Below are 57,671 nucleotides of genomic sequence, written 5' to 3'. Positions count from 1 at the left end.
AGTACAAAAAAACCACCGCGTTCTTCCAGCTGAATCGGTTGAATAACCCCTTCAACTACACCTTTCAATTCGGATAGCATTTTGTATTCTTTTTTGATACGCATCACTGCTTCATATGTGGATGCTTTGGCTCCTAGAACCTTGGCAATGACTGTCTGTCCGGAAAGATTATCAATGCAACGATAGATCGCTTTACTGCCGTTATCGGCGATCTCTTCGACCACTGTATATTTCTGATCTTTCCATATCATTAGTGTTCCCTCGCTTTATCCCCTGTTCCGACAATTTCAAAATTAGGATCAAATTTAAATACGTATGCACCTGTTAGCCAAATAATCCAACAATTGACACCAAAGAATAGATAGCCAAAATAACCTAAGATCGGCATTTCTGAGAAGATGTGAATCTTATCTAAATACGGTACAGAATATTTCCAGTAATTCGGATTGACTGGAATCCCTTGATTAAACCATTCACTACCAAAGTTCCACATTTCCCAAAAGAAACCGTTCGCTACTGTAGCAATAGCGATAAGTAGTAATGGTGACCAGTTTCCGTTTTTGATCGAGGTAAATGGTGTCCAAAACCCGATCAGACCCATAGCCGCAGACAACATAGGTACTAAAGCTACCCACAGTACAAAAAATAATTCGAATGGGAAATACCCCATCGCAAAAGCAAGAATTAAACCTACAATGTAAAATGCAATCAACAACGGCTTATTCAAATGAATCTTAGGTCCATTGCTGTATCTTTTTTTCAAGCTTGGGAACGTCTGTAGTAACAAATACCATTCAATAATCGCTGGAAGTACTGTGGTATACGATAACGCAAACCAAAAGATATTACCAAAATTAGAAAATACATCTTTATTCGGATAATACCAATTTTCCATCACGAAAAAGTTCAAATACTCAAATGCAAACCAACTAAAACAAGATACGATTGCCAGCAACTGCATTATGTATAGCTTGCTGGATAAAAGAGATACACCGTTATTTCTTTTGTATACGATACCATCCAGAATCAGAATGAATGCCCACCATAAGGGTACAAAAGTATACGGCTCAAGTAAACTAACAAATCCAGCACGTGACCATATAATAAACCAACAAATCAGCAATATTGGGAAAGCAGCCCAGAACCAGATCGGAAAAGGTACACTTGTTTTGGCGACACGTACAATCTTCTCTTTTTTAAATCCGAACAAACGTGGAAATAATAAAAATACAAGTATGAATGCTGCGATACAACATGCACCTATAAAATAAATTAAATTAAACCCCGGATCTTGTACATTATTTTGTACAGGAAATACTCCATATCCCGGAGGCAACCCATCCCATTTTGCCAAACTCCCCAGTAATGGCAAAATAAAAATCAACGCAAACGTAAACAATAAAAATATGATTTTTTTCATGATACTTATCCCCTTTTTTCGTTCCTTACCTTATCATTTTAAACCAACCACTCTGTACAAATACTGAACAAAACACTCTCTTTTTTGCTTTATCTATGCTTTTATGCAGTATTTGTCATATTTTGACGATTATTTTATTTTCCTTTCTAAAATAAGTTATTTTTTCTATTTCTTCTCTCTATTATTTATAATAGTTGATGTTTAAAAAAGATAGTGATTTTTTTATAAAAACTTCAAATAAAAAGAGTATTTTTGCTAGCTTTGCCTGAATTTCCAGATCATAGCTACTTTGCAAAAATACTCTTTTTCACTTTATAGATAGTATTTAATTTTGGATATATGCTACTCTTCACCTATTGAAATCTTATAGCTCTTGCTCTAATCGTGCAGCATCTAATCGTTGTTGTTTACGATGAACAACACCTGACAGAATCACACTTAACTCGTATAAAAATAACAACGGAATCGCAACCAAAATATCAGATATAAAATCAGGCGGTGTAATCACGATAGCTATAAATACCAGAACCAAGTAAGCGATTTTTCTCCATTTACGCAGTACCTTTGGATTAAGAATACGTAACGTCGTTAGGAACATAATCAAGATCGGCAATTCAAATAGCGCTGCTACTGGAAATACGATATTCGACATAAACGTAAAGTATTGGACGACTCCGTATGTTTCCGCTAATCCCATATTACGTGTGACATTGGAGGTAAACGTGAGCGCCATCGGAAAGACGACATAATAAGCAAATAAAACGCCTAGTAAAAACATTATAAATACAAAAGGAACATAACGTAAAGCAGCTCTACGTTCTTTATCTAATAGTCCAGGGCTAACAAATGCCCATATTTGATAGACAGTGACCGGTAAAGCAAGTAACAAAGCAACGACCATTGCAATCTTCATATACAAGCCAATTCCATCCCAAAATGAAAAGACATGAAATACAAGATTTCGTGCAGTCTCTGCGGCAACTAAATACTGATATATTGGTTGAGCGACAAATAGCCCCAAAATCATACCTATAAATAACACAGCGATAATCATAATCAATCGTCGCCGTAATTCTCCTATATGTTCGATCAAGGACATCTGCTTTTCAGGATTATCCATAGGTTCCTCCTATCTCAAAAGAAAATCCCTTCCGTAGGGAAGGGATTCGGAATGGTCTGCATCCTTTTAACGTTTATCTTCTGGTTGAACAGGTGGAATAACTTCTGCGGACTGAATAGAATCGGTACGAGTCTTTGATGTTGTATCATCATCTTTCATCATATCCCGTGTGCCTTCTTTGAACTCACGGAAAGTTCTTCCTACAGCACGTCCTAATTCAGGTAGTTTATTTGGACCAAATAAAATAAGCGCCAACACTATCAACAATATAAATCCTGTAGGTCCTATACCACCAAGCATTTGGTATTCCTCCTTATTAATTAGACAAAGCTAGCTTTGTCTTTTTTATCATAGCATATTCAAATGTACAGTTCATCTTTGGAGATAGGATATAACAACGACAAAAAGACACAATTCTTTATTCAAAAAAATTGTGGTACACCTGCTCTTATAACGGCTAAGCTTGATCGTTCTTAACGCTCATCTGGATTACTGTATTGCCCTGTAATCATCAGTAGCGCTTCAGGCAATTGATCCATAATAGCGGCTAAGTGTTCATGTACCCCTTTGGGTGTACCTGGCAAGTTCACAATAAGACTGCGTTCACGGATACCACAGATGCCACGAAATAACATAGCAGAACGATTTTTCTTCATTACTGTAGCACGCATCGCTTCTGCCATTCCGGGTACTTCACGTTGAATCACCCGCCGTGTTGCTTCAGGAGTAACATCTCGCTGCGCTAGCTCGGTGCCCCCAGTCGTTAATACCAGATCTGCATTGAAATACTCTGTCATCTCAATCAATGCTGCAATAATTTCATCAGGCTCATCAGGCACGACCCGGTATTCAACGATTTCTCCACCTAATTCTTCTTCAATTAATTCCCGAATGACTTGTGCACTTGTGTCTTCTCTTTCTCCTCGTGCACCTTTGTCACTGGCTGTAAGAATAGCCGTTCTCCAAACCATGCTCTCACCCTCCCCATCTATCTGCCATCTTCCTCTATCTATTACATCTGTATTCATCGATTCAGGTGGATCACTATTCTTACTATAAGGATTCGTCCATATCACGTATATGGATGACTTCTAGTCGTTTCTTTTAAAATCTCCATTTTTTCCGCCGCTTTTGGATAATAGCATCGTCGGTCCAATCACCATATCTTTTTGTAATGCTTTACACATATCATATACGGTCAAAGCAACAGCAGAAGCCGCGGTTAAAGCTTCCATCTCTACACCTGTTTTACCTTCTGTTTTCACTTGAACTTCAATATGAAGCTCATCATGATCATTATCTCCAAAGGTAATGTTTACACCTGTTAAAGGTAAAGGATGGCACATTGGAATCCAATCTGATGTACGCTTGGCAGCTTGGATACCTGCTACCTGTGCAACAGCCAATACATCGCCTTTACCTACCTGTCCTGCTTTGATCGCAGCCAGTGTTGCTGGTAACATCTGAACGGTAGTTACTGCAATCGCTGTACGTGATGTACTTTCTTTATCTGAAATATCGACCATCCGCGCACGTCCTTGCTCATTAAAATGAGTCAGTTTCCCTGCCGGTGTTGGTAGACCTTCATACTCTTGATTATGTTGATCACTCATCGTTATCTATCCCACCCATTGTGTCTACTTCTCGCTTTTTGTTGTTACTTTATATTCAGACGCCATAAACAGCACGTCGATACGGAAATCATGCGATTCCATCGGAATCTTTTCCGTGATTTGCGTGCCAAAAACAAACGCTCCACATACAGATAGATGAGAAGAAGTCTGCTCTAATCTGGACATAAAACGATCGTAGTATCCACCACCATAACCAATACGTCCACCTTGCTTATCATATCCAAGTCCCGGAACAAGAATAAGATCTATCTCTTGCCACGCTGATTCGGGTACTATTGGCAGGTCGTGCTTAGGTTCGGGAATACCAAAAGCTCCAGGTTCGATATCATGAATACCTGTAATTGGGTATAAATGAAAAAGAGCATCTTGCGCTGCATCAATACGCGGGGCAAAAACAGTATCTCCTGCTTGCCAGCATTGATGCAATAAGGGCATTGTATCTGGTTCATCACGATACGCCAGATAAGTAAATAAAGTTAGTGTTGATTTTTGTTTTTGTTGACGCAATTGATTCATATATGAGGCAGCAGCAGCACAAATGTCTGCTGATTCTTGTAATCGTTGTTCAGGAGTTAATGCCATTCGCTTACGTTTCAACTCTTGTCGTAAACGCTGTTTATTTGAGACGATTTCCATGGTTTACCTCCTTGCACAGACCAGGCTGTTGTAGGAATAATAAGCCTGTATGATCATCGCAAATTTCGCAAAAATCCCGATAGTGACAGTGTATCATTGTTCTTTCCAAAAACCAACTTCACCCTCTATTAAAAATGATCTACGGTGCAAATTAACATCCTTTCATGTAAACTAAATACAATAACTTTTTATACAAATCCATGATTTTCAATTATATATATGATGTGGGGGCTCAATCAGTCAATGTTACTGCAAGCAAATGGAATTACTAAACTGTACGGAATTACACCTATTTTAGAAGGCTTAAATTTGCAAATTGAAGAAAGAGAACGGATTGGTCTGGTCGGGGTAAACGGCGCAGGCAAATCAACCTTGCTCAAAATTATTGCAGGTGAAATGTCTTATGATAGTGGGCAGATTTTCCGCAATAAAGAAATGACACTTGGTTATCTAGCGCAAAATAGTGGATTACATCATGGCCATACGATCGGCGAAGAAATGCGTTCTGTATTTGCTAACTTAATTGATACTGAACAAGAATTACGTGTTATGGAACAACAGATTGCTGATCCTGCCATGATGGAAGATGACAAAGGATATGCTGATCTTCTCGCTCGTTATGCAGAACGTTCCGAGTGGTTCCGTGAACAAGGCGGATATGAAATGGATACACGGATTCGCAGTATTTTGCATGGTATGGGGTTTGGTGACTTTTCTCAAGAAACCACTGTCGAGACGCTAAGTGGCGGGCAAAAAACAAGATTAGCACTGGCACGTATTCTGTTACAAGCACCTGATCTATTAATGCTAGATGAACCGACCAACCATCTGGATATCGATACTCTGACATGGTTAGAAGATTATTTACGTGGTTATTCCGGATCATTGCTGGTTGTATCGCATGACCGCTATTTTCTAGATCGCTTAGTGACTACGATTGTCGAGATTGAACGTCATCGTTCCAAACGATATACCGGTAACTACAGTCGTTATATTGATATCAAAGCCGCTGAATATGAAACGGCAATGAAACAGTTCGATAAACAACAAGGTGAAATCGCACGTATGGAAGCTTTTGTGCAAAAAAATATTGTACGCGCATCCACGACCAAACGTGCCCAAAGTCGTCGTAAAGCACTTGATAAAATGGATCGCTTGGATCGTCCTGCAGGTGACCTCAAAAAAGCAAACTTCTCATTCGGTGTATCTGTCGTCTCTGGCAAAGAAGTGTTGCGTGTTCATCAATTGACTCTTTCGTATGAAGATAAGCAAAAGCTTTTTGAACCGATCTCATTTGAATTAAGACGTGGAGATATGGTTGCACTTATCGGACCGAACGGAACTGGTAAAACCACTATGCTAAAAGCACTTATTGATGAGCATCAGCCAGACACTGGTAAGATCGAATGGGGAGCAAAAGTAAAAATTGGCTACTATGATCAAGAACAAGGTCATTTGAATCCCAACAATACTGTGCTTGAGGAAGTATGGGGTAGTTTCTCTCATTTAGAAGAAGTACGTATTCGTACAGTGCTTGGTAACTTCTTGTTCAGTGGTGAAGATGTACTCAAAAAAATATCTGCGCTTAGCGGTGGTGAGAAAGCCAGAGTTTCTTTGACCAAATTGATGTTACTGGATGCCAATATGCTGATTCTAGATGAGCCAACCAACCATCTGGACTTAATGAGCAAAGAAGTGTTAGAATCCGCGCTGATGGATTATGAAGGCACCCTATTATTTATTTCACATGACCGGTATTTCTTAAATAAAATGGCAGAACGAATCTTAGAATTGCGTCCTGAAGGATTAACGGCTTATCTTGGGAATTTCGATGATTATACAGCTAAAAAACAAGAATTACTCGAAATCGCTGCTGAAAATGCACTACAACAATCCAAAAATAATACGACTACAACAGGGACAACAGAAGAACCCTTTGCCAATTCGTATGAAGAAAGCAAACAAGCCAAACGAGATGAGCGTAATCGTCAACGACGCACAGAACAATTGGAAAAAGATATTGCCGATTGGGAAGAACGTATCAGTGAATTGGAGCAACAATTAACACTTCCTGAGGTCTATCAAGACTATGAAGCTGTCCAAAAGCATCAAGAGGAAATTGCTCAATTGCAACAGTCATTAGAAGAGGCTTATGAAGAATGGGAAACGTTAGCTGCGGAATAATAGTTCGTTTTGTCAAGACTTGTACACGAGATTGTAAAAGATCAAAAACTTTATTTTAAGCAAGTAAAAAAGTTTACAAACAAAGTTATCCACAAAATTAGCGATTTATTGATCACAAAAAATGACCCATTAGGGTCATTTTTCACTGTTATACTACTATTTTTTATCCATATCCATATTTATCCACCGAGTTATGCACATTATCCACAGATTTCGAGCAAATCAGGTGATAAACATATCCCCTATTTCATCATTTTGAAAAAGCTTCGTATAATCACTTATTTTGTACTTATACACACTTTGCTGGGGATATGTGGATAACTTTGTTAACATCTTGACAAATCATTCTTCATTCTAATGGTTTCTGTAAACGCCTGATTACATGCAGATACAAAAGCAATCGCTGCCGTTTGTAACGAATCTTGTCCGGAAGCGGTACCACGGAAGGTCTGTTTCTGATAACAGATTGTTGCCACAGCATCTGTGTATGCTATACCGTTCGTATAGAACGATTGCATTTCCATATCTTCCAATTGTATACCTTCTATTTCATCTTCTGAGTGTTCAATCATCTCTTGGCCCATATATTGTTGAACAGCTTGTTGAAGACTATTCATCACCGATTGCATCGCTCCAATAGCAATCGATTGAGTCGTATATGGATGATCATGACTATTTAAGGTGACTTTGGATGCGATCGTTCCATCTGAATGAGCATTCCACTGAATATCTTCAATCGAAAGTTGAGACTGGGTGATTGCGTTTGAATTTCCTGTCAACATTAATAGCTCTTCATCTGTCACATGATGTTTGTGATCGGCGTATTTTTTGAAATCTTCATACCATTGATGAAGTTGTTGCTCTTCAGGATAAATATCATATTGTGCTAGACGATTAGAAAGAGCATGTCGACCTGAATGCTTTCCTAATATAATCATCGTACGCGGAATACCTAATCGTTCTGGACTCATAATTTCATACGTCGATAGGTCTTTTAATAATCCATCTTGATGGATTCCTGATTCATGTCGGAATGCATTTCTACCGATTACTGGTTTGTTATAAGCTACTGGAAATCTCATCGCTCGACTCACTTCATGTGAAATTTCATATAATGCTTCTGCGCGTATATTCGTTGTTACATCTAGACTATTACGGCGTGTCTCAATTGCCATGACCAATTCTTCCAATGCACAGTTCCCTGTACGTTCACCGACTCCGTTAACAGTGACTTCTACTTGATCTGCACCTGCTTGAACCGCTGCTAGACTATTCGCTACTGCTAATCCTAGATCGTTATGACAGTGTGCACTCAACTGAACATTTTCAGCTCCTCGTGCTCCTTGACGAACAGCTCTAAACATCTGTCCATATTCGTCTGGTAAAGCATACCCTACAGTGTCAGGCAAGTTAATAATCGTTGCCCCTGCGGCAATAGCCACCTCTACCATTTCAATCAGATCATCTATCGCTGTCCGAGAAGCATCCATCGCTGTAAATTGCACACGATCGGTAAACTGCTTGGCAAAAGACACCATATCATGCGCAATCTGCACCGTTTCTGCTCTTGTTTTGCGTAATTGATGTTGTAAATGGATATCGGAAGAGGACAAAAACAGGTGAATTCTGCGATTAACAGCATCCTCTGTTGCTTTGGCGGCGGCTTCGATATCGATTTTTACAGCTCGTGCAAATCCACAAATTTCAAATTGCTGAAATGTTCTAGCTATTTTCTGTACGGCTTCGAACTCTCCCGGGCTGGAAATAGGAAAACCAGGTTCTAACACATCGACACCTAACGCTTGTAACCGTTCTGCCAATGCTATTTTCTGATCCCATTGTAGTGTCGCTCCCGGTGCTTGTTCTCCATCACGCAAAGTGGTATCTAAAATAGCAATCTTTTTGTAGCTTGGTTGACTGATCTGACTCATCTCATTCACGCTCCCAAATTCTTTATTTGCATACATGATTAGATACATTTTAAGAAAAAAGAATACAAAAAAAGCCTGACTTCTCTCACTAATGTAAGAGACGCCAGACGATGCTGTCGCGGTACCACTCTTGTTGGAATCGTATTGATTCCCGCTTAATCTGATTCAGTACATGTACATAGATAATAAGTATATGTACTGGATCAGCATTGGATGACGGGAATGACCCGTAAGTAAGTACGATGATGACATCTATCATCATGTTCCCTACTTCCGCTCCCAGGCGAGTTCAAAAGACCATCTACCGTATTGCGTCGCACCTTCCCGCAACTCTCTGATTGTGGTAGCTTTCTTTTTACTACTCCTGTTCTTTGCGTGTGTGTATATGATGTTATTAGTAAGTTTGTGAATTCACAGTTCGTTATCTATTCCAATAGAGCGATAGTATCTCTTTATGAAAATACCAAAAAACCGCCATCTCTGTAAAAGAGACGACGGTTGATTTACCTTCGCGGTACCACTCTTATTGGACGCTGATTAGAATCATTCAAAACGGCGTCCCGCTTTATCCATTAAAATGCATTATATGAAATACAATCTAATGGTATCCGATCACGGGGATCAACCGTAATGATGTACCTGTCTACTCGTTAGACTTTCCATCATTCCGCTCCCGGGTGAGTTCAGGGTTGCCTTCATACTGCGTTGCACCATCCCGCAGCTCTCTGGATTCAGGCGAATCTCCCTACTAATCCCGTTCCAAGCGTTTATTCTATTTAAGATGAAGATCATTATAGATAACGAATTATTGATATTATAAAAGCGCGAGTTGCATTAGTCAATACTATTTTCAGTTTGCTCTACAGGTTGATACGTGACTGACCATTTTTCAAGTGAAAGAGATGGCTCTGCTTTCATATCCAATGTAGTGAATTGACTATGTTTCCATTTCAAATAAGCGGCCGCTCCGATCATTGCTGCATTATCGGTACAATACTCAAACGGCGGAATCAACAACTCAATCTTTTCTTTTTCACAACGATCAGTTAGATTCGCCCGTAACCCGCGGTTAACAGCTACTCCACCACATAATAACAACTGCTTCGCTCCATACTGGCGCACTGCACGAACAGCTTTTTCCACCAGTACTTCAACTACCGATTCTTGAAAACCTCGTGCGATCTCGCCTATCATCGGTTCTTCACCGCGCATCTTCTTCTGATTGACTACATTCAAAACGGCTGACTTCAATCCACTCAGGCTAAAATCATATGAATTGGCTTCTAACCATACTCGTGGCAAAGATACTGCCGATTCTGCTTCCATCGCCAGATTATCTACATAAGGCCCACCCGGATAAGGAAATCCTAATGCTCGTGCTACTTTGTCGTACGCTTCCCCTACTGCATCATCACGAGTGCTACCGATCAATTGAAATTGTCCTTCAGATTCTAGTAATACCAGTTCAGTATGTCCACCTGATACGACCAATGCCATCGAAGGATATTGTATCTCTGCGGTTAAATTATTTGCATAAATATGACCTGCAATATGGTGGGTTCCAATCAAAGGCTTATCTAATGCAAATGCCAAACTTTTTGCCGCCATAATGCCTACTAATAAAGCACCTACTAAGCCGGGGCCTTGAGTAACTGCAATAGCTGAAATATCTTCTAATGCAACTCCCGATTCTTGGATTGCTTCTTCAATCATCAATGTAATACTTTCTACGTGTTTGCGTGAAGCGACTTCGGGTACCACACCGCCAAAAGCTTTGTGTGTCTCTATCTGACTCGATACGAGATTGGACAGCACGATTTTACCATCTTTCACAATAGATACGGACGTCTCGTCACAGCTCGTCTCTATCGCTAGAATATGGCATCCTTCACGTTGTATATCTTGTTGCATCATGTTTATTCCACGCTTCCTTCCAGATGACCTTGCGCTTCGGCTAACTCGCACCACATAATCATGGCATCTTCATTATTATCCGAATAATACCCTTTACGAATACCTGCGTTACTGAAACCTAATTTCATATATAATTGCTGTGCGATCTCATTGGAGACACGTACTTCAAGTGTCATGCGTAACATTCCTAATTCTAGCGCCCAGTTCATCAGTTCGACTAATAAAGCTTCTCCAAGCTTACGTCCACGATAAGCTTCCCGAATCGCAATATTGGTAACATGAGCTTCATCCATAATCGTCCACATGCCTGCATAACCGATCGTTCGTCCATCGATTACCATCACCATATAACGAGCAAAATGATTCATCGTCAATTCATTACGAAATGCTTCTTCTGTCCAGGGGAGTGTGAATGCTTCATGTTCAATCTCCATCACTTCTGGAATATCATCAATCGTCATTTTACGTAGCACAGGTTGTTGTTGATTCTGCTCGTATCGTAATGCCATGAGCACACTTCCTTTCTATTTTGACTGGCGTAGCAAATTCGCTTCAGCTTCTGACAGTTGTGTGTAATTGGGTAGTAAATGATGGGTATCATCATATTTGCCATCTAAAAGTAGACTTGCTCCGACTTCTCCTGCACATCCTGCATCAAGTCCACATGCTAGTATGGTGATCTTCGCTTCAATAACATCCTGTAAACGCTCTGCTCGCTCTTGATGGTTAGCTGTTTCTCCGACGATCAAAATATGATGCGGACGTTCTTGTTCAGGCAACTCTTGATACTGAGCAGCAATCTGATCCATCCAATGATCCATAAGCATAATCCGATCTTCTTCGATACGCTTTGGCAAAGCTACTGTCTCTGCTGTATATTCTGTAGACGTAGATTGAATATCAAATAACGAAGTATATACCTGAGCACGGCGACCATCCATCAGTGGAATAATCCATACGGACGGCTGAGAGGATGCTGTTGTTTGAGATAATTCAGATGATTCTATATGGGTAGACAGATACTCACGATATCCACTCCAAGCCAGCGCTGCTAGACTGGAAAAGCCTACGACTGGAATCTGTAATGTCCATGCTAATGTTTTGGCTGTTGTTACCGCAATACGAATACCTGTGTATGAACCAGGACCCACACCTACAGCAATACCTGCTAATTCACTGCGAGATGTATTAGACTGTTCCATCAGCTTCTGGATTCCATTCACCAGACCGACAGAATGATTGCGATCAGCATAACTATTTTCAGCTACAAGTACTTCATTTTCTTGCATAACAGCTACATTTTGAGAAGCTGTAGATGTATCCAAAACCAAAAACCGCTTGCGCGGCTGTTCGTTGATTTCATTCATTGATTGTCACTAACTCCATTCTGTATTAACTCACGACACCACTCTGAATAAGGTTCTCCATAACCTGTACAGACGAACTTGCGTGTGTTGTCTTCATTGACTGTAATCTCGATCCCTAATCGCTGAGCAGGTAATAAGTCAGGAATAATACTCGCCCATTCGACCAATGTAGCACCCTGTCCATAAAAGTATTCATCTAACCCCAGATCAGCCGCTTCATCTTCGCTAATCCGGTATACATCCATATGATAAAAAGGCATATTTCCTTCATATTCCTTAATGATCGTAAATGTCGGGCTGTTCACCAATGATGTTACACCTAGATAACGGGCAAATGATTTGGAAAAATGAGTTTTCCCTGCTCCCAAATCCCCGTCTAGTGTAATGATAGTCCCAGGCAATGAACGCTTGGCTAAAAAAGCAGCTAGTTGATCGGTATCTTCCAAGCTTTGACTGGTAAATGTATATGATGTTGCTGGTAATCGTTCAGACATGTGTTCCTCCATTAAAATGACAAGTGATACGATATCTAATAACTATCGTCTGCCAAATCGTTTGATAGAGCGATTATACCATATTCTTGATCCCATTCCTTGTTAAGATCATAGACCATTGTAGAAATACGTTCAGCAATCAGCAGGTTATTTTATAGAAGTGGTGATAACATGCGTGATAACGTCTCCATCGTTTTCTGAACACGAGATCGCTTGATAAACTGCTCATAATTCAATAGACGACTATGTCCAAGATCACGTTCAAAGTCTTCCATTAAGCGCTCTATAGTCGACGGTTCTACCAAAACAGCTACCAATTCAAAATTGCTATAAAAACTACGCATATCCATATTTGCTGTACCTACTGAAGCCAGTAGATCATCGATCACCATCACTTTGGCATGCACAAATCCTTTTTCATATTGATGAATACGCACTCCAGCACGCATCAACTCTTGCATATAAGATAACGAGGCATAATGAACAACTTGTGAATCGGATATTTTCGGAATAATAATATCGACTTGTACACCACTGACTGCGGCTGTTTTGAGTGCTGTATAGATGCCTGCATCCGGTATAAAATAAGGTGTAGTGATACAAATACGCTGCTTGGCTACAGCAATCGCGCTAAAACATAATTCTTGAATCGCATCCCAGTTCCGATCAGGTCCACTCGATACAATCAATGCTCGTTCATTGCCTTCACATTGATGCTTAGGAAAATAGATCGGATCAGTAATCCGTTGCCCTGAAGCAAATTCCCAGTCTTCCAAGAAGACCGTCTGTAGAAAATAAACAATATCACCACGTGTCTCCAGATGAGTGTCCCGCCAATATCCCAGCTTAGGATCATAGCCCAAATAATCATCACCAATATTTAATCCACCCATAAATCCAACTTCACCATCAATCACCAAAATTTTGCGATGATTACGATAATTCACTTCACGTTGAATAAACGAAGTAAATGGAGGTAAAAAGAAATGAAACTCTATTCCTGCGGCTTTTAGTCGACGGACAAATGTATATTTCAAATGATAACTGCCCAACCCATCGCACAACATTCGTACTTTCACACCGGCTTGTGCTTTGCGAATCAGAACATCAGTGAATTCTTTGCCAATCATATCATCTCTAAAAATATAAAACTGAATATGAATATGGTGTTCTGCTTGCTCTAACGCTCGAAGCATCGCTGCAAATGTCACTTTACCATCTGTCAGTACTTTAACATTGTTACATGCAGTAATCGGATTTTCAGTCAGATGAGAAAGAAGACCGAATAGACGCTCTTCGGTTTGAAAATGGGGATTCCCCATATCTTGTGCTTTACGTATTACATGTGATTGTCTCCATAACCGATGACGAACTTCGCGGAAAATAATCGTTCCTTTTTTACGAATCGTACGACGAATCCGGTAATTACGTGCTACAAAATAATACAAAACAAATCCTAGAAACGGAATACAATATGAAATAAACATCCACGCAACAGCTTTGGATGGGCGACGAAACTCAAGAATCAATATAATTCCTGTCTGACAAATAAAAACAAGGCAAATCAATACAATCCAAATCATACTGTGCTTCCTTTCCTTGAACTTTCAAATCAAATTTGTTCGATAATCCAATCACTTCTTCTATCCATATAACCAACTCATTGTCTGTTGATTCACAAATTTAAATGCAATTATTACCATATAAAAAACGCTACTCTTCAAAAGAAGAATAGCGCATCTCTAATCATAGCTTGGTGTAACTTAAGCTCGTACATCTCGTTTTACAAAAGAAAACCATGTGATTGCGATAAACACGATCATATAAACGAGCAATACGCCTAAAGAGAACCCTAATGATGTCATTCCGAATGTTCCTGTAGGTGAAGCAAAATACTGAGTTAGATCCAAGTTCGTGGAAAGCAAATATTTAATAAACTCACGATGTTCTTGCTCTAAAAAAAGACGGAAAATACCATTCAATGTATTGCCCGAAAAATAAAGCAAAATTGAGATCGTAATCGACAATGCAGTTGAACGGAATAAAGAAGATAACATAAAAGCAACAGTGATCAATACTAATGCACGAATGTAATTGTAGACTGTAGTAAGCACTAGATCCGGTGTCGATGAAGCTGCTGATAAAATACTATTGCCTGAAACCGGAAATAAGATATAAGCAAAGATTATATTTAAAATAACAAATACGATCGTAGCCGCTAGTGAAAATAAAATCACTGAAATGTATTTGGATAATAAAATTTTCCAACGATCCCACGGACGAATTAAGAGTAGCTTAATCGTTCCTCTTGAAAACTCACTGGATACCGATTCAGAAGCGATAATAAGCGATAACATAATCACAATAAAATATAAGTTAAATGACTGATAAATAACGTCAGGTGCTGAAAAAGGAATATCGATCAATTTGAGAAAAATAGGTACGATCGGTGATCCAATAATCATCAAGATCGTCAAAATCCATGTGGACTTTTTAAGTACAATTTTGAGATTTTCGTTGTGCACCAGTCTCCAAAAATCCATTATAATTGCCCTCCCCGCGTTAACTCTAAGAATTGATCTTCTAAGCTTCGCTTGATTGGACGAATCGCATATACGGCTATGCCATTGCTTACAAATAACATATTGAATTGAGCGACTTGTTGACGATCTGCTTCAATGGTCCATGTGTTACCTTGCACCTGTCCTACTGAAGTCAATTCAACTGCTCGCTCGGGTTGATCCAATTCGAAGATAACTGTTGTTTTGGCGATCAGATCTGCTTCGGCTTCGGCAGTCGTATGCAGTTCTCGTACATCGATTAATTTTCCGCCATCAATCACTGCAATCGCATCACACATCAATTCCATTTCGGCGAGCAAATGACTGGATACAAAAACAGTAGTCCCCTCTTCACGAGTTAATGCACGCAAATAATCTCGTAGTTCCCGAATACCTTGCGGATCAAGTCCATTGGTAGGTTCATCCAAAATAAGTAGTTTGGGACGATGAAGAAGTGCTTGAGCTACACCAAGGCGTTGACGCATACCCAGTGAATACGTACTTACTTTTTCATGAATACGTCCGGTCAGCCCTACAAATTGTACTACTTCTTCGACTCGCTGAGGATCTACTCCAGGAGACATACGCGCATACTGCATTAGATTTTGTCGCCCTGTCATATACTTATACATTTCTGGGTTTTCGACAATGGCGCCTACTTTAGCGATCGCTTCTTCAAAATGCGTGCGTATACTTTGACCATCAATCAAAATATCGCCTTCTGTAATACTCATCAAACCAACCATCATTCGTATGGTTGTGGTTTTACCAGCTCCGTTAGGACCCAGAAAACCGAATACTTTTCCAGCTGGAATATCTAAAGTTAAATGATCAATTAATGTTTTGCCACCGATAACTTTGCTTACATTCTGAAATTGAACGACAGGGAGATGATTTGCTCCATGATGTTCATTGGAATCAGGCATTGGATCTTTGGAGATATGTACGGTAGAAGGTACAACCGGATTGGAGTTGGATTCCATATATTTTCCTCCTGCTCTAAGTATGAATCGAAATAGGCACTACTTCTCTAAATCTTTATCCAGTGTATCACAGTTTATGAACAGACATCATATAGGCAAAAAAAGAACCTGCTTACTGAATACTTCCAGTAATTACAGGTTCTTTGATACATGAACTTTAATGTTGAAGCATAAAATGATCTAACTCTTTTCTATTCTAAAAAGTCGAAAAGTGCCAGCAACCATCCTAGTGAAGAAAATAGACTATGCACCGGAACGTGCCAGTTCGCGCATATTAGCTTCAAAGGCTGCCAGTAAAGCGGCTTCGCCTGTTAAGCCTGTATCGTGAACTTTTTGAATCTGCTCGGTCATCCGTTTGTAGTCTTTTGGAATAACACGAACAAAGTCTTGAGATTGTTGATTCCAATCCTGCAATACACGTTGCCCTGCTTGACTACCTGTGTACTCTACGTGACGTTCGATCAGAGTACGTACTTCTTCTAGTTCGGCTGCATCTTCAATGGATTCGAGTAGAACCATTTCAAGATTGCAACGCTCAACGAAGCTACGATCTGGATCAAGCACATAAGCGATACCGCCCGACATTCCTGCTGCAAAGTTACGACCTGTATCTCCAAGAACGATGACACGTCCACCTGTCATATACTCACAACCATGATCACCCACGCCTTCAACCACAACGTTTGCCCCAGAGTTACGTACAGCGAATCGCTCGCCTGCGATACCATTAATATAGGCTTCGCCGCTTGTAGCGCCATACAGAGCCGTATTTCCGATAATAATGTTGTCTTCTGCTACAAATGTAGCTTTGGCATCTGGACGAACCACTAATTTACCACCAGACAATCCTTTACCTACATAGTCATTACAGTCGCCTTCCACTTTGAGCGTCATTCCTTTAGGAACAAATGCACCAAAGCTTTGACCTGCTGATCCTTTGAAGTTAAATGTAATGGTATCTTCTGGCAGACCTGCTGCGCCATATTTACGTGTAATCTCGCTACCTAGAATCGTACCAGTCGCACGATTCACGTTACAGATGGCAAGATCGGCTTCAATACGAGTTCCATTTTCCAAAGCTGGAGTCGCCAGAGGAACCAATTGTTGCATATCCAATGTCTCTTCCAATTGATGATTCTGTCTTTGAACTCTATAGCGTTCACTGCCTTCTGCAAGCTTAGGCTCGTGAAGCAATACAGACAGATCCAGACCTTTTTTCTTCCAATGCTCTGCGGCATCGACAGCATCCAGACAATCCATACGTCCAACCATTTCTTGTACGGTACGGAATCCAAGCTCTGCCATGATTTCACGGAAATCTTCCGCTACAAATCTCATAAAGTTAACAACATGAGCAGGATCACCTGTAAAGTTTTTACGGAGTTCTGGATTCTGAGTAGCTACACCTACAGGACAAGTATCCATCTGACAGACACGCATCATAATACAGCCTAATGCTACCAATGGAGCTGTAGAGAAACCATATTCTTCTGCGCCTAATAGAGCTGCTACTGCTAGATCGCGTCCACTCAGCATTTTACCATCTGTCTCTAACACAACACGATCACGAAGATTGTTCATAATCAATGTTTGTTGTGTCTCTGCTAGACCCAATTCCCACGGTAAGCCTGCATGACGAATCGAACCTTGTGGAGACGCACCTGTACCACCATCGTAACCACTTACCAAAATAATATCTGCACGACCTTTAGCAACACCTGCCGCAATCGTACCTACTCCTACTTCAGCAACCAATTTTACATTGATATCTGCGCGTGGATTTGAATTTTTGAGATCATAGATCAGTTCAGCTAGATCTTCAATCGAATAAATATCATGATGCGGTGGTGGTGAAATAAGACCTACACCTGGTGTAGAACCACGAACTTCTGCTACCCAAGGATACACTTTACGTCCTGGTAATTGTCCACCTTCACCCGGTTTAGCACCCTGTGCCATTTTGATCTGAATTTCATCCGCATTGACCAGATAATTTGATGTGACACCAAATCGTCCAGAAGCAACCTGTTTGATAGCACTACGGCGTGAATCTCCATTCGCATCAGGAACAAAGCGAGCAGGATCTTCTCCACCTTCACCGGTATTACTTTTACCACCGATCCGGTTCATTGCGATAGCCAGACTCTCATGCGCTTCTTGACTGATTGAACCGAACGACATTGCGCCTGTTTTGAAGCGTTTGAATATCGATTCAATCGGCTCTACTTCTTCCAAAGGAATCGGTGCACCATTAGGCTTAAATTTGAGCATAGAACGCAGTGTAAGACGTTCTTCATTCTCACCTTCAACTAAAGCTGCATATTTTTTGTACAATTTATAATCACCAGTACGGACTGCATGTTGTAACAAATGGATCGTTTGCGGGTTGAACAAATGTTTTTCCCCGTCATTACGCCATTGATAGTCACCACCGGAATCCAATACTTTATCGTTACCATCTTTGTCTGTAAATGCACGATAATGCTGAGACAGACTTTCTGCGGCTACTTCTTCCAAACCAATACCGCCAATACGAGAAGCTGTCCATGTAAAGTATTGATCAACAAAATCTTGCTGCAAGCCTACAGCTTCAAAAATCTGTGCACCACGGTAAGACTGAATCGTTGAGATCCCCATTTTGGACAGAATTTTAGTTACGCCTTTGGTTACACCTTTAACATAGTTTTTCACAGCTTTTTCATGTGAAATACCACGTAGTAACCCTTGCTTGATCATATCTTGCAACGATTCAAATACCAGATACGGATTGACTGCACTGATACCGTAACCTAACAACAATGCAAAATGATGCACATCACGCGGTTCGCCTGATTCAAGCAATAGACTGACTTTGGTTCTTGTTCCTTGACGAATCAAATGGTGATGTAAGCAAGCAACAGCTAGCAACGAAGGAATAGCCGCATTTTCTTTATCCACACCACGATCAGAAAGGATCAAGAAATTATGACCTTTACGAATAACACGATCTGCTGCTGCACATAAATTATCCAGTGCTTTGCGCAATCCTTCTGCACCTTCTGCTGCGGTGTAGAAAATAGGAATGGTCATCGCTTTGAATCCCGGACGACGAACATGACGGATCTTAGCAAAATCTTCATTCGACAATACCGGTGTATTCAGAATAATCTGACGACAACTTTCCGGTTGTGGATCTAGTAAATTGCGTTCAGGTCCTATAGATGTTGCAGTTGACGTTACAATCTCTTCACGAATCGAATCGATAGGAGGATTGGTTACCTGTGCAAACATCTGTTTGAAATAATTGAACAGTCGTTGCGGGCGATCAGACAATACCGCAAGCGGTGCATCATATCCCATCGAGCCAATCGCTTCTGCACCTGTAGATGCCATAGGCTCTAATACTTTGCGCAATTCTTCAAATGTATAACCAAATGACAATTGCAATTGTTCGATATTGCTATGGTCTGGTTGAATCGCTTCTGGCGCATCTGGAATTTCATCCAAATTCATCAAATGCTCTTCTAGCCATTCGCCATACGGTTGTTCTGAAGCAATTTTATCTTTGATTTCTTCATCTGAAATAATACGACCTTCTGCTGTATCGACAAGTAGCATACGACCTGGACGCAAACGATCTTTGTACAGGATATCTTCTGCCGGAATATCAAGCACACCCACTTCAGACGAAAGAATAATACGATCATCTTTAGTGACATAATAACGTGCTGGACGCAGACCGTTACGGTCAAGTGTTGCTCCGATCTGAATACCATCGGTAAATGCCATTGCAGCAGGTCCATCCCACGGCTCCATCAGACAACTATGATATTCATAGAATGCTTTTTTCTTCGCATCCATACTGTCATGATTGCTCCACGGTTCAGGAACCATCATCATCGCAACATGTGGCAATGAACGTCCATTCAGATACAAAAATTCTAATGTATTATCAAACATCGCTGTATCGGATCCATCTGGATTAATAACAGGACGAATCTTATCGATATCATCACCAAATACTTCGCTCTCGAACAGAGATTGACGAGCATGCATCCAGTTTACGTTTCCACGCATCGTATTGATCTCACCATTGTGGATCATAAAGCGATATGGATGGGCACGATCCCAACTCGGGAATGTATTTGTACTGAAACGGGAGTGAACCAATGCCATCACTGATTCGAATTCTTCGTTACGCAAGTCCAAATAAAATTCGCCCACTTGAATCGTTGTCAGCATGCCTTTGTATACGACTTTACGACAAGACAAACTTGGGATATAAAATGTTTCTCCACCCGGTTCACTAGCAAAACGAATATGACGTTCTGCCAAACGGCGGATCACATATAATTTACGTTCAAAAGATAATTCATCTTGAGCTTGTAACTCTGAGCTTCTTCCAATAAAAAATTGGCGAACGACTGGCTTCGCATCTTTGGCGGATTTGCCAAGTGTACTGTCATCTGTTGGTACTGTACGTACACCTAGAAGAACCTGTCCTTCTTGAGCAATAATATCTTTCAACAGGTCTTCATGACGGTTACGTAGTTCTTCATCACGGGAGAGGAACACCATCGCTACACCATACTGACCTTTTTCTGGCAATTCAAAATCAAGTGCTTTGGCTTCTTTAACAAAAAAGCGATGAGGAATCTGTACCATAATACCGGCTCCGTCACCGGAATTCGGCTCGCTACCTTGACCACCGCGATGCTCCATATTTTCAAGCATCGTCAGCGCCTGGCTAACGATCTGGTGACTAGGTGTTCCTTTGATGTGTGCAGTAAAACCCATACCGCAAGCATCTTTTTCAAATTGAGGATCATAAAGCCCCTGTTTTGGAGGCAAACCTGTAATGTTCATAATACGCAACCTTTCTATTATGAAATAAGATGTCAAGAGAACAGCCAGTGGACGGCACTACGAGGACGACATTGAAGATCGCAAGCTCAAAGACAGGGTATACAAAACAGGCTGCTCTTCCAATCATCACGACCTGTATACGTACATTTACGATACAGATGGTTGGAAGCAGCCTCTCTGAATATGATATTAGAAATGAATAGTAGTAGTATAATTATCCGAATCTCTACTAAGAGAGATTATACATAGCACAAGTGTTTATGCTCTTACCCTGGATTAGTTATCTCATTTTAACACTGACCTGACATCGTGGCAATTCAAAATTTTTATAGTTCTGATAAAATATTATTTTGCGTCAAAGCATTAGTGCAATAACGTATCGTATAAGCTACTTAATAATATAGTGTATTATTATACATTAAAATTAATATTTAATATATATGTAGATTCATTATTTTATTCTTTTTGATAAAAAATAAAGCCTACCCTTTTATAGTAAAGGTAGGCTTTGGATTTGGATACGGGTTTATACTATTTATCTAAAGATTCATTCTTTTATTACAAAGTTAACATGTAGACGTTACTTAAATCTCTACACTTTCACCAATCTCTAGTGGTAATCCTTTGATATTATCCCGTTGCAATTCTGTTGCAAAGGCATGAGCATCCTGCTCAATTGGCGGGAATGTATTGTAGTGGATCGGAATCACTTGATTCGCTTTGATCCATTTAGCAGCAAGAAGGGCATCTTCAGGTCCCATCGTAAAGAAATCTCCGATTGGCAATGCAGCCACATCAATATGATTCAATTCGCCGATTAACTTCATATCTCCGAATAGCGCTGTATCTCCTGCATGGTACAACGTCTTGTCACCCATTGTTAACAAAATACCGGCAGGCTCTCCAAGATAAATATTTTGACCGCCTTCTTCAATCGAGGAAGAATGGAATGCCAACGTGTACTTCACTTTGAACCCATCGAATTGTTTGCTACCCCCAAGGTTCATTCCTACTGTATGTTCAACACCTTTGCTTGCTGTGTATTGAGCCAATTCTACGACTGCAATCACAGGGCAATTGTTGTTATTAGCGATTTCTACTGTATCTCCAAAATGATCACCATGACCATGAGTCAAAATAATCGCATCCACTTTAATATCTTTTGGAGAAACATTTACATGCGGATTACCTGAAAGAAAAGGGTCAATAATAACTGTTTTCCCATCGTGTTCAACCAGTAAACAAGACTGACCGTAATATGTGATTTTCATAAATAAATGCACCTCCGAAATAGATTCATATGCTTCAGAATTGATCTTATCATTCTCATACATGAAAGTATAATTCCTCTACTTCTTATAAACTAGAAAAGAGCAAAATAAAACAAACCAGCACATTTCGTGGTTTTACTTAAAAAAAGTATGATGCCCTATTTGCACCACTTTGGTACGTGTACGTTCAATCGTATCGTCAGTTGCTAGAGATAAAGATACAAAATAATACGTATCATCAGGCACTTGTTTATGACCGGATAGAGCTTCACTTACTGCTTTAACAGAGTCAGCATTAGGCTGAACACGATCAAATCTACCGTTGTTTACAGGCGAAAACTGGTATCTTTGATAAATAACATCTTTGATAGTTTTGGGAAAATTAGCTGACCGTAGCCGATTCAAGACAACGTTGGCAACTGCCACTTTGCCTTCGTACGGTTCGCCTTCAGCTTCTGCCATAACAATACGTTCTAACAGTAGCCGATCTTTACTAGACAGCGCGTAGGTCCAGGTTGCTTCGGATTTCTCCTTCTGGTTAAGTAGCTCAGTCCGAGTAAAGTATAAGTGGGTTGGAGTTGAATGATTAATAGACGAACTTGCCGTTACAATGCCTGACGATGCTTTCGCTTTGGCTGAACGTGCGTTCGCTGCTTTAATTTTTGCATGAGCTGTTTTTATTTTGGCTTGCTCTGCTACTTTTTTAGCTTTTGTCACTTTTGCTTGAGCGGCCACAGTTTCTGCTTTGACTTGTTTGACGACTTTTTTGGTATGGGTATTATTCCAGGTGACAAAATTTATATTTGTCCTTGCTTCTAGTGTAGATGCAGAAGCTACTACAGGCTTAGTTCCCCACATAGGCAACTCGGTAAATGTTTCTTCTTGGGTTGTACGGTTATCCATCCAGAAAGGCATAGACATTACAAATATAAAAAGCACGCCTAGCAACGGCGTAATCCACTGATTGCGTTTAATAAACTCCATTTTTTTCCTCCAATATTGTTAGCTTACTCCATCCTCTATGTAACCTATCCGATTTCATTTGAATACACCAACGATCAAATTTTGAATCATTTTGTCATTTTATGATTCACTCGAATATTCGATTACAAGTCGAAGTGACTAACCTAATTTTGAATTTTCAGCTCTATGAAAATTCGATTTCCATCCCGCCTTCAACTACAAAATTGCAGCAGAACGTATAGTAGTATAGTTACTTATCTTTTGTCAAATTGACAAATAAGCAATATTAGGTATAGGTTACTTGGTCAACAACGGAAATGTTGCTAAATTTTCATAAGTCGGGTGAGATCCTACTCGTATTTTGCACAATACAATCTCTGTAACTTGCCATGAAAGTGACGGCAATTCAAAAGAATGTTCAAGCTCTGGAAAAGGAATCTCACCTTTGTACTTACGAGCGATTGTAATATGCGGACGATACGGACGATCTTCCGGGGAATACCCTAATGCTGTACAAGTGTGCCCAATTTCACTTTGTAGATGATCCAAAGATTGAAGATCACCTTCAGGCTGTACCCACCATACTTTGGGCGCTTCGATCAGACCGAATGTATCTAATGATCCTAACTGCAAAGCAAAGGAATGATTTTGCTTTGCGACCTGATAAAGTGCATGCTTTATTGTTTCTATTTCTTCTTCCCACACATCACCTAAAAACTGAATCGTGATATGCAAGTCTTGTGGATGTGTCCATTTACGAAAATGATATGTCTCACGTATAGAAGCACTCCAATGACTTAACGATTCTGATGCTTCTTGACCTACTCGCAAAGCAACAAAAATACGCTCTTGTCCTAATTGTGTACCCATGATTCATATCACCTCCTTGATTCAAACCTTCTTATTAACGAACACACGTTCTATCATTACTTCCACCTAGTATACACCAATTGCTCCAAATCTGCAAAACACTACAGTAATGCGTAGTTTCTGATTTGGTGTGCGGGTTATTATTTGATATGATTTAAAAAGGTCATAGATCGATCAGATTGATCACTCAGGGAGGGAATACGATGTCTACTATTCTATTTCTACAAGAACTAGATGAAGCTCAACAACAACAGATTCAATCCACAGCACCCCAATACCAATTAAAAGCAGTTCCTGCTAAACAAGCCGATGCCTCTCTTTTTAAAGATGCAGAAATTATTGTAGGATGGTCTAAAAAGTTAGCCGATTATATTCTAGCGGAGGACTGTCCGGTTAAATGGATTCAAACATGGTCAGCCGGTGTAGATAATATGCCTTTAGAAAAATTGCATCATAAACAAGTGCAGTTGACCAGTGCGAATGGTGTACATACCGTTCCTATCTCCGAACAGATTTTTGGATATATGCTTGCATTTTCTCGCAACTTTCATCAAGCTATTCGTCAGCAAAGTAAACAGACTTGGGATACCAGTGGAACATTTACTGAACTCAAAGGAAAGTCGATCGCTATTGTAGGTGTTGGTAATATCGGACAAGAAACAGCTCGACTTGCTCAAGCATTCGGTATGCATACAATCGGTGTTCGGCGTTCTGGTGAAGCAACAGAATATATTGAACAGATGTATACAATGGATAAATTAGATACAGCTCTCGCTGAAGCTGATTATGTGGTGAATATTTTGCCACTGACCGATGAGACACAGCAATTGTTCAATCAAGAACGTTTTGCAGCGATGAAGAAAAATGCTATTTTTATTAATGTCGGGCGTGGTTCTACAGTGGACACCGATGCATTGGTTCATGCTTTGGAAGAAAAAGTGATTGCAGGCGCTGGACTTGATGTGTTCGATCCAGAACCTTTGCCTGAAGATCATGTGTTATGGAATATGGAACAAGTCATTATTACTCCTCATATTGCTGGCAGTAATGAACATTATACAGAACGTGTTTTAGATATCTTTTTAACCAATTTAAAATCATATCAAGAAAATCAGACTCTTCCTGTTAATCTGGTTGATTATGGTAAAAAGTATTAAATAAAATAACAAAAAGACTCGTTCCTCAGTAAAGGGCGAGTCTTTTTGTTGTGTAAAAAAGTATCATTTATTCAACGGTTCGATTATTTATTCAATTGATCACATCACATTGTTCCCTATGATAATTTCCAGTTTTAGTAGTTTATTGTGCTAAAAATGAAGATACCGATTGATTCGCTTCAGCAATTTTTTGATACACGCCGATACGTTCATCATAGGTCTGTAATGGACAAATCACTAATAGTTCATCCGCCTTATATTCTGTCTGTAATTGTTGAAGTTGCTGAATAATATTTTCGGTGCTCGCTACAATAGGAGATGGCGATTCTTCGGTACTTCCTCCCTGTGCTTGCGAATTACTTTTCCAATTCTCATATAATTGCTCTGCTTCTGTTTGCGTATCTGCGCAAATAACAGATATCGCCATCATGACTTTAGGATGAGATTGCAATGAGGTAGATTGATATTGATCAAGATAATGTTGTATCGCTTTTTGACCATCATTATCACTCATAAAATATCCAAAAACATATCCTGTTCCATATTCAGCAGCCAAACCTGCACTTTTAATATTCGTGCCCAGTAACCAACATTCTGGCTCTTGCGCAGGAATCGGTCTTGCCTGAACTTGTCCGCCTTCAATCTCATAGTTATTTTGCAATAATTGAGTAAGGTCTTGCATTAATGAAGGCATCTGGGAAACATGCGCTAAATAATTACCACTTAGCGCAATCGATGCATGGGCTGATCCTCCCGGTGCACGTCCAATACCCAGATCGATTCTTCCTGGATAAAGCGCAGATAACATCCGAAACGTTTCTGCGATTTTGAGTGCACTGTAATGAGGTAATAATACACCTCCAGAACCCAGACGTATTGTAGACGTATGTGCTCCTATATAAGTGATCATAATTTCAGGTGCTGTACAAGCAAGTCCAGCCATATCATGATGCTCAGATAACCAGAATCGCTCATAACCTTGTTCTTCTGCCATTTGTGCTAATCGTACAGATTGTTGTAAAGCTTCTTCAACCGATACGCCTTCTAATACAGGTGACATATCTAGAATACCAAGGGATATTGCTTTCATGGTCTCACCTCTTCTATGATGTTTCTTCTATATATATGCTTCGGTAGACAGAATACGATTTAATCAAGATCGTATATCGAACCCACTTTGAGCCCATACAATTCATTATAAATTTTTTCAGCAAAAGCATCAGTCATTCCCGCAATATAATCAATGACCATTCGTTCCCATGTCCATACCGGGTTAGGACTTAATTGATCACGTTCAAATCGTTGTAACCAATCGGAAGGAATAATCGAAACAGACGATTCTTGATCCAGAAAAGCATCCCATAAGCGACGAATAATCCATTCACTGCGTTTTTGCAATCGTTGTACCCGTAGATCACGAATCATTGTCACCCATGCAAAACTTTTGAGTACACTTACAGTTCGTAACAGATCTTCATCTTCTGATTGATCGTTGATAAAAGTTACCTTTTTCCAATCTCCATCATCAATTACACCTAGATGACTGACAAAATGACTGACCCAGTACGCCTTCACTTCGCGACGAGTACGGGAAAAATCATGATCACAGACAGGCAGTTTTTCACGCCAAATACGCAAATAAGCTGTAAGCACTTCATCCACTTTAGCCGCTATACTTTCACGACTCCATCCTAACCAGAAGCGATCTTCAAGTGTCATAATTTTTTCAATAATTAATTTATGTGTATACGGATCATGCATAAAATGTTCATGTACTTCAATCTTGCCTGCTTTGATCCCATCTTCTAGATCATGAGCAGAATAAGCAATATCATCACACAAATCCATCAATTGCGCTTCCAGTGTAATTTTGCGATCAGGAATTTGCCATTGTTGACGAATCTCATGGATATATTGCCATTCCCGATGATACAGCCCTTTTTTGTTAACAATACCGGTATACGGATATTTATTAATTCCAAGTAGTACTGCATCACACAGATTAAGCCCATCTAAGTTTTCACGCTTTTCCAAAAACATAATCAAACGAAAATTATGTGCATTGCCTTCAAAATGTTCATATTTCTCTCGCATTTGCTGACGCACAGCTTCACGTTCAGCAGGCGTTACTTTTTTGCCCTTCAACGCTTTTTGCGTTTTCTCTGTAATTAAATTTTCTAAAATGCTTTCCAGTACTTCTTCTCCTTTATGCCCAAACGGAGGATGTCCAAAATCATGAGCGATCGAAGCGCACTCGACCACTTCAGGATGAATAATCAGACCTGGATTACTGGCAGCCGATTCATCAATTTCAGGATAACGACTAAGCAGACTTTTGGCGGCTTGTCTTGCAATCTGCGCTACTTCCAAAGAATGCGTTAATCGTGTACGGTAATAATCACCGGTACCTGCTCCAAACACCTGTGATTTTCCTTGTAAACGGCGAAAAGTAGGTGAATGGATAAGACGTGAATAATCACGTTCGTATGCTTCTCTGGAAGCTTCATGTTTGTCTTCGGTGTATTGACGGTGTTCACGCATCGATTTCAAATTATTTTCCATATGGTTTCTCCTATATCTCTATATCGATTGTCTATACATGGTTGGAGTGATTATACACATTTTTGCTCACTTATCAAAGTAAAGCACGGTTACAAATCCATGTCTATCTAGATCGTAAACTATTTATACCCATTTTACACTGAAAAATATACGATACAAAATGACAGTATATTATAGAAGAAAAAATTTAGCACTTCTCTATTTATAATCAAAAAAGAAGATACACGAGCCTACAAACGGTTCGTATATCTTCTTTTCCTTTTATACAGTTAGCTCAAGATTAACGCTTCATTCGTGGATCAAATGTATCCCGTAATCCATCGCCCATAAGATTGAATCCAAGAGAAGTCAGCAAAATCGATACCCCTGGAAAAATAACAGTCCACGGAGCCGTCTGAATAAACTGACGTGAATCGGATAGCATTTTGCCCCATTCGGGTTCAGGGGGTTGCGCACCCATTCCTAGAAAGCCTAATCCTGCGGCTTCTATAATCGCTGTCGCTACACCTAGAGTACCTTGTACAATAATCGGTGTTAGACTGTTCGGCAAAATATGTCTAAACAAAATCCGTGCATCTCGAACACCTGTCGCTCTAGCCGCTGTAATAAATTCTTCTTGCCGTAATGAAAGCACACGCGATCGTACCAACCGACCATAAGTCGGAATATTGACGATAGCGATCGCATAAAGCGCATTTTGCAAAGAAGGTCCTAATATAGCTACAATTGCAATAGCTAACAAAATAGCTGGAAAAGCGAGCAAGATATCGAACACACGCGAGATGATCATATCTACCCAACGACCATAAAATCCAGCCAGTATTCCTAAAAAAGTACCGATAATAATAGAACCGATCACCGATACAAAACCAACCCATAATGAAATACGTGCTCCATACAGTGTACGGGTTAAAATATCTCTGCCTAGATCATCTGTGCCAAACCAGTGTGTAGCGGATGGAGCTTGCAGACGTTCAGACAATACCTGTGCTTTGTAATCGTAAGGCGAAATAAGCGGCGCAAGTAAAGCCAGTATAATAAAGAACACTACAATTGCAAATCCGACTACGGCTGTTTTGTTACGCATAAATGAACGTATACCATCACGCCAGGGACCAGACTTTACTTCTTTGACGTTGCCACCTGATCCGGTATTCAGGGATGCTTGTGTCATCTAATCACCTCTTACTTGTACTGGATACGTGGATCAAATAAGGCATACAGCAGATCTACCAGCAGATTAATAACAACAAAAATGATAGCAATAATTAAAATGCCTGATTGGATTACCGGATAATCACGATTGCTAATTGCTTCATAAATATATCTGCCTACGCCTGGCCAAGCGAAAATCGTCTCGGTCAATACGGCTCCACCCAGAAGTGCTCCTGTCTGAAGACCGATAACGGTCAGGACTGGAATAAACGCATTTTTCAACCCATGTCGATAAACGACATAAAATTGAGATAATCCTTTGGCTTTGGCTGTACGGATATAATCAGATTGCATTACTTCTAACATACTGGAACGTGTCATCCGTGCAATCACTGCCATAGGAATCGTTCCGAGTGCTATTGAAGGTAAAACAAGATGCTTAATGACTGTCCATAACTGCGAAGTCTGCCCTGAAATAATAGCGTCAATCACATAGAATCCTGTCACAGCTTCTAACGGTTCACGTACATTGAGCCGCCCAATAGAAGGTAACCAATGCAGTTTATTTGCAAAAATCCATTGCTCCATTAAGCCTAGCCAGAAAATCGGCATCGATACACCTACAAGAGCAATAATCATACAAATATAATCAAACCATGAATTATGTCTCCAAGCACTGACAATTCCTGCATTTACCCCGATAACGATAGCAAATAACATACTAGCTACTGTTAATTCCATCGTTGCCGCTAGGTAAGGACCTATTTCTTGCGAAATAGGCTCCTTCGTGCGGATCGAACTTCCTAGATCACCTGTCAGTAAATCGCCCAAATAAGCAAAATACTGTTCTAACCACGGACGATCTAATCCTAACTGTTCACGCAAAGCTTGCTTAGATTGCTCTGTCGCTTTTTCACCTAGAATTGTATCTGCCGGATCACCTGGAATCGCATGGATAATCGAAAATACAATAATAGTCATTCCTAACAATACTGGAATCAGTACAATCAGACGCTTCAAAATGTAAGAACCCATGTCGTTGATCACCTACCATGCTTTTATTGTTCGATATACACATTGGTGTATGCTTCTGAGCCGGTTGGTGAAGGTACATAACCTTTCAATTCAGCCTTAGCTGCGAGTAGCGGTGTAGAATGTACCAATGGAACCCATGGTGCATCTTTTTTCACAATGACTTGAGCTTGTTCATACAACTTACTACGCTCAGCTTGATCGGTCTCTTGTTGAGCTTTAACCACCAAGTCATGGAATTCTTTACTATCATATTGACTGTAGTTGTTACCACCAATAGAATCTTTATCAAGTAATGGATAGAAGAAATTATCAGGGTCACCGTTATCACCTGTCCAACCAATAATAAATAGATCGTCTTTAGTACCATTTTTCAAATCTTCCAGATACGTTGCCCATTCTGGAGATTCAATTTTCACTTTGACACCAATTTGTTCAAAGCTTGCTTGAATGACTTCTGCTACTTTACGTCCATCTGGCATATACGGACGTGGTACAGGCATTGCATAAAACGTTAATTCTTGCTCAATTCCATTCGGGTAGCCTGCATCAGCTAGCAATTGCTTCGCTTTGGCTAAATCATATGGATAATCTTCTACTGATTTGTTGTATCCCCATAATGTAGGTGGGATTGGATTGACAGCTGGTTCTGCTTGTCCTGCGAAGAACGCATCAATTAGACCTTGTTTATCAACAGCATGGTTTAGTGCTACACGCACTTTAGGATCATCAAATGGTTTTTTGGTTGTATTAAAACCGAGATAAGCAACATTGAATGGTGGACGATTGATTTTTTGAAGAGCTGGATTGGCTTCCAAGCTTGCCAGATCATCTGGACTTAAATCTTCCATCATATCAATTTCGCCGTTTTGAAGGGCATTGTAACGAGCAGTGTTATCGGGAATAGAGCGGATAATGACTTGATCCATTTTTGGCAATCCTTCTTGCCAGTAGTTAGGATTTTTGTCGAGTGTGATTGAATCGCTACGTTTCCATTCTTTAAATACAAATGGACCTGTACCGACTGGATTGGATTTGAAATTTTCTTTTTCATCTTCAATCGCTTTAGGACTTGCAATCCCAAAACAAGTCATCGCTAGATTTTGGAGAAATGGAGCTTGAGGTTTGTTTAATTTGAATACAACCGTTGTTGGATCAGTTGCGGTTACGCTTGCAATAACGCGCTCTTCTTCCGGTCCAAACATGGAATCATAATAATCGAAGGAATCGCCTTCGAATTTATATTTACTTTTGGTGTCACTCCAACGTTCGAAGTTAAACACAACAGCATCTGCATTAAAATCAGTACCGTCATGGAATTTGACACCTTCACGCAATTTAAAAGTATACGTTAAAGCATCTTCTGAAATCGTCCAACTTTCTGCGAGAGATGGCATAACTTCAGTTGTTCCTTCTTTGTAATCTAATAGTGTATCAAATACTTGTTGTGCAATCTTAAGCGATTCGCCATCAGTAACAATGGCTGGATCGAGTGCGGCTGAATCTCCACCACGACCTACAATTAATGTTCCGCCTCCTGTAGCAGCGGTTTCTTCTGTTCCATTTGCTTCTGGTGCTGTTGTAGCTGATTTGTTTCCGGTACAACCTGCCAACAATAAAACAGACGTAAGCATCAACGTAAACATTAACAATAATCCCTTTTTCACAAGCAACAAACTCCCTTCTGAATTGGAAAATCATGGATACGTACTCAATCCTTTTTATCCAACATATTCTCTTGTATATGTATTTTGAGAATGATGGCTAAAATTGGAATTGACCACAGGTTGAACTTAATTTACATCATTGTTACTTGTTTGGCAATGTTTTTTCACATAAAACGTTTATTTGTTACAAAAGGCTACATCATACGACAGTAATATCGATTTATTGCGGTTTTATTATATGGATGTTTCTTTTATTTGAGTTCTATTTTCTTTTGTTCTCGCAATATACTTTGATTTTAAATTTCTAATTTCCTTTGCTGTGACTACGTTTATATACATAATGTCATATTAACTAACTTTTATTATATTTTTTACAAATAGTTTATGGAAACCTAGTGACACTGTTAACAATTAGCTGATAGAATAAGTAGAATACAATCAAAAGGGAGGCATATTATTCATATGTTAAAAAAGAAAACGGTTTTATCAATAGCTGCGTCAGCATTGCTGACTTTGAGCTTTTCAAGCATCATGTCTGCGGCTGTACCTTCATCACTTACGGTAGAAGGTATTAATCAACAGGTACAGCAAGATGCTGGTACTGGGAAGCATATCACTCTCTTACATACGAATGATGTTCATGCTCATGCTACAGAAGCTACTCCTTATATGGGATACGCCAAACTTTCAGGAATTGCTAATCTGTATCGTGAAGCGAATCCGAATACGTTGTTGTTAGATGACGGAGATCAGATTCATGGTACTTCTTTTGCAACACTGGTTAAAGGTGAAAGCGTTATTCAAACAATGAACCTTATGGGTTATGCTGCAATGGAGCCGGGTAATCATGAATTTGATTATGGTTATGATCGTTTGCTAGAACTTTCCAAAATGGCGAACTTCCCTATCATTTCTTCTAACATTGTTGAAAAAGATGGAACTTCTCCATTCGAACCTTATATTATCCGTGAATTGGACGGAGTCAAAATTGGTATTTTCGGATTAGAAACGCCTGAAACAGCTTACAAAACAAATCCTAAAAATGTAACAGATGTTGAATTTACTGATCCTGCGGTGGCTGCTAAAAAAATGGTAGCTGAACTACAAGGTAAAGTGGATGTGATTGTGGCTTTGGGACATTTAGGTATGGACCAATCCAGTACAGACACAAGCTTGAAAGTAGTTAAAGAAGTGCCAGGTATTGATGTATTTATCGATGGCCATAGCCATACTTTGCTTGAAAATGGTCAAACCGAAAATGGAACACTGATCGCAAGTACAGGCGAATACGGTGAACATATGGGTGTTATCGATCTATGGGTAGATGGTGGTAAAGTCACGAAGAAACAAGCTTATGTATTAGACGAAAAAGCAGCAGCAAATGTTACTCCAGATCCTAAAGTAGCAGCACTTGTAAGTTCTATTCAAGAATCACAAAAGTCGATCCTTGAAGAAACGGTTGCTGAATCTTCTGTCAAATTAGACGGTGAGCGTACTCAAGTTCGTGCAGGTGAAACGAATCTTGGTGATCTGTTAACAGATGCTATGCGCAAAACAGCGGGTACAGATGTAGCGATTACTAACGGTGGTGGTATCCGTGCTTCAATCGCAGCCGGTAAAGTGACCAAAGGTGATGTGATCACTGTTCTTCCTTTTGGTAATCTAATCGTTTCGATCAATGTAACCGGTGCTGAACTATTAGCAGCATTGAATAACGGTGCTAGCGATTTCCCGAACGAAAAAGGTGCCTTTACTCAAGTCTCAGGTATGACTTACAAAATTGATACAGCGAAAGAAAAAGGCGATCGTGTCCACTCTGTCACTGTAGCTGGTAAACCACTTGATTTGAAAGCTACGTATAGTCTAGCAACCAACGACTTTATGGCTGTAGGCGGAGACGAATACACGATGTTCAAAGGAAAAGCACAAACAGGTATTTACGGTTCATTAGACGAAGCATTGATCGAATACATGCAGTCTTTGGGCAAAGTCAATATCAAAACAGATGGACGAATTAGCGAAGCAACAATGCCTGCTAAAGATGCAGCTACTAAGCCAGCAACTCCAGCGAAGCCAGTTCCTGCTAAACCATCTACAACCAAGCCAGCAACTCCGGCAAAACCAGTTCCTACTAAGCCATCTACAACTAAACCAGCAACGCCTGTAAAACCAGTTCCTACCAAACCGGTTCCAGCAGCAAGCGATGTTTATGTTGTTAAAGCGGGAGATACATTGTATTCAATCGCTGTAGATCATGCTACAACTTGGAAAGTTTTACGTGATCTTAACGATCTTACGAATGCACACTGGATTTATCCAGGTCAAAAACTTCAATTACCTGCTATGACTGCAACAGCTGCATCTTAAGCTAATCTGTTCATAAAGATGCTATAAGAGTCATCGGATATATGTAAACAAAGAAGTTATTCCATAACGCACTTTGGTAGCTTTCAACGTAAATGTGGTAACTTTCAAATTAAAAAGGATCTGGATTATTCCAGATCCTTTTTTTGTTATCCATTTAGAAAAATAAAAGATAGTATGAATAGCAGTAATATTCAACAATGAGTCGAATAGCTTCCATCGTTTCATTCTCTTCTAGATCTAGACATGCTTTTTATATCGTAAACTAGATAGGTAGTACTCACTTACCAATATAGTGATATACCAAGGATCTTTTTACTGTGTCTACATACATTTTAAAAATCATAGAATCTGTACATTACACTATTAGATGCTTTTACTGGTTCCTACTTTCGGATTAAAAGCTAATTCAAATAATCCGGTTGCAGATAAACCAGCAAGTCCACCTGCCCATAGACGAGGAACTAATCCCAATTCTGTAAACGGATACGCTACCGCGCCAATACCTACACCGATCACAATGCCAATCACTGGAATTAGATTTTTAGGAATAGCTACTGCTGTTTTGAGTGCTTGTACAAGTGCCAAGATGATCAGAGATAAAGTAGATGCAAAGGCTAAAACAATATTTAATTCTTCCATCGTTATTCTCCTTTCTATTTCTCAAAAAGTTTATTAATATCATTTTTATTTGTTTATTTGCCTATAGCTATTCATGCATAGAAATATTCATATTACGCAGAGGGTATTAAATCAGACCTTTGCGATGCAATACAGTTAACAAGCGATAAAAGTCATAACTACCGCCTTCTGGATCTTGAATAACACCTGTAGCTAATGCGCTACTTACTGCTTCTTTTGCCCATGTAGGGATATCCATTTTTTGCGTTTGTTCGATAAGTTGAATACGAGTATCTACTTTGTTAATACTGGTTTTGAGTAAATCCCGACTGTCTGTTAATGCAGCAATGCGTTCAGCTTGTGCTTTGACTGTAGCTTCTAAAGCTTGAAATGCTTTTTTCTCTTCGGCTGTCATCGGTTCATCTCCTTTGTCGGTTGGTTTTTCTTCTGGATTTTTGCCATACGTAGAGATCAATTGGGCTAGTGTTCCTTTGTAAATATTGAGATCGACATTACCACCGATTCCTCTAACATATCCAGAATCAGAATATTGCCAAAAATCCCATGACTTCCATGCAGTACAATCATCCGGAATTCGTGTGGTGCTATATCTTGCGATCCATAACGAATATGAGCTTAGTGAGGTATCAAAGTTAGCCGCAAAAGCATTACCTGTATAGATCATAGGTTTGACCTCTGTTAAGCGCTCTACCTCTTCCAAAAAAGCTCTAGCAATAGCGCTAATCGTACTTTTATCCAGTCGACCCGGATTGTTCTCATAGTCGAGTACAGGCGGAAAATCCAATACGTTGGCTCCACCGATCTCTTGCAGTCTTTGCACAAAATGGTTCGCTTCTTGTCTGGCTACTGCTGGACTGGTAGCATTCAAAAAATGGTAAGCCCCTACTAACAATCCAGCAGCTTTAGCACCTTTGATATTAAAAATGAATTTAGCATCTTTATTCCGGGTACCTTCTGTTGCTTTGATAAACGCATAATGTTTCCCATCCACTTTGACTTTGTTCCAGTCGATGCTTCCTTGCCAGTGAGATACATCAATCCCCTGCGCACCATCAGGTGTTTTGGGTTGCATAGATTCACCTTCTTTTCACTTTGTTTGTGGTTCGATTTAGTGTGAGACTCATGTTCTTTATAGATTACGATGAGCAATAATATCACTCTGGAAAAATGAAATTTTCTAACGTGTTTTCTTTACGTACAAATTGCTGATCTCGTTCAGCTTGTGTCATTGGAGACAGTTCGTCAGTAACGGTTGTATCTTCATCTTGCTTTGGCTTATCATCAGCTGTTGGATGAGATGGGTCATTGTGCGAATCGTTAGGCTCTACATTTCCATTTATATCAGGCTCAATCTGTCTATTGGTTGTAGAGTTAATAGTTGTTGTTGAAGAGTTAGATCGATTCAAAGAAGAATTAGTATCTTCATTGGGTTCATCTTCTCCACTGTGCGATTCGAATATTTTCACAGCATGACGTAATACTTTAGGCATTGGAACACCCATCCGTCCCATATTTTCGATCACAGATAACAATTCATTCGCTAAATAGAAAAAGATGACAGCATCTTGAAAATAATGCAGATCCCCTACCGCTTTATCGATAAAATGAGCGATCGTAACCATCACGAAAATAGCGACTTTGCGAGCGATCCCTCTATAACCTGTCCGGCTTTTTAACTCTCCATTAATCCATGCAGCTGCCCATCCTGTTACCCAATCGACGATGACAAGCATCAATAGTAGATTGATCATTACACTCCACTCCCCGAAAAAGTACCCGATCATGGCCCCCGCACCAGTCGATACCGATTTGACAATGGCTTCAACCTCCCCACCCATGGACCTTTCCTCCTGTTATTGTGTAGTATGTTGCTTCATTAGGCTAAAAAAGAGCCTCCAGGCGTAATGCCGGAGGCTTTGGGAAAAGATTTAAGATTCTTTTACACTATTCAATAATTGTTGTACCTGATTGCGCATCCCCTGATACGTAGGTACATCTTCAATAGTTTTTAAGCCTTTTTGAATTAGACTTACATAAATTGCAGCCATATTACTTGCCACCTCCTTGAGCTGAAGTTACACTCGTGAGTTGTTCATACAGATCAGCGACAGCCAGCTGGAGATTAGTCGTTTCTTGTTGAGAAGTAGCCAACTGTTCAAACGTATCGGCTAGGGCTAACTGGGTATTCGTCAGTTCTTGTTGCATTTGTGTTAGATTAGTTGTAGGTTGACTATTGGATAATTCTTTTAATCCATCAATCTCTGCTTGTGTTAGCCCTTCCACCCATTGCTCATTGTCCAAGTCCCATTTCGGTTGATACAATCCAGATGGAACAGCAGTTCCGATCAGATAACTAACTACAGAAGATTCGGTATCTGTTGGATCGGTATAAAAAGGGACGATACCACTAAAGGTATCGTCCTGAATAACATCTTCGATATATAGACCATTTGCGTCTACTTTGGGTACAGCTTTCATGGAATTAACCTCCTTATAATGAGAATTCGATATTACCTAAAGAAATCTGTTCAGAACTACCATTTTGTACAACAAATCTACCGTCTGAAAATATAACAATGCTTGCTCCAACGATACCAGATTTCCCATAGCTATATACTATATATTCACTCGCATTAGCTTGTGGCCTCATTAAAGTAGGTAGTACAAATACACTTGTACCTATAGATCCAGATCTAATCTCTCCACGTATACGGACAATATCTCCTTTAATGCTGTAAGCCAAAGGAGAACGACCTGATATGTTAGCCCAACCATTTAACATCGTAGGATTTACCCATATTAAGGATTCTTCTATATTAGATTTTTTATTTTCTATTACTGATAGACGAGTATCTATTTCACTTTCTGTTTTTAATAATTTATTTAGTAATGTATTTTCATTTAAAGAAAGCTTACCAGTAAAAGAAGTATAAGGTAGTTTATTTAGCATAATATAGGTTACTGAATATGAAGCTGTTTGATCATATTCTATATATTCTTTTTGTGCTATAGCTCCAGCTGCAGTAAGATTTTTATCATAGTAAGTCCATTGATCCTTTTTATTATTTTTGTAGATAGTAATAAAGTGATCAATTTTATTCTTAGTTAATGAAGATGTACTTGAACTTGGATTATTAATATTATAGCCTGCGCGATCTGCATTTATACCAATTTTTCCAAGTTCAGGTTTAACTGCTTCTCTTACAATTATCCCTGATCCTACTTCAATTTGATTATTTCCTTGAAATAATCTGATATTCCCTTCTGAAACGACTGGAATAATATTAGGTGTAGATAATTGATATACTAATTGATAACTAGTAATTTCTCGATTTTTTGTATATACCTGAGTATTTGAACTATTTGGTGTTTCTATTGGTACTGAAGTTATAGAACCGAAATAGCGATTACCATTAAAAGAATCAAGTGGCGTCCAACGTTTATTCGTTTCATTTGACCCATTATACATTGATGTCCCATCTCCAGAATTTAAAGAAACATCGAACATTTTATATCCTAAAAAATAAGCTTTAATCTCATTTGAAGTAGGTGTATAATTATCTCCCCAACCACTATCTATTGAAGAAATAGAAACAAATAAACGTTTACCTTCTGTTGCATTATTTAATTGTATTTGATCTTTCCGATCTGATGATGTTTTGTAATCTAAAATGGATCCATCGTGCTTGACAGCAAAATAACTAGATGTATCATCCAAAGTAGCATTGAAAGTTGAAGCATCCACTTTGACAATTTTCATACCATTTAAAGATGTGAATAATTCCCATGGTAAATTATCGTCTAATGAAATTTTTCTCCACTTTGCTAATCGGAAATACTGTCCATCGCGCTCAAAAACTTCATCTGCATTTGTTCCAGTGACTGGATTAGCATATAAATCTGTTTGTAATGCTAACATCGTATCTTCTCGTGGTTTGAATGATTTAGCTGTGCTACCTACATTCAGCATTACATTAGAAAGATTAACAGCAGTTGTACTTGTTCCTAATAGTCTTATTTCAATAATATTAACACCTGCGGGTACTTTAAATGTTACAGATATTGATCCACTACCTGTACTATCTGCTAAAGCTACTGCACCATTAGTGTTGTATACAAAAATGCGTCCGGTCGAACCACTAGAAACAGCAGATAATGTATACGTAGCTTCAGGTACAACAGCTACAGAATTATGAATCATTTTATTAGTACTGCTTACGTCTACACTATACCGATTATTAATGATTGGCGTTCCTTCGATATTTGTCCATTCTTGTAAAGCAGGTAACAAATTCTCACCATAAGCAATCACATATGGATTACGCACAGGTGAAAGGCTATCTACATAAGGGTAAGCAGCAGCAATTTGGTCGGATGTCATTGTAGGAAGAGCTGTGTATTCTGTATCTGAGATTTCATATAAACGTAATGCGTCTGCATAGCCTGCATTTCCAACTGCACTAGCAGTTAGCCTTGCAATCGGATACGCATTACTAACATTTCCTCCAGCAACGAATGGAATATAAATAAACTCCCATTTATTTTTGGAAGTTGTTGTTGGACTTTCTATTGCAGTGTTTTGAATAACTAGTTTCATACTTTGCCCTGTTTCGTTATAAAGATGTCCTAGAGCAATATATTTTTTTCCTGAAATTAAATTGACTGCATTTTTACCAAATCCATCCGCTATGCTATTCGCTACAGCTGCTGTAATTTTAAGAGCATTTCCACTGGCTACACTTTTATTATTATCTATACTCAACGTCGATTGATAATTGATAAATCTTGTGATGTTTTTAGTCGGTGTCCAATCAGATCCACTTAAGTTTAACAAAGTACGACCTTTTAAGCCTGTTAATTGGAAAGGTGAATTTTTTTTAGCATTTATAATTTGTAGACCTGGTTTTAAGGTGAGTTGTTCATAGGAATCAACATCCAAACGCTCATGCAGATCGCCAAGACCAGCTTCGATTCGATTCATATCTTGCTCTGTTACTGTATCATTATAAGACCAATCTGTTTTTGCCTGATAATCCATGCTTAAACCCCTTTCACTTCAATAAATTGTTTAATAACAGTATCCGCAATAACAGGAATATAGACTTCATTACTACTGATAATATCTCCATTACTGGCTTTTAGCTGTAGCAAAGAGACCGCATTAATATCTGCAGCCTTAATCATGTATTCAAGTTCAATGGTTGAAGTAGATACTTTTTTAACAGTAAACGTTGTAATATCGTACGATCCATTGAGAGTAACTTTTGCAATACGGCGATCTGTATATGCAGCTACCTCTTGTAAATATTTAGTTGTAATCATATTACTCGAATCTCCTCTCCCTGTTCGGTAAACGGAGTACTTCCTAATTTCCAACGTGTAGATAATTTAGTATTACGTGTTGTCCCTGAGAAATAAGCTTTTTCTGCTAAAACCAGTGATTCTTGCAAAGAAGTTCCTTGTACATATAGTAAGTTAGCAGGTTTGATACTTTGTACCGTATAATTGACCTCATTAAATACGGATGCATCTGTAAGATTTGCAGTGATTTTTAAAATGAAATTCTGAATATCTACGGTTGCAACTGCTTTATTTGTACCTAGAAATTGATCTAATTTTTGTTGCAAATAACGAATGGTAAAGGGCGGTTTGGTTGTATAACGATTAATAATTCGACGGCGACGGAAATCTAAAGATTCTTGTACAGGATCAGCTTGAATGTGTAATTGCAATTCCCGACGACGAATAGAAAGTTCACTTGAAGTCATAACAAATTGATCTTCTAGCAAACGAATTCTTTTCTCTTCTAAAAGATCTAATTCTGGTTCTTCCGCATCAAGTAAAGCAATAAATTCACGTACTTGATGATAATATTCGGGCTCATATTGCATTAACCTTTTACTCAAGCTTATCGACTCCTCCCCAAATTGCTATTTGTTCAGGTTGCAGAGTAAAATTACTAGCATTTCCATTAATTTTGGTGTTATTCACATCAGCAATTCCTCGAACACTCACAATACGCGCATCTAATTGACTTAGACGAATAATAATTTGTTCTACATCTTTCCAAGATGTTGTCAATTCCTTGATATACGCAGAAAAAATATCATTAAGGTCTGCTTGTACTTGTCCTACTGTTGTTCCAGTATCCAATATAAGACGTGTGCTAATAGTAATAGGAACTTCTTGTACTCCAGTAATAGTCACTCGATGACCAATAGGAGCAATACCTATTCCTGTGCCTTGATTTACAATAGGATCAATAATGGTCTGAACTCGATTTAATAATTCACTAGAAGGAGCACGACCATCACTTGCTATAATCGTACATTTCACTGTACCTCCACCTTGCCACACTGGAAATACTTTTACTCCACCCACACCCTCAATTTCATTAATTTCTTTCTTATAATCTGAGATATTACCTCCAAAAGGTTGCTCATTGATCGCTTGTATATATCTGGCACGTAACGTTTCATCATTTTCGATGTCTTCACCAGGTACAAGAACTTCTCCTAACTCTGCTACAGCAAGACCTTGGATATAGTCTAGTGGTAGAAGCGTTCCAGAAGGTGAGTTCCCTACTTCACCTGCCGTTTCACAAGTCAATGTATATTCACCTAGTGCAAGTTTTTGACTAACCATATAAATTAAATCTCCACTTGCCAAACGAATACCAATAGCAACGTCTACTTTACTACCGTCTCCTTTAAAAAATAATCCTTTACGTACAGCATACGTAGCAGCTTGACGCTTGATCCCATATTCTGCTGTACGTCTCTCCAAATATTCACCACTTGCTGTATCTGCAAAAGACAAATTCATTTGTATATCTAACTCTGCATACATTTGGGCTAACTCAATAGCAGCAGGTGCTAATGCATCATAAATAATACTACCTTCACGCTTATCTAATTTATCAGAGACTCGATCAAGCATACGTTCAAGTAAAACTTCGTACGTTTGTGATTCATACATAGATCTAACTCACCTCCTTATTAATTTGAAATGATCCATAACGTGTCTGTACCGTAAAGCTCACTCGAATGTCTTCACCAGATGTCCAATACGTCTGAAAATCCACAATTTGCTCAATTCGATCATCTTGAAGTAATGCTTCTGTGATCATACGTTGAATCTCAGCACGGACAAAAAGATGGTCTTGTCCTAGAATCTGCTGCCATTCTGTACCATAATCTTCACTGTAAATAAGATATTGATATCGTTCTGTATTGAGTATTTTCAACACAGCCTGACGAATAGAATCTAATCCATCAATCATCCCTGTGATTACACCACGTTCCCAATCTACCTGATACGTTAAACCAGGTATTGTAACAGTTTCGGTATCTATTGCTTGTTCAGGAGGTAATTGTAAACCAATAGGAATCATAGGCTGTCCACCACACGATCTAATACAACATAACTTTGGCCGCCCTGAATACGAAGTAACAATACTCGGTCTCCTGGCTGTAAACCTAGCTTAACAATAGTTTCAGGAATGACTAAGGCAGAAGCAGGCAAACTGAATCGTTGTTCTACACTAATTTCTAGTGGAGAACTACTAAGAACGGTCCCGTACAAAGCTGCCATTGGATTCGTATTAGATACTGCTCCAAGACTTGCTTTACGAATAATATCTAACATATCTTTACACCACTTTCACATCAAGAGACATAGTATGTTCGCCCCCAGAAAATTTGTGACTGCATTCTTCTACAAGATACACTTGGTTTTTAAATTCATTTAGCAAAATATATACGAACTTGCCACCTCTTACGCGATGATCGCCTAATGCTTCTACAGATAAACTAATCTGTTCACGATTATAAAGTGTAAGCATCTTAGCTGATGCTTCTTTAATCTGTGCATCATTCCAGCTATCTTCGGCTTTCTCATATTTTTGCAGCAAACCCCAATTTGCAATATTTTGACTATCTTGATCAATATAAATTTCGCGTTTACCGCTTTTTTTGTTATCTTTATACATTTTGATACGATTATATGTCTCGGAATCAATACTCTTTTTTATAGAATAATCATATAAAAAGTGTCCTTTCCCTAACACAACAACAGGTTCAGTGGTTGTATTACTTTCTAGTGTAAGCTGTCCATAATTATCATAGAAAACAAGTAATTGTGTACCATAAGCTAACGTATAATCTAGAGCTTTCATAATCGTATCCAGCAGCTTTTTATTATCTTCAATCATAGAAGGAATAATATAACTACCTTTTGCAAGTGTACCTATTTTTAAATTATTTTTAACCGCAATAGTACGTATGACTTCGTCTGCTGTTACATTTGTAAATACAAAAGTATCGTTTCCTAGTAAATATCGTACTTGATCATAAGCGGTAAGTTTAATTTCATTATCTGTACCTGTGCTCACTGAAAAAACATACCCATAAAACAGATTTTTTAAATTGTGACTAAATCGAACAATATATCCATTTTGCACATCAAAATCTTTCCATTGATATAATCCATCACTAGCAAGTGTAAATTCAAGAGTAGCTGGTTTGCCTGTACGACTAGTTTTCCAAGTGATATCAGTTACAATATTAGAAACATCCCACATTTTACCCATTTTATTATCAATATATAGTTTAATCATTTAGCTGCCTCTTTCTGTGGCAATTTGATGACTTTACCTATAGAAAGTTTACGAAGTTCGCTATCTGGGATCTTATTCAATTTTTGAATTTCTCGATAACGACTACCATCACCTAGCTTCTTTTTAGCTATTTTCCAGAGTGAGTCACCGGCTACCACTGTATACGTACTTGATGCTTCTTTAGTATCAGCACGCTTTTTTTTGACTTCTGTTTTAGCTTCTTTAAATTTAAGTTTTAGCGCTTGATAAAAAACATATTCTTTCAAAGATAACTTAAATTGAATATCTCCTGAATCCCCAGCTACAATTGACCAATCAAATTTTTCAATACTGACTGCCATATTGATAGCCATAAATGCTTCATTTGATCGAAAACGTTCAGATTCGATGTCTCCAATCTGTGTGTTTAATTTTATTTTCTCATCGAGAGAGGATTCAGGTACATTCAGTCCTGAGAATACAAAACGAAGGGGGCGCTTTTTCTCCATCCACTTTTGAATCATTTCAACATAATGATAAGGAGTATATAAAGTATTACCTACTACAAATGGATAGCGTTGTCCTGGGAAAAAGCTTTCGATTGTAATTTCACGCAGTTTATTAGGCTGAATCGAGTTAATTTCTCCCAGATCAACAATATTGTATGATTTTCCATCTCCAGATGCGTTAATTTCTAATTTTTCTGGATTTACAGGAAGTCGCATTGCTTCAGATTCATTATTAAAACTCAGAAAAAAACCGTACTCCTCCATTTAGATATACACCCCCTGAGCGGTCGATACAAATTCTTCTTCTAGTTTTCGACCAATATGTCCAACAATCGTATCCAGGTCAGCACCACTGTTAATATCGCCTGTAGTGACTTGGACAGTAGGAGTGAGACTTACAAAATTTTGGATTGCTTGGAGTTCTGCTAGATCACGCATCATTTTGAGATCTTCACTTGAAATGTCAACAGTTCCCTCAATGTTACCAACATTATTTACATTGTTTACATTATCAACTGTTGCTGGCATTGTTGGTGAGGATATCGCTGGCATAGCACTAGAAGTCGAAGGCATGCCTGCAGATGGCATAGTAGCTCCGGCTCCTTTTGGTAATTCCTGCTTGAATTGACTTGCAGCACTTGTATCTTTGGGTGCTTTTGGAGAACTACCTAGCAAATTATCAAGATTTAATGAATTTGTAAGCTTATCCATTGAAAAATCTTTAATAAAATTTTGGCCTGACTTTTTAATTCCTGAAAAATCTGCTGTAGCCTCAATCAATGGAATTTCTTTCGATTCTATTCCAAGTAAATCAGCGAAAAATCCAGAAACTGCATTTATACCTTTAATTCCTGCATTAATAACAGCGAGTATAAAATTCACAGCATTCTCGGCACAATCCATAATAAAGCCAAAAGCATTACTTAAAACTTCTTTGACACCACCAGCTATGCTTCCTAGTGTAAAAAATGCTGTAACTACTCCCAATATTAAAGCGATAATTATACCTAGTGGATTAGCACTCATTGCTAAATTAAAAATTCTTTGTGCAACTGCTGCAATATTTGCACCTATAGCGTATGCTACAGCAGCGACTCTTCCCATAATCATTGCTGCATTTAAAAATAACCACATTACTGCTAACGCAAGAATAAATGGAATAAGTCCAATAATAATAACCATAATATTATATAAAACATTTCCAAGTACAGATATAGAATCGACTATGACCTGCCATGCAACAGGCAAATTAGTTATTAGCCATACAAATCCTTGAGATACAAGCGCTAAACCATTTGTAAGCATATCAAAGAAAGGTTGAAAGGTTCCTGCTTGAAAAGCTGTATTTAACATATCCAATAATGGTAATAATGCTGTTAATGCTCCTAAACCAATATCAATCATAGTCATTTTGAAATTAGTCATCAAAGTTCCCCAACGTTCGGTTGGTGCATCCATCATTGTCTTTAAAGCTTCCTCAGTCATACCCCTTTTTGTCATAATTTCGTTCATAGCAGTGATATAACCATCAATATTTCCTGCTTTACCAAGTTCCATTAAATTATCATTTTCAGCTGCAGTTGCTGGAATATTAAAAGCTGTTAAAGGTGCTTCTCTACCTTTCATTCCTCCATAAATAATTTTAGCAATTTCTGATTCGCTATTTTCAGTTCCTGAAAGCTTTTGAAGTCTTACTGTTAGACTATTCAAATCTCTAATCTGATCCGTGTTTTCAGTACCAGACATAAATATTTGAGAACCTTTTAATGCTTCTTTTACGTTAGCTCCAGAATCAATTGCATCCTGTTTGAATTGCTCAAACATTGCTCCACCAACTTCAGGATTTCCAGCACGTGATATAAATATTTGTTTTGTGGATTGATCTTCGCCCGCGCTAATTAAAGCATCTTTAGCATAACTTCCAACAAACTTTAAACCTGTCCATGCTTGAGCACTTACTGATTTCAAAGCTTCTCCTAATTTGACTGCACTTCCAGTACCTTCTACCACTTTTTTATTTAATTCTTCTTGATTTTGTTTCGCTTGACTAATTTTAATGGCTGTTTTGGCAGCACTTGCTGTAGCACTATCCCAAAAATTTGTATACATAGATACAGAATTCAATTTAATAAACTTATTAATACTTTCTCGAAGCATTCCTGCTGTATTAAAACTTTCTGCTATACGATTTGCTGCTAAATTAGGATCAAAATTAAACACTTTTCCACCTCCTTAACTTATAACACTAATGCCTCTTTCCTTTTTTCTGAGCCTTCTTTTCCGCTTCTACACGAATAGAAATCATTGCATAGATAGCGGCACGTTCGTATAGGGACATCTTCATCAGATCGTGTGGAAGGATGTTGAGTTCGTGGAGGGCGTAGTAGGCAAAGTTTGCTTCACTATCGCCCTCTTTAATTAGTTTTTTACGTCATTTACCAGTTCGTTCATATCGCGGTTAAAACCGTTCAATTCTTGTACACGTTCACCCAAGGCTGCAAATTCACCGGGTAATAGCATTTTACGAAGTAATGATTCTGCTCCTAATACACCATATGATTTTTGCAAATCTGAATTTTTAAGATCAGGATAAGTTACACTAGCAGCCATCAATTTAGCCATATATTCGTTAGGATCAATTTCGGGTGTATATACTCCGTTTTTCCCTTTGACTTTACGTGTAGCGGCTTTACGACACTCCTGGTTCTCATCTTCGTTCATGCTACGCAATTTCCAAGATACAGCTTTCCCTTCTGCGTCTTTAAATCGTGAAGATACAATAAATTCTTCTACCACGTCAGATGATACGTTTTGTGCAAAAAATAAGCTTAATTCACTCATGAATAATTCCTCCTGAAAGTTAGGTAATAGTTTAGTTGATTCATAATAGAATATGGAATAGCCCGATCTTCTTAAGAATAGGATTCCATGAAGAATCATTCATCTAGAAGATCAGGCATCCATCTATATATTATAAATACGTTGTTATCCGTATTAATTTAATCAATTATAGAGCAGGTGTACCAAATTTGTTATTAATATCTACACCATCGAACGTAAATGCTACTTCTTCTTCTAGCGCATCTGATTCTGTGTCCAACGAAGCCATAATTACGCTATCCAAGTTAACATCACGCAAAGTAATAGTTTGATATCCAATGCTAGATGTAGGATCTTCATTCGTAACTTCAATATCGAAATACGTATCCACACCTGTTTTCATATAATCCAACATCATTTGACGGAAACGTGAAGTCATATAAAAAATGGTCATTGTACCTGAACCTGACCATCCTGTAGCTTTATGCTGTACTCCGCGTCGACCTAATGTTTTCACTTCTGCTTTTTGCTTTTCTACCGTAGCTTCTAATGTTTTGATATAAAACATTTCTTCTACCTGATTATTAATAGTAGCAAATGCGCGTCCTTCTTGCCCTGAAATGGTATCTTTTGCTTTTAAGAATGTCATCTTAAACCACCTTCACTTTCATGTATACTTTTTCAACGGAATCTACTGGTTGTACATTTAATTCAACAACAATACTATCTACTTCATTGCCAGCAGTCACTGTAATATCAGTTTGGGCATTAAAGTTTTGAACTGCACCAATATTTTGCAGATCATCTAGATATGCAATACATTGCGAACGGAAAAGACTACGACCATCGTTATTGTTGTTTACTTTACCAATAAAGTACGATTCGAAAATACGCTTCATATCATTACCGATGCTATCCAATACGCGTACAACACGGTTTTTAGCAAAATGACGTGCTTTCTCAGGTGTATAGGATACAAAGGTATTGATATCCTGCTCAACTACAGCACGATCATTCACAGCCGTAAATACAAATTCACCTTTTTGCAATGCCGCTTCTGTTTCTGAATGTGTCAATTTGCCGTTTACATCGACAGCATCATCATATGCTGTATAGGTTAAGGAAGAATTGACTGCCGCTCCTGCTGTTGCTCCTGTTACCCATGCTACAGATTTTTTAGCATCTAGTACTGTTCCATCTGTAAGCACAACACCATTTTTCACACTAATTACACCTTCTTGATCGGCATTTGGATAGTTGGCAAGAACAGCTTGTACTTTTTTACCTTCTGTATTGCGTAGACGCTTAATATAAGCAGCATAGACGGATTTAAGGGAAGCTTCATCCGAAATTAAACCAACCGTTTGAAATTCCAATGCTTCCAGTTCTGCCAAATAAGCAGTATGATCAGCATTTGTTGCTGCTGCACTTGTACCACCTACCAATGGAGCCCCAGCAGTAGCTGTTAAAGCACCCTCGCCTGCAAATACAACATAATCATTAGCTACCAGTTCTTTTGCGTTACTTACTGTTTGTTTATCTACACTAGAACCATCTAGCAAAGTACTAACATCGAATAAAGTCTCATTGTTAATATTTTTTTCGACAGTAATTGTTAATTGATTACCACGAATACCACCATAACGAGCAGTAGCAGTCAATACACCTGCTTTAACTGTTGATTTTTCTCCATCATTTAGACGATAGACAATCAATTTTTGTGCACGTTTAAGCGCTTCACGAATCAACATCATTTGAGAAGAAGTATAATCATAGCCTAGTGTTTTTTGAGTATTGTCACCTGCTACGATAGTTACCATTTTTTTAGGAGCACCCCAGTCAAGATTCAAAGCAATACTTGCTGTTCCTCGCTCTCCTAAAGTACCTGGTAATTGACCCTCTGATACAAAATTAATATAGATACCTGGACGAATTTTATTTTGTGTAGTATACGTTCCACCAGCCATTTATTTGGCCTCCTCATTCATAAATTGGTTTAATTGTTCTTTCGCTTGTTCCATCGTATAGTTGCTTCCATCTTCCAAAAGACCTTCTAATACATCTTTTTCTAAACGTGTAAACTGACTTGCCTGCATAAATTGTTCTTTTCGATACATGGTAGTTTCTGTTGGCATAAAAAGTTCTCCTTTATATCTTTATTTAATGAACGATTTCGCTATATTCGCTCAGCGTTGTGGTACAGCTCGAAGATGCTGATCTAATTCTCCCATTAATACACCTGGTAATGGTGGTTTAACTGTACGAACAGGATAATTAACTCTCATACGAGGTATTCCATCATCTGTATCCCAACGGAGCTCACTAGCACGACACAAAGTATCTTCATGTCCAATCGTTTCTAAAGCTTCAAATAAAGATTCAGTCTGATAATCAGGTGATTCGCCTGTCTTAAGAATATAACGAATTTCTAATGTATACATACGTACAAAGCGATCGCTACGCTCTCTAGTAAAATCCACAGAGACTAAGCGATATTCAATACGTGGTTGCTCTGTCTCATGCTGATCCGCACGATAGAACGGTACATTAGGAAATTTCGTTGTCAAAGACAGTTGTACTTGATGGATGACTTCTTGTGCATCCATAATTCTTTTCCTCCTTTACCGAGAAGGATGCTCACCTCCTTCGGTTATAAACTGTCGGAAATGAAATAAGGAATTTTTACACCGCTATTTTAGCTTTATCTATAGTACTGATAACAAGCATGCCGTTTTCCTAGGCAGTGGGTTCTGGAGCATTCATGCTCCTGCGGTGTTCCTTTTGCTTCATTTCCGATAATACAATCTTACCTCGTTTTTCTCCTAATGGAGACGGTGTATCGGACGAAAAAAGGACGGTTAATAGGGGACTTACGGCGGTAAAAAGAAGAGCCTTTAGATTAGGGCTTGCTACGCTTGGTTTTTGCGGATAGTAACGACTTTACAAAGGTTTTTACGCCTCTGGAAATGCTTTTCTTCTATAGAAGATAAAGTCCAACAGATAAGAGAAAAACAAAAAAACGCTTGCTCGTAAGCAAACGTTTTGGACAATTCATATAGGATTGGATATTTATTCATTTCGCCAGATCGTCGTCTGTTGATGGATCTACAGTATTGGGAAAAGGCTGGCTGACTACTTTGCGAGAACGTACGATATCGACTGCACAAAGCAATACGGATGCTGTTGCGACTTTGATCCACCATGCAGGTTTTGATTTTAGACTCATCATTACGCCTCATTTCTATTGATATCTGTCTAAACGTAACACAATACATAAGTTCTATTCCACTTTAGCATTGGGCTCTTTATCTTCATGAACTTGATTGAATTAATCTATATCAACGATGTAACGATTAAGAACTATAAGGAACTTCTGTACTTCGGCGTGTACGACTTTTTTTGGGCATCAATTCATCTAACTTAATCATGCCTGTATCGGCAAGCGCTAATGCCATTTTGTAAAAAGCCTTGGTTCTTACTTTAACATACGTATCTTTGCTGATCGGTGGATCAAACAGATAGCTGTACACTTTATAATCGAATACATCATCGTGTTTGAGGTATCTTTCTTTTAATAGTAATTGTTCACGTTCGCCTAAGCGCTCTACAATGGCTTCAATTCGTTCGCAATAGGCACGTCGTGCCGCAGGAGTATCTACATTATAGATAGCTGCATTCGCAGTTGAATCGCTAGTTACATTGGTTGGTCCATGCATCCGTTCTTGATAAGAAGCGGTCATCGACGTTTCACGCATTTCAAAAGTGATAGTTTTATAAATCCGATATTTTTCAAATACAGCTTCTACAGCAGTACGTGTTTGACGGCGATCTAATTCAGGCAAAGCAGTAAGTAAATTCATGAGGTAACACTCCTTTAATAGGGTTAGTATAGATATAAAGTAGAAAGACAGTGAAAAGATACAACCAGTTGGCAATAAAAGTGGTTTTCTCTTCATTACCTTTTGGCAATAAATCAAGAAATAAAACATCTTTTTCCAATCAATAAATCATTATAAATTCCAATTTATTGATCTTGTTCGTATTTTGTTCGTATTTTATATTTTTACAATAACACACCGGAGAATATTGGTAAAACCGGAAATAAAGCGATTTTTGCGCAAAAAGGATACATTATCTCGCTTTTTCTTGCAAACCCATACCTTTTGGCAAAGAAGTAAAAGACAATGTTTACCTAATGGCAATAATAGGGTATATTATAAGTGTTCTTACTTTCATTGAATATTTCGCAAGTGTACCTATAGAAAGGGTGTATTGTCGGTGGATAATCTTTCATTTGGTCTATATTTGAAACAAATACGTGAGCAAAAACACTGGAGTATTAATCAGTTGGCAGAGATCGCCGGCATCAGCACTTCACAAATTTCGCGAATCGAAAATGGTAGACGTGGTGTGCCCAAACCGCAAACGATCGAAAAGCTAGCGAAAGCGCTGGCTGTTTCTTATTCCGAAATGATGGATCAGGCAGGTTATCTGCGCCCTGAAGAAGCAGAGCAAATCCCCGAATGGGCAAGCTCGCGCGATAAACGAGATTTTAAAAAGATGTTAGAGGAAGATGGTGAATTAATGTTTGATGGAGTGCCACTGGATGATGAAGATAAGCAACGGATCAAAGATGTATTAACCGGTTTGTTCTGGGAAGCTAAACATATGAATAAACGTAAACCTCTTTCTTCCGACGATTCTACATCCAAGTAAACACTTTATCTAATGTATAATAAGCAATTATATCAATAGAAAAAATGCGCTTTTACTGCCAAGCGCTTCATTGAAAGAAGTTTTGCTTTGCCAAAATCACTTTCTTATCAGACTAGAAGAAGTCGCGCTTATTCGATTAAGCGCTCGGAGGTGGCTTGTAACGATGGAAGAGAACGCAGCTCATCTGGTCCGCAAGTATAAAACGAATTGCCCTTTTGAAATTGCTGAAGCGCTCGGCATACATATTCGCTACATGGATCTTGGTAAATCCACCAAAGGTTTATACTACAAAAAATTGAGACGACGCTTTATTATTATTAATGAAGGGCTTTCGGATCAATGGCAGCGATTCGTATGTGCACACGAACTTGGACATGATCGGTTGCATAAAGGCATTAATCGCTTTTTTTTAGAAGAACATTCTTATTTTTGGCCGGGTAAGTTAGAAAGACAAGCTAACTATTTTGCGATTACATTATTGACTGCCGGGCAAGAGCAACGAATCGGAGAAACGACCGAAGCTTTTGCCAAACGAACAGGCATCCCACCAGAGATGTATTATTTTTTTGACTATTAATCGAACATACGTTCTTTTTAGCGTTTTTACGTTTACTTTGTGCCCAACAAAAAGAGTGGTTGCGATAACCACTCTTTTTTGTCGTATAGATTCATTATTAATTTATGATTGTAGAATACGAAATACATGAGCGATTGGTGCAGTCGTAACATCGGTGATCGATTCAGGCAATGTCACAATAATACCTTCTTCATTTTGTTCAAAGTCTAGCCCTTCAATTACTTCTTCGCCTAACAAATCGATGTTGTCGATCTGCTCCATATAAGGGATACTCATCGTAGATGGGATCACCATCGCTGCATTGGTATATAAATAAGTAGCATAGACTGTCTTCTGAGCAGCTTTACCTGTAAATGCCCAACCTTGTGTGTAGACTGGCGCAACACTACGTGTTCCATAGACTGCTTCTCCATATATATTGAGCCACGCGCCTAATCCTTTGATGCGCTCGATAGCCCCTTCTGGCAAACGTCCATCGGGTTGTGGCCCTACATTCAATGCTAGATTACCACCTTTGGCTACAATCTCCATCAACATATGCACCAATTCACGTACCGATTTATATTTATCTTCATATCGGAAAGAAAAAGAAGTTCCCATCGTAACACAGCTTTCCCAAGGAATCGACATCGCATGCTCAGGAACCGTCTGTTCCGGAGTCACGATATTTTCATAGGCGCCGCCTACGGTACGGTCTGCTGATAATAACCACGGTTGTTGTTCCCGCGCTTTTTCTACCACTTCACCTAGACGAATATCTTGATTGCCTTTGCCTGGTCTAACCCAACCCGCATCTAACCACAAGACATCGATTCGTCCGTACTTCGTCAATAACTCCAAAATCTGATCATGCGTAAATTCAACAAACTTTTCCCATAACCACGGATATTCAGCAGGATCATACGTAGGTCCACGCCATGAATCTTGTCCGAGCTCCATGCCATCTGCCCAGTAATACGGAGTATGCCAATCAGCTTTGGAGAAATAAGCAGAGATCGCTAACCCTTTTTCTCGAAAAGCATTAAACACATTACCTACAATATCGGCATATTTATGCTGGTGAAAAGGAGTATCTTTCCCTGTAATACGATAATCTGTTGTATGCGTATCCCACATACAAAATCCATCATGATGCTTAGTTGTAAAATTTAAATATTTGAATCCACCTTCTGCCGCAAGTTCTGCCCAGACTTCCGGTTGAAAGCGAATCGGATTAAATGTTTTGTTGAGATCAAAATACTCTCTTTTTAATTCTTCTTTATCCGATTGCCAATCGATGCCGTCTCTTGACCAATCACCATCATCATCACTAAGCGCCCAGGACTCGACTACGCCGAGCTGCGAATAAGGACCCCAATGCATCATCAGCCCTAGCTTCTGATCTTTGAACCATTCTAATCGTTCCAAAATGTACGGATCTTCTGGCTTAACCCAAGATTCCTCACTGCTGTAATTATGTACTCCACCCTGTACTTCCATCAGCTTTTCCATCATTTCACGTTCTTGTTCATTCATCGGTTGCTCACTCATTGTCTTTTCCCCCTGTCGCTTATTCATAGATTCCGTGCTTACTATATCAATTAGCGATACAGAGGGAACTTCCTGCATGATTCTTTTATGATTGTGTATACTTTTTTTCGTTCTAACCTGATAACTTTGGTAAAAAGACAATTCCAAGCAAAATAAGTGTCAGTACTATACAGATATTTTCAAATTTATCTCCTTTTTTAGTCCCTGTGCTCATTAGATTAAAACGCAATCTCCATTTCAAAGGAGGCAATAACTTCACTCCTCGATTTGTAAGCGAATCGGCCAATAAATGTAGAAAATAAGAGACTCCACCTGCAATCCAGATACTTTTCCCTAAATGAGCAGTTGTTCCATATAACAATGCTGACCATGCGGCTGTTCCATAAATCGTATGCGTTAATCCCCGGTGTGGTAAAAATGTACAGATAATCAGCAAACATCCCGCCATATAATTCCATGGAGCTATGTCTCGACCATAAATAATCATACCGACACCAATCATAAACATTACAAATTTGCGTAACGAACGCACTGGTAAAAAAGCGATAAAGACCACCGCTACAGCGATCCCTATATCCCACGGCATTCCAAATAACCCTTTCCACAAAATCCACACAACAGCTACAAGCATAACCGTCTGCAATACACGTAACAGAGGTTCAGATAATGTTTTGGATACAAGTAGTGAATTAGGCTCATCAATATCGGGTAATAAAGAACTAACAGCCGCTGCTACAACAGCTGCTGATGTCACAGGTATACCTGCAAGTGTCATCAAAGAAACAGTGACTCCAGTACTAATAATAAAATGCGATTTACCCATCATAATACAAAAATCTTCCTTTCTGCCGAGCCATCAAGTTATTCTTGTTGTTTTGTAAATGAATGATTTATTTTGTTCGGTGAATGTTAATTTTTTGCTATTCATCTTTTTATGTTTCTAATCCATAGTAAAATAGCTGTAAACAAACCAATAGTTCAAAATAGAAAAACCTTTTCTTACCATCTTTCAAAGGAGCGTTACTATGGGAACCTTATCAAAATGGCTCCGTATCACTGTATATGGTTCACTTATGAGTCTTATTCTTACCAGTTGTAATCCAGATCATCTTGCTTCTTCATCTGTAGCTACGTCATCTTTTACCATACAGTCAGGAGAACATCTTATGCATAAAACTAAAACTTCACAATCTGTACGTGTCACTCCTAGTGATACATCTGAATATCCGATTCATCCCGATCATCTGACAAATGAATTAATGAAAGGCAATTATGAGCAAATTTATTCGCAGACTTCACAAGCGTTCAAACAAGAAGTCTCATGGGATACTTTTTTAAAAGTGATCTCTTCTTTTAGCGATGGTGTACAAGGTTATCAATCGATATCCGAACTCAAGCAAGATCATACGATTCGCAAAGTATGGATCGATGAACAACAACGCCGTGGAATCGTTGCTGTCTTTGCAGATCAGCTTCCTGATTATCCAGATCATACGATTTTAGGATTACGTGTAAATGATCTGGAAAAGTACCCGGCAACCGATCATATTCAGACACAGACGATATTTAGCCCACCTGTTCAGCAAAATTGGCAAGTGGTCTGGGGTGGCTCGAATACACTGGTCAATTATCATTATGAATATCCTAATCAACGGTATGCTTATGATCTAATCGTGACTCAGAATGGATCTTCTTATCGAGGCAATCCGAAAAAGAACAAAAGTTATTTTGCTTTTGGTAGACCTGTAACTGCACCCGCTGATGGCAAAATCGTTAAAGTCGTGAACAATATTGCAGATAACGAGCCTGTAGGTTCAACAAATGAACAACAACCTGCTGGTAATTACGTTATCATTCAACATGCTGATCGTGAATATAGTATGCTTGCTCATTTCCGACAACACTCGATTGATGTTCAAGTCGGCGATACGGTGAAGCGTGGTCAAGTTCTCGGACAATGTGGTAATTCTGGCAATTCTAGCGAACCTCATATCCATTTTCAAGTGATGGATCAAGCGAATTGGGCAGCATCCACTTCGTTACCTGTACAGTTTGCGAATCACTTTTCACCGATTCAAGGCGAGACTATGCATCCCTCATTATAGCACATATGTTCGCTTTTGTATAAAAGAGAAAGACAAGCATAATCTCCATGTTCAAAAGGAGAATGCTTGTCTTTTTTATACTTATAAGCTAGCGATATAGGTAAAATAGAATCGATTTGATCGTATCTATTCAGTTACATTTTTTCTAAAGAAGTAGCCGTTGAGTCGGCTTGTTGTAATTCTTGCAGACGTTCTTGAACACGACGTTTGCGATATAACATTTTGCCTGCTTCTGCGACACTTTCAAGTGCTGTATGGTTGGTAAATGCACCAAAAGCAATTCCTGCAACAGGTATCAATTGAAATAATTTTTTGATCCCAAAATTATCACGGTAAGTGGTGATGACTTCATGCCATCCTTTCATTTGGGAAAAGACTTCTTTGGACGTATCTGCATGATCAAAGTCAGACAATTCGGATAGGATTGATTTTTTGCCAACGATATCAGAAGAAGAAAATTGCAGGCATTTCATAATAAACAAACGTTCTTTGGGATCTTTAGGATCGTAACCATAGCATAAAGCGATCTCTTGCAGAATTTTGAGTGACATTCCGATCATTGCTGGAATATCGGCTGAAATGGTAAAAATCCCACCAATGCCTGTCGTTGCGCCTTGAAGGGCTGCCCAGTTGGAGCGATTTTTGGATAAAGAATCTGCTGTTTTGTTCATCACTTGAAGAGGCAATTGAGAAGCTTGTGCTATCGTCAGCTCTTGATCCGCTTGCCCTTGTTCTTTGGCTAGACGCTGCATGACCGCTTTGGATGAAATAAGATAGGTTCCACCACTTTGAATAAAACGTCCTAATTCATTTAATACTACACCTAATTTGTTACGAATCATTTTCGGTGTCATTTTGTCCAGAATCATAAAAGGAATACGTCCCAATTTGTCCCAAAACATAATGCCGCCTTGATCTTTTTCCCACTTTTTGATCTGTTGTAACGCTTGTTCCAGTTCAGCCTGACTCTCCATAGTGTTCATCGTATTGAGCTCCTTCAATCCATAATTAATACTTTGTTTTACTTATTATAATAGATACGTAGCAGATACCAAATATAACTCAATATTTATTTATAAAAAAACCGTATAGCTATTTTTCCTATAGATCGAAAAAACAGTTATCCGGCTTATATCTCTCTATATCCGTTCGATAGCCACTATTTTAGATATAAAAAAAGCCGCGGGTCGTGGATCTCCGCGTCTATCGGTGATACTTTGTATACAAGTTGTATTTAGATAGAAGATATAGCGTTATGTTGAGTTGCTTTATCTGCTTTGTCGTCTTCTTCGCGTAAAGGAGCGTAAGTGATACGATCTAGTACCAGACCATCGCCTACAGGCTCGCCATTTACTGTAATTTGAATCTTTCTGTAATTGTTATCAAAATTTGAATTGTACATATTATATTTCACTCCTAGTATAGTTAATCTTCTTGGTGTATGTGGTGTAACCAGAATATTTCTTTTGTTCAGCCTGTCTTAGTATTACCCATATATTTTCCAACCTAAACATTTGATCTGTACTTCTCTACTATTTTTCTTTGGAATACATGATAAAGTACAGATCAAAATGTATTTTTGTATCTAAACCATGTAATATTAGGGTATATCTATTATGATGAATAGGTACACAATAGCTATTTATATGGAAGGGGGATTACGATGTCAAAAAGGACTCAACCGTTACGCACATTTTTGGTCTTATTGTTAGTATTGTCTGGAGTATTCAGCAGTCAGACAATGGCCCATGCAGGTTGGTGGGAAGACTACAAAAATGGGATTGAGACTTTTACGAATTTGCCCCAGGAAGTCAATCAGTTAAAAGAAGGCTATGATCAAGCACTCAACAAGCTCGATCAAGCTCAGACTCAACTTAACCAAGCGCAATCCAATATAGAATCGTATCGCGAAGAAAATGCTCGTTTGGCTGAACAAAATGCTCTACTTGCTCAAACAGTAGAACAACTCAAACAATCTGAAGCTAATCGTGCACAAAGCGCTCGCTTTTGGAAAGCATTAGTCTTTACTGCTATAGGGATAGTCGT

Annotated in this window: 55 protein-coding genes, 1 pseudogene and 2 other annotated features (2 of these 58 running past the window's edge); of the genes and pseudogenes, 7 read left to right on the top strand and 49 right to left on the bottom strand. The window is 38.8% G+C overall.

Annotated features, from left to right (window positions below; translation table 11 throughout):
• The 7 genes from PO903_RS11110 to PO903_RS11080 form a co-directional block, all read right to left on the bottom strand.
• Positions 1-251: the 5' end (the start) of a diguanylate cyclase domain-containing protein gene (locus PO903_RS11110; protein ID WP_273593443.1), read on the bottom strand. Its footprint begins 5,113 nt before the window's first position; 251 of the gene's 5,364 nt are visible here — the first part of the coding sequence; the start codon lies at positions 249-251; its stop codon lies off the left edge, out of view.
• Complete coding sequence (locus PO903_RS11105) at positions 251-1,420, bottom strand: small-conductance mechanosensitive channel (RefSeq protein WP_273593442.1); 1,170 nt, start codon at positions 1,418-1,420, stop codon at positions 251-253. The genes PO903_RS11110 and PO903_RS11105 overlap by 1 nt, the downstream gene beginning before the upstream one ends.
• A gap of 364 nt (positions 1,421-1,784) precedes the next feature.
• Positions 1,785-2,540: a twin-arginine translocase subunit TatC gene (gene tatC / locus PO903_RS11100; protein WP_273593441.1), complete on the bottom strand. Its 756-nt coding sequence runs from the start codon at positions 2,538-2,540 to the stop codon at positions 1,785-1,787.
• 66 nt (positions 2,541-2,606) lie between these two features.
• Complete coding sequence (locus PO903_RS11095; protein ID WP_137220909.1) at positions 2,607-2,840, bottom strand: twin-arginine translocase TatA/TatE family subunit; 234 nt, start codon at positions 2,838-2,840, stop codon at positions 2,607-2,609.
• Between the two features lie 173 nt (positions 2,841-3,013).
• On the bottom strand, positions 3,014-3,511 hold the full coding sequence (locus PO903_RS11090) for a MogA/MoaB family molybdenum cofactor biosynthesis protein (protein ID WP_069326141.1): 498 nt from the start codon (positions 3,509-3,511) through the stop codon (positions 3,014-3,016).
• Between the two features lie 120 nt (positions 3,512-3,631).
• Positions 3,632-4,153 (bottom strand): cyclic pyranopterin monophosphate synthase MoaC, encoded by a 522-nt coding sequence (gene moaC, locus PO903_RS11085; protein WP_273593440.1) that lies wholly within the window; start codon positions 4,151-4,153, stop codon positions 3,632-3,634.
• A 24-nt stretch (positions 4,154-4,177) separates the two neighbouring features.
• Positions 4,178-4,810, bottom strand: a complete 633-nt coding sequence (locus PO903_RS11080; RefSeq protein WP_273593439.1) for a 5-formyltetrahydrofolate cyclo-ligase — start codon at positions 4,808-4,810, stop codon at positions 4,178-4,180.
• Positions 4,811-5,053: 243 nt separating this feature from the next.
• Between PO903_RS11080 and PO903_RS11075 the strand changes: the two genes are divergently transcribed.
• Positions 5,054-6,994, top strand: a complete 1,941-nt coding sequence (locus PO903_RS11075) for an ABC-F family ATP-binding cassette domain-containing protein (RefSeq protein WP_273593438.1) — start codon at positions 5,054-5,056, stop codon at positions 6,992-6,994.
• A 326-nt stretch (positions 6,995-7,320) separates the two neighbouring features.
• Here PO903_RS11075 and PO903_RS11070 read toward each other — a convergent pair whose 3' ends face one another.
• From PO903_RS11070 to thpR, 12 genes are all read right to left on the bottom strand, one after another.
• Positions 7,321-8,925, bottom strand: a complete 1,605-nt coding sequence (locus PO903_RS11070; protein WP_069326145.1) for a 2-isopropylmalate synthase — start codon at positions 8,923-8,925, stop codon at positions 7,321-7,323.
• Between the two features lie 93 nt (positions 8,926-9,018).
• Positions 9,019-9,306: a binding site (T-box leader), on the bottom strand.
• Between the two features lie 103 nt (positions 9,307-9,409).
• Positions 9,410-9,696, bottom strand: a binding site (T-box leader).
• A 63-nt stretch (positions 9,697-9,759) separates the two neighbouring features.
• Complete coding sequence (tsaD, locus tag PO903_RS11065; RefSeq protein ID WP_069326146.1) at positions 9,760-10,839, bottom strand: tRNA (adenosine(37)-N6)-threonylcarbamoyltransferase complex transferase subunit TsaD; 1,080 nt, start codon at positions 10,837-10,839, stop codon at positions 9,760-9,762.
• 2 nt (positions 10,840-10,841) lie between these two features.
• Positions 10,842-11,348, bottom strand: coding sequence for a ribosomal protein S18-alanine N-acetyltransferase (rimI, locus tag PO903_RS11060; protein ID WP_069326147.1), 507 nt, complete (start codon positions 11,346-11,348; stop codon positions 10,842-10,844).
• Positions 11,349-11,363: 15 nt separating this feature from the next.
• On the bottom strand, positions 11,364-12,206 hold the full coding sequence (gene tsaB, locus PO903_RS11055) for a tRNA (adenosine(37)-N6)-threonylcarbamoyltransferase complex dimerization subunit type 1 TsaB (RefSeq protein WP_273593437.1): 843 nt from the start codon (positions 12,204-12,206) through the stop codon (positions 11,364-11,366).
• Complete coding sequence (gene tsaE, locus PO903_RS11050; protein WP_137220923.1) at positions 12,203-12,700, bottom strand: tRNA (adenosine(37)-N6)-threonylcarbamoyltransferase complex ATPase subunit type 1 TsaE; 498 nt, start codon at positions 12,698-12,700, stop codon at positions 12,203-12,205. Before tsaE ends, tsaB begins: the two co-directional genes overlap by 4 nt.
• A gap of 152 nt (positions 12,701-12,852) precedes the next feature.
• The gene (gene cls / locus PO903_RS11045; RefSeq protein ID WP_273593436.1) at positions 12,853-14,283 is read right to left on the bottom strand and encodes a cardiolipin synthase; all 1,431 of its coding nucleotides are present in this window, start codon (positions 14,281-14,283) and stop codon (positions 12,853-12,855) included.
• A 180-nt stretch (positions 14,284-14,463) separates the two neighbouring features.
• Positions 14,464-15,243, bottom strand: a complete 780-nt coding sequence (locus PO903_RS11040) for an ABC transporter permease (RefSeq protein ID WP_273593435.1) — start codon at positions 15,241-15,243, stop codon at positions 14,464-14,466.
• Positions 15,243-16,187, bottom strand: coding sequence for an ABC transporter ATP-binding protein (locus PO903_RS11035; RefSeq protein ID WP_137221425.1), 945 nt, complete (start codon positions 16,185-16,187; stop codon positions 15,243-15,245). Before PO903_RS11035 ends, PO903_RS11040 begins: the two co-directional genes overlap by 1 nt.
• 300 nt (positions 16,188-16,487) lie before the next feature.
• Positions 16,488-21,089, bottom strand: coding sequence for a glutamate synthase large subunit (gene gltB, locus PO903_RS11030; protein ID WP_273593434.1), 4,602 nt, complete (start codon positions 21,087-21,089; stop codon positions 16,488-16,490).
• A gap of 584 nt (positions 21,090-21,673) precedes the next feature.
• Positions 21,674-22,360: a metal-dependent hydrolase gene (locus PO903_RS11025; protein WP_069326196.1), complete on the bottom strand. Its 687-nt coding sequence runs from the start codon at positions 22,358-22,360 to the stop codon at positions 21,674-21,676.
• Positions 22,361-22,495: 135 nt separating this feature from the next.
• On the bottom strand, positions 22,496-23,344 hold the full coding sequence (locus PO903_RS11020; RefSeq protein ID WP_137220931.1) for a cell wall hydrolase: 849 nt from the start codon (positions 23,342-23,344) through the stop codon (positions 22,496-22,498).
• 276 nt (positions 23,345-23,620) lie between these two features.
• Positions 23,621-24,193, bottom strand: coding sequence for an RNA 2',3'-cyclic phosphodiesterase (gene thpR / locus PO903_RS11015; protein WP_273593433.1), 573 nt, complete (start codon positions 24,191-24,193; stop codon positions 23,621-23,623).
• 203 nt (positions 24,194-24,396) lie between these two features.
• On the opposite strand from thpR, the gene PO903_RS11010 reads away from it, so the two are divergent.
• Positions 24,397-25,350, top strand: a complete 954-nt coding sequence (locus PO903_RS11010; RefSeq protein WP_069326155.1) for a D-2-hydroxyacid dehydrogenase — start codon at positions 24,397-24,399, stop codon at positions 25,348-25,350.
• Between the two features lie 142 nt (positions 25,351-25,492).
• On the opposite strand, the gene PO903_RS11005 is transcribed toward PO903_RS11010, so the two are convergent.
• The 5 genes from PO903_RS11005 to PO903_RS10985 all read right to left on the bottom strand — a co-directional run bounded on the left by PO903_RS11005 (position 25,493) and on the right by PO903_RS10985 (position 31,745).
• A complete protein-coding gene (locus tag PO903_RS11005; RefSeq protein WP_273593432.1) occupies positions 25,493-26,440 on the bottom strand; it encodes an MsnO8 family LLM class oxidoreductase in 948 nt (315 codons plus the stop codon).
• Between the two features lie 59 nt (positions 26,441-26,499).
• Complete coding sequence (locus PO903_RS11000) at positions 26,500-27,912, bottom strand: deoxyguanosinetriphosphate triphosphohydrolase family protein (RefSeq protein WP_273593431.1); 1,413 nt, start codon at positions 27,910-27,912, stop codon at positions 26,500-26,502.
• Positions 27,913-28,192: 280 nt separating this feature from the next.
• Positions 28,193-29,086, bottom strand: a complete 894-nt coding sequence (locus tag PO903_RS10995) for an ABC transporter permease (RefSeq protein ID WP_069326158.1) — start codon at positions 29,084-29,086, stop codon at positions 28,193-28,195.
• Between the two features lie 11 nt (positions 29,087-29,097).
• A complete protein-coding gene (locus PO903_RS10990) occupies positions 29,098-30,102 on the bottom strand; it encodes an ABC transporter permease (RefSeq protein WP_069326159.1) in 1,005 nt (334 codons plus the stop codon).
• A gap of 23 nt (positions 30,103-30,125) precedes the next feature.
• The gene (locus tag PO903_RS10985) at positions 30,126-31,745 is read right to left on the bottom strand and encodes an ABC transporter substrate-binding protein (RefSeq protein WP_069326160.1); all 1,620 of its coding nucleotides are present in this window, start codon (positions 31,743-31,745) and stop codon (positions 30,126-30,128) included.
• Positions 31,746-32,228: 483 nt separating this feature from the next.
• On the opposite strand from PO903_RS10985, the gene PO903_RS10980 reads away from it, so the two are divergent.
• Positions 32,229-34,133: a 5'-nucleotidase C-terminal domain-containing protein gene (locus tag PO903_RS10980; protein WP_273593430.1), complete on the top strand. Its 1,905-nt coding sequence runs from the start codon at positions 32,229-32,231 to the stop codon at positions 34,131-34,133.
• Between the two features lie 363 nt (positions 34,134-34,496).
• On the opposite strand, the gene PO903_RS10975 is transcribed toward PO903_RS10980, so the two are convergent.
• From PO903_RS10975 to PO903_RS10875, 21 genes and pseudogenes are all read right to left on the bottom strand, one after another.
• Positions 34,497-34,772, bottom strand: coding sequence for a holin (locus tag PO903_RS10975; RefSeq protein WP_273593429.1), 276 nt, complete (start codon positions 34,770-34,772; stop codon positions 34,497-34,499).
• Between the two features lie 106 nt (positions 34,773-34,878).
• A complete protein-coding gene (locus PO903_RS10970; protein WP_273593428.1) occupies positions 34,879-35,844 on the bottom strand; it encodes a glycoside hydrolase family 25 protein in 966 nt (321 codons plus the stop codon).
• Between the two features lie 331 nt (positions 35,845-36,175).
• A pseudogene (locus PO903_RS10965) lies at positions 36,176-36,610 on the bottom strand (phage holin family protein); the annotation flags it as partial.
• A 90-nt stretch (positions 36,611-36,700) separates the two neighbouring features.
• Complete coding sequence (locus tag PO903_RS10960; RefSeq protein ID WP_273593427.1) at positions 36,701-36,820, bottom strand: CD1375 family protein; 120 nt, start codon at positions 36,818-36,820, stop codon at positions 36,701-36,703.
• A gap of 1 nt (position 36,821) precedes the next feature.
• Positions 36,822-37,250 (bottom strand): YomQ N-terminal domain-containing protein, encoded by a 429-nt coding sequence (locus PO903_RS10955; RefSeq protein WP_273593426.1) that lies wholly within the window; start codon positions 37,248-37,250, stop codon positions 36,822-36,824.
• Between the two features lie 13 nt (positions 37,251-37,263).
• Positions 37,264-39,810, bottom strand: a complete 2,547-nt coding sequence (locus PO903_RS10950) for a hypothetical protein (protein ID WP_273593425.1) — start codon at positions 39,808-39,810, stop codon at positions 37,264-37,266.
• 2 nt (positions 39,811-39,812) lie between these two features.
• Entirely contained in the window at positions 39,813-40,094 is a 282-nt protein-coding gene (locus tag PO903_RS10945; RefSeq protein WP_069326166.1) for a ketopantoate hydroxymethyltransferase, read from the bottom strand.
• Positions 40,091-40,678, bottom strand: coding sequence for a putative phage tail protein (locus PO903_RS10940; protein WP_273593424.1), 588 nt, complete (start codon positions 40,676-40,678; stop codon positions 40,091-40,093). The genes PO903_RS10945 and PO903_RS10940 overlap by 4 nt, the downstream gene beginning before the upstream one ends.
• Positions 40,671-41,750 (bottom strand): baseplate J/gp47 family protein, encoded by a 1,080-nt coding sequence (locus PO903_RS10935; RefSeq protein WP_273593423.1) that lies wholly within the window; start codon positions 41,748-41,750, stop codon positions 40,671-40,673. Before PO903_RS10935 ends, PO903_RS10940 begins: the two co-directional genes overlap by 8 nt.
• Before the next feature lie 4 nt (positions 41,751-41,754).
• Positions 41,755-42,165: a DUF2634 domain-containing protein gene (locus tag PO903_RS10930; protein ID WP_273593422.1), complete on the bottom strand. Its 411-nt coding sequence runs from the start codon at positions 42,163-42,165 to the stop codon at positions 41,755-41,757.
• A complete protein-coding gene (locus PO903_RS10925; RefSeq protein ID WP_137220953.1) occupies positions 42,162-42,419 on the bottom strand; it encodes a DUF2577 domain-containing protein in 258 nt (85 codons plus the stop codon). The genes PO903_RS10930 and PO903_RS10925 overlap by 4 nt, the downstream gene beginning before the upstream one ends.
• Positions 42,420-42,423: 4 nt before the next feature.
• Complete coding sequence (locus PO903_RS10920) at positions 42,424-43,389, bottom strand: XkdQ/YqbQ family protein (protein ID WP_273593421.1); 966 nt, start codon at positions 43,387-43,389, stop codon at positions 42,424-42,426.
• Complete coding sequence (locus PO903_RS10915; RefSeq protein WP_069326172.1) at positions 43,386-44,141, bottom strand: LysM peptidoglycan-binding domain-containing protein; 756 nt, start codon at positions 44,139-44,141, stop codon at positions 43,386-43,388. Before PO903_RS10915 ends, PO903_RS10920 begins: the two co-directional genes overlap by 4 nt.
• Positions 44,142-46,097, bottom strand: coding sequence for an ABC transporter permease (locus PO903_RS10910; RefSeq protein WP_273593420.1), 1,956 nt, complete (start codon positions 46,095-46,097; stop codon positions 44,142-44,144).
• 198 nt (positions 46,098-46,295) lie between these two features.
• Positions 46,296-46,718 carry a phage tail assembly chaperone gene (locus PO903_RS10905; protein WP_069326174.1) on the bottom strand — a complete coding sequence of 141 codons (423 nt, stop codon included), beginning with the start codon at positions 46,716-46,718 and terminating at the stop codon, positions 46,296-46,298.
• 166 nt (positions 46,719-46,884) lie between these two features.
• Positions 46,885-47,346 (bottom strand): phage tail tube protein, encoded by a 462-nt coding sequence (locus PO903_RS10900; protein ID WP_069326175.1) that lies wholly within the window; start codon positions 47,344-47,346, stop codon positions 46,885-46,887.
• A gap of 1 nt (position 47,347) precedes the next feature.
• Positions 47,348-48,664: a phage tail sheath family protein gene (locus tag PO903_RS10895; RefSeq protein WP_273593419.1), complete on the bottom strand. Its 1,317-nt coding sequence runs from the start codon at positions 48,662-48,664 to the stop codon at positions 47,348-47,350.
• Positions 48,665-48,832, bottom strand: a complete 168-nt coding sequence (locus PO903_RS10890) for a hypothetical protein (RefSeq protein WP_273593418.1) — start codon at positions 48,830-48,832, stop codon at positions 48,665-48,667.
• Positions 48,833-48,883: 51 nt separating this feature from the next.
• The gene (locus tag PO903_RS10885; protein ID WP_273593417.1) at positions 48,884-49,303 is read right to left on the bottom strand and encodes a phage tail terminator family protein; all 420 of its coding nucleotides are present in this window, start codon (positions 49,301-49,303) and stop codon (positions 48,884-48,886) included.
• Between the two features lie 467 nt (positions 49,304-49,770).
• Entirely contained in the window at positions 49,771-49,923 is a 153-nt protein-coding gene (locus tag PO903_RS10880) for a hypothetical protein (RefSeq protein ID WP_175425111.1), read from the bottom strand.
• Positions 49,924-50,050: 127 nt separating this feature from the next.
• Positions 50,051-50,557 carry an ArpU family phage packaging/lysis transcriptional regulator gene (locus PO903_RS10875; RefSeq protein ID WP_069326178.1) on the bottom strand — a complete coding sequence of 169 codons (507 nt, stop codon included), beginning with the start codon at positions 50,555-50,557 and terminating at the stop codon, positions 50,051-50,053.
• A 418-nt stretch (positions 50,558-50,975) separates the two neighbouring features.
• On the opposite strand from PO903_RS10875, the gene PO903_RS10870 reads away from it, so the two are divergent.
• Entirely contained in the window at positions 50,976-51,413 is a 438-nt protein-coding gene (locus PO903_RS10870; protein WP_069326179.1) for a helix-turn-helix domain-containing protein, read from the top strand.
• 163 nt (positions 51,414-51,576) lie between these two features.
• Positions 51,577-51,990 carry an ImmA/IrrE family metallo-endopeptidase gene (locus tag PO903_RS10865; RefSeq protein WP_069326180.1) on the top strand — a complete coding sequence of 138 codons (414 nt, stop codon included), beginning with the start codon at positions 51,577-51,579 and terminating at the stop codon, positions 51,988-51,990.
• A gap of 102 nt (positions 51,991-52,092) precedes the next feature.
• On the opposite strand, the gene PO903_RS10860 is transcribed toward PO903_RS10865, so the two are convergent.
• Entirely contained in the window at positions 52,093-53,520 is a 1,428-nt protein-coding gene (locus tag PO903_RS10860) for an alpha-L-fucosidase (RefSeq protein ID WP_273593416.1), read from the bottom strand.
• A 112-nt stretch (positions 53,521-53,632) separates the two neighbouring features.
• Positions 53,633-54,346: a metal-dependent hydrolase gene (locus PO903_RS10855; protein ID WP_069326182.1), complete on the bottom strand. Its 714-nt coding sequence runs from the start codon at positions 54,344-54,346 to the stop codon at positions 53,633-53,635.
• 340 nt (positions 54,347-54,686) lie between these two features.
• Here PO903_RS10855 and PO903_RS10850 point away from each other — a divergent pair, with 340 nt between their 5' ends.
• Positions 54,687-55,625: a M23 family metallopeptidase gene (locus PO903_RS10850; protein WP_273593415.1), complete on the top strand. Its 939-nt coding sequence runs from the start codon at positions 54,687-54,689 to the stop codon at positions 55,623-55,625.
• A gap of 134 nt (positions 55,626-55,759) precedes the next feature.
• On the opposite strand, the gene PO903_RS10845 is transcribed toward PO903_RS10850, so the two are convergent.
• Both PO903_RS10845 and PO903_RS10840 read right to left on the bottom strand, forming a co-directional pair.
• Positions 55,760-56,608 carry an EcsC family protein gene (locus PO903_RS10845; RefSeq protein WP_069326183.1) on the bottom strand — a complete coding sequence of 283 codons (849 nt, stop codon included), beginning with the start codon at positions 56,606-56,608 and terminating at the stop codon, positions 55,760-55,762.
• A gap of 251 nt (positions 56,609-56,859) precedes the next feature.
• The gene (locus tag PO903_RS10840; protein WP_175425112.1) at positions 56,860-57,027 is read right to left on the bottom strand and encodes a hypothetical protein; all 168 of its coding nucleotides are present in this window, start codon (positions 57,025-57,027) and stop codon (positions 56,860-56,862) included.
• 261 nt (positions 57,028-57,288) lie between these two features.
• Here PO903_RS10840 and PO903_RS10835 point away from each other — a divergent pair, with 261 nt between their 5' ends.
• Positions 57,289-57,671 carry the 5' portion of a hypothetical protein gene (locus tag PO903_RS10835; RefSeq protein ID WP_069326184.1) on the top strand. The gene runs 52 nt beyond the window's last position, so only the first 383 of its 435 coding nucleotides appear in the window; it begins with the start codon at positions 57,289-57,291; its stop codon lies beyond the right edge, outside the window.

Origin of the sequence: Paenibacillus sp. PK4536, from assembly GCF_028594455.2 — a bacterium.
GTDB classification, from domain to species: Bacteria; Bacillota; Bacilli; order Paenibacillales; family Paenibacillaceae; genus Saccharibacillus; species Saccharibacillus nuruki.
This window is presented reverse-complemented; position numbering and strand designations above follow the sequence as displayed.

Coding starts and splice junctions, on each gene's coding strand:
- PO903_RS10900 (WP_069326175.1), bottom strand. CDS start 47,346: ATGACATTCTTAAAAGCAAAAGATACCATTTCAGGGCAAGAAGGACGC.
- PO903_RS10915 (WP_069326172.1), bottom strand. CDS start 44,141: ATGGAGGAGTACGGTTTTTTTCTGAGTTTTAATAATGAATCTGAAGCA.
- PO903_RS10885 (WP_273593417.1), bottom strand. CDS start 49,303: ATGGATGCACAAGAAGTCATCCATCAAGTACAACTGTCTTTGACAACG.
- PO903_RS11090 (WP_069326141.1), bottom strand. CDS start 3,511: ATGGTTTGGAGAACGGCTATTCTTACAGCCAGTGACAAAGGTGCACGA.
- PO903_RS10920 (WP_273593421.1), bottom strand. CDS start 43,389: ATGATTAAACTATATATTGATAATAAAATGGGTAAAATGTGGGATGTT.
- moaC (WP_273593440.1), bottom strand. CDS start 4,153: ATGAGTGATCAACATAATCAAGAGTATGAAGGTCTACCAACACCGGCA.
- PO903_RS10880 (WP_175425111.1), bottom strand. CDS start 49,923: ATGAGTCTAAAATCAAAACCTGCATGGTGGATCAAAGTCGCAACAGCA.
- tsaE (WP_137220923.1), bottom strand. CDS start 12,700: ATGTCTGAACGATTACCAGCAACATCATATACATTTACCAGTCAAAGC.
- PO903_RS10935 (WP_273593423.1), bottom strand. CDS start 41,750: ATGTATGAATCACAAACGTACGAAGTTTTACTTGAACGTATGCTTGAT.
- tatC (WP_273593441.1), bottom strand. CDS start 2,540: ATGGATAATCCTGAAAAGCAGATGTCCTTGATCGAACATATAGGAGAA.
- PO903_RS10850 (WP_273593415.1), top strand. CDS start 54,687: ATGCATAAAACTAAAACTTCACAATCTGTACGTGTCACTCCTAGTGAT.
- rimI (WP_069326147.1), bottom strand. CDS start 11,348: ATGGCATTACGATACGAGCAGAATCAACAACAACCTGTGCTACGTAAA.
- PO903_RS10895 (WP_273593419.1), bottom strand. CDS start 48,664: ATGGCTGGTGGAACGTATACTACACAAAATAAAATTCGTCCAGGTATC.
- PO903_RS10840 (WP_175425112.1), bottom strand. CDS start 57,027: ATGTACAATTCAAATTTTGATAACAATTACAGAAAGATTCAAATTACA.
- PO903_RS11080 (WP_273593439.1), bottom strand. CDS start 4,810: ATGGAAATCGTCTCAAATAAACAGCGTTTACGACAAGAGTTGAAACGT.
- PO903_RS10970 (WP_273593428.1), bottom strand. CDS start 35,844: ATGCAACCCAAAACACCTGATGGTGCGCAGGGGATTGATGTATCTCAC.
- PO903_RS10990 (WP_069326159.1), bottom strand. CDS start 30,102: ATGGGTTCTTACATTTTGAAGCGTCTGATTGTACTGATTCCAGTATTG.
- PO903_RS10955 (WP_273593426.1), bottom strand. CDS start 37,250: ATGAAAGCTGTACCCAAAGTAGACGCAAATGGTCTATATATCGAAGAT.
- PO903_RS10845 (WP_069326183.1), bottom strand. CDS start 56,608: ATGAACACTATGGAGAGTCAGGCTGAACTGGAACAAGCGTTACAACAG.
- PO903_RS10855 (WP_069326182.1), bottom strand. CDS start 54,346: ATGATGGGTAAATCGCATTTTATTATTAGTACTGGAGTCACTGTTTCT.
- PO903_RS11105 (WP_273593442.1), bottom strand. CDS start 1,420: ATGAAAAAAATCATATTTTTATTGTTTACGTTTGCGTTGATTTTTATT.
- PO903_RS11035 (WP_137221425.1), bottom strand. CDS start 16,187: ATGCCTGATTCCAATGAACATCATGGAGCAAATCATCTCCCTGTCGTT.
- PO903_RS11000 (WP_273593431.1), bottom strand. CDS start 27,912: ATGGAAAATAATTTGAAATCGATGCGTGAACACCGTCAATACACCGAA.
- PO903_RS11005 (WP_273593432.1), bottom strand. CDS start 26,440: ATGAAAGCAATATCCCTTGGTATTCTAGATATGTCACCTGTATTAGAA.
- cls (WP_273593436.1), bottom strand. CDS start 14,283: ATGATTTGGATTGTATTGATTTGCCTTGTTTTTATTTGTCAGACAGGA.
- PO903_RS10860 (WP_273593416.1), bottom strand. CDS start 53,520: ATGAGTGAGCAACCGATGAATGAACAAGAACGTGAAATGATGGAAAAG.
- PO903_RS11010 (WP_069326155.1), top strand. CDS start 24,397: ATGTCTACTATTCTATTTCTACAAGAACTAGATGAAGCTCAACAACAA.
- PO903_RS11040 (WP_273593435.1), bottom strand. CDS start 15,243: ATGGATTTTTGGAGACTGGTGCACAACGAAAATCTCAAAATTGTACTT.
- PO903_RS11095 (WP_137220909.1), bottom strand. CDS start 2,840: ATGCTTGGTGGTATAGGACCTACAGGATTTATATTGTTGATAGTGTTG.
- PO903_RS11020 (WP_137220931.1), bottom strand. CDS start 23,344: ATGGAGTTTATTAAACGCAATCAGTGGATTACGCCGTTGCTAGGCGTG.
- PO903_RS11075 (WP_273593438.1), top strand. CDS start 5,054: ATGTTACTGCAAGCAAATGGAATTACTAAACTGTACGGAATTACACCT.
- PO903_RS10945 (WP_069326166.1), bottom strand. CDS start 40,094: ATGATTACAACTAAATATTTACAAGAGGTAGCTGCATATACAGATCGC.
- PO903_RS10930 (WP_273593422.1), bottom strand. CDS start 42,165: ATGATTCCTATTGGTTTACAATTACCTCCTGAACAAGCAATAGATACC.
- tsaD (WP_069326146.1), bottom strand. CDS start 10,839: ATGATGCAACAAGATATACAACGTGAAGGATGCCATATTCTAGCGATA.
- PO903_RS10950 (WP_273593425.1), bottom strand. CDS start 39,810: ATGGATTATCAGGCAAAAACAGATTGGTCTTATAATGATACAGTAACA.
- thpR (WP_273593433.1), bottom strand. CDS start 24,193: ATGGGTACACAATTAGGACAAGAGCGTATTTTTGTTGCTTTGCGAGTA.
- PO903_RS10975 (WP_273593429.1), bottom strand. CDS start 34,772: ATGGAAGAATTAAATATTGTTTTAGCCTTTGCATCTACTTTATCTCTG.
- PO903_RS10980 (WP_273593430.1), top strand. CDS start 32,229: ATGTTAAAAAAGAAAACGGTTTTATCAATAGCTGCGTCAGCATTGCTG.
- PO903_RS10905 (WP_069326174.1), bottom strand. CDS start 46,718: ATGAGTGAATTAAGCTTATTTTTTGCACAAAACGTATCATCTGACGTG.
- tsaB (WP_273593437.1), bottom strand. CDS start 12,206: ATGAATGAAATCAACGAACAGCCGCGCAAGCGGTTTTTGGTTTTGGAT.
- PO903_RS10995 (WP_069326158.1), bottom strand. CDS start 29,086: ATGACACAAGCATCCCTGAATACCGGATCAGGTGGCAACGTCAAAGAA.
- PO903_RS11025 (WP_069326196.1), bottom strand. CDS start 22,360: ATGAAAATCACATATTACGGTCAGTCTTGTTTACTGGTTGAACACGAT.
- PO903_RS10875 (WP_069326178.1), bottom strand. CDS start 50,557: ATGAATTTACTTACTGCTTTGCCTGAATTAGATCGCCGTCAAACACGT.
- PO903_RS11070 (WP_069326145.1), bottom strand. CDS start 8,925: ATGAGTCAGATCAGTCAACCAAGCTACAAAAAGATTGCTATTTTAGAT.
- gltB (WP_273593434.1), bottom strand. CDS start 21,089: ATGAACATTACAGGTTTGCCTCCAAAACAGGGGCTTTATGATCCTCAA.
- PO903_RS10985 (WP_069326160.1), bottom strand. CDS start 31,745: ATGTTTACGTTGATGCTTACGTCTGTTTTATTGTTGGCAGGTTGTACC.
- PO903_RS10865 (WP_069326180.1), top strand. CDS start 51,577: ATGGAAGAGAACGCAGCTCATCTGGTCCGCAAGTATAAAACGAATTGC.
- PO903_RS10890 (WP_273593418.1), bottom strand. CDS start 48,832: ATGCCAACAGAAACTACCATGTATCGAAAAGAACAATTTATGCAGGCA.
- PO903_RS10960 (WP_273593427.1), bottom strand. CDS start 36,820: ATGGCTGCAATTTATGTAAGTCTAATTCAAAAAGGCTTAAAAACTATT.
- PO903_RS10925 (WP_137220953.1), bottom strand. CDS start 42,419: ATGTTAGATATTATTCGTAAAGCAAGTCTTGGAGCAGTATCTAATACG.